This is a genomic window from Shewanella hafniensis, assembly GCF_019655335.1.
GTDB classification, from domain to species: Bacteria; Pseudomonadota; Gammaproteobacteria; order Enterobacterales; family Shewanellaceae; genus Shewanella; species Shewanella hafniensis.
Map to the genome: position 1 here is coordinate 1 of NZ_BPFD01000031.1, position 48,231 is coordinate 48,231.

Genomic DNA, 48,231 nt, shown 5'->3' on the forward strand with positions numbered 1-48,231 from the left:
AAGTACCTCACTTTATCCCTCACTTTGAATCTAGTATATTTATTATACTAGTATAATAAATATATCATTATGATTTTATCAAGCTAAATATCGCCTATTTTAGTGCCTTTTTCTATTATCTAATTATTTAAATTTTTCAACAGTTGGCGAACTAATTCAAGTTCATTAATTAGCTAACGGGAAAGATCAGACAAGCATAACTTTTATGCCTGAACAATTTACCGATCACATCAGAGTCTAAGGAATACACCATCCCCTCGGAGTTGCCGCAGGACGAATAGAACTCTTAATTTAATAAAGAGTACGTGAGTCTCGCCATGGTCGCTCTCGTGCATTCATGCACTTTACGACATTCAGGCATCCAGCCTATCAGATGCCGAACTGAAGTTCTTTACTGGGATGTAAACCCGAAAAGATCGGACATATTTGTTAACGTTTATTCTTCAAGTTTGAATCTTCGGACTTTACGGATTATCAGGTATACGCAGGACTTAAAAAGAATTAAGCACTGCCATGGAAGTGACCGTTGACGGCATGGATGCCGTCGTCGAGCCCTCAGGGATGAGTTCATGGCGAGTCACTGGAATGACAGAGCTTAATCAGTTACTGCGCACTACTCTCTCAAAATCTGAGCATTCAATAGAACATAAAAAAGCCCCGCAGTGTTTAGCACTGCGGGGCTTTTCTCTTCTAGTGCGCTGCTAACATAACAGCAGCGCTATCAAACCAAGTTAGCTATTCAGATCTTGAAAGAACTTTTTCACGCCATCGAAAAAGCCCTCAGCCTTTGGGCTGTGCTTCTTTGACTCACCGGTTAAGGTGGCTTCAAATTCGCGTAACAGTTCTTTTTGGCGATCGTTTAAGTTAACTGGGGTTTCCATAACCACTTTGCAGAGCAAGTCACCTACCGCATGGCTGCGAACCGACTTGACGCCTTTGCCACGTAAACGGAACATACGGCCCGTTTGCGTTTCGGCTGGGATCTTCAGGCTGACTTTACCATCCAGTGTTGGCACTTCAATCTCACCGCCTAGGGCCGCTTTACTGAAGGATATAGGCACTTCGCAGTAAAGGTTATTGCCATCACGGACGAAAATCGCATGCTCACGCACACTGACCTGAACGTATAAATCCCCTGGAGGCGCGCCAAACTCACCCGCTTCGCCTTCACCCGCTAAACGGATACGGTCGCCCGTATCGACGCCAGCCGGGATCTTAACCGATAAGGTCTTGCTCTTTTCAACACGGCCATCGCCATGACACTTAGTGCAAGGATCTTTGATGATCTTGCCGCGGCCATGACAGGTTGGACAAGGCTGTTGCACCGCAAAGAAACCTTGGCGCATTTGCACTTGGCCTTGACCATGACAGGTGCCACAGGTGGTTGCAGAGGTGCCTTTTTTCGCGCCGCTGCCTTCACACAGATCGCAAGTCGCCAGTGTTGGAATCCGCAGTTCTTTGGTTAAGCCTTTAACGGCTTCTTCCAGTGATAACTCTAGGTTGTAACGTAAATCTGAGCCGCGGGCCGCTTGGCGTTGACCGCCACGACGTCCACCGCCGAAAATATCGCCAAAGACATCACCGAAAATATCGCCGAAATCGCCTTGACCACCACCGTAACCACCGCCACCGCGATTAGGATCCACACCCGCATGACCAAATTGGTCGTAGGCCGCTTTTTTGTCGGCGTCGGTTAGGATCTCGTAGGCTTCTTTAATTTCTTTAAAGTTAGCTTCTGCGGTTTTGTCGCCTGGGTTGCGATCTGGGTGAAATTTCATGGCCAGACGTTTGTAGGCCTTTTTAATTTCACGTTCGCTAGTGTCACGACTGACACCTAATACTTCGTAGTAATCTCGCTTTGACATAATCTCATGCTTCTCAGCTGGTGTTGAACAAACGGGCGTTAGGGTTGCCCCGTAACGCCCGCCTAGAAATTAACGCTTTGAAATCAATCTATTTGATTGATGACAAGTCATTATTTCTTGTCGTCTTTCACTTCTTCGAATTCAGCATCGACAACGTCATCGGCAGCAGCGTTAGCCTGTTTGCCCGCGTCGGCATTGTCGCCGCCTTGAGCTTGAGACTTAGCTTGAGCGATTTCCATCAGCTTAGCAGATGCTTCGATTAAGTTTTGAGTTGCCTTTTCAATGGCTTCTTTGTCATTGCCTTTGATGGCAGTGTCAACAGCATCCATTGCAGCTTGGATTTTCTCTTTATCTTCGCTTGGCAGTGCATCGCCCGCTTCTTCTACTTGTTTCTTAGTTGCGTGAACTAAGCCGTCAGCTTGGTTGCGTGATTGCACTAACTCTTCAAACTTTTTGTCTTCATCTGCGTGAGCTTCGGCATCACGTACCATTTGTGCCACTTCTTCTTCGCTTAAGCCAGAAGAAGCTTTGATGGTGATGTTTTGTTTCTTGCCGGTTTTCTTGTCTGTCGCAGACACATGCAGAATACCGTCGGCATCGATGTCGAACATCACTTCAATTTGTGGCTGGCCACGTGGAGCTGGCTCAATACCGTCTAAGTTGAACTGACCTAATGACTTGTTCGCGCTCGCTTGCTTACGCTCACCTTGCAGTACGTGAATGGTCACTGCGTTTTGGTTGTCATCGGCTGTTGAGAACACTTGCTGCGCCTTAGTAGGAATAGTGGTGTTCTTTTCAATCAACTTAGTCATCACGCTGCCCATGGTTTCGATACCCAGAGACAGTGGTGTTACGTCTAACAGTAATACGTCTTTCACGTCGCCTGACAGTACGCCCGCTTGAATTGCAGCACCTACTGCTACCGCTTCGTCTGGGTTTACGTCTTTACGGGGTTCTTTGCCGAAGAAGTTTGTCACTGCTTCTTGAACCTTAGGCATACGTGTTTGACCACCCACTAGAATCACTTCGTTGATGTCTGTTACAGATAAATCTGCATCAGCCAGGGCAACTTTCAGTGGCTCTAATGTACGGATAATCAAGTCTTCAACCAGTGATTCCAATTTAGCACGAGTGATTTTAATCACTAAATGCTTAGGACCTGTTGCGTCTGCCGTAATGTATGGCAGGTTCACTTCAGTGTGGTTGGTGCTTGAAAGTTCAATTTTCGCTTTTTCTGCTGCTTCTTTCAGACGTTGCATTGCTAATGGATCTTTACGCAGATCTAAGCCTTGCTCTTTCTTGAATTCGTCAGCTAAGTAGTTGATCAAACGGTTGTCAAAGTCTTCACCACCTAAGTGGGTGTCACCGTTGGTTGCCAACACTTCAAAAGTTTGGTCGCCATCGTTGCTGTCGATTTCGATGATAGAGATATCGAATGTACCACCACCTAAATCGTATACCGCAACAATGTTGTCGCCTTGTTTCTTATCGATACCATAGGCTAATGCTGCAGCCGTTGGTTCGTTGATAATACGTTTAACATCAAGACCTGCGATACGACCCGCATCTTTAGTCGCTTGACGTTGTGAATCGTTAAAGTAAGCAGGAACAGTAATAACCGCTTCTGTTACTTCTTCACCTAAAAAGTCTTCTGCGGTTTTCTTCATCTTTTTCAAGATTTCTGCAGAAACTTGTGGTGGAGCCATCTTGTTGCCACGCGATTCAACCCATGCATCACCGTTGTCGGCTGCAATGATTTTGAATGGCATGATGTTCACGTCACGTTGGACTTCGTCATCTTTAAAGCGACGACCAATCAAACGCTTAATCGCGAAGAATGTGTTAGTTGGGTTAGTCACAGCTTGACGTTTTGCTGGCGAACCGACAATGGTTTCATCATCTGTATAAGCGATGATTGACGGGGTTGTGCGATCGCCTTCAGCGTTTTCTAACACACGTGCTTTGCCACCATCGAGGACAGCTACACAAGAGTTTGTTGTGCCTAAGTCGATACCAATAATTTTACCCATGAGGTCCTCCGAAAAATTTCATTCAATCTAAATTTGTTTAGTTGGTTTTGATATGGGGCTAGACGGTTGAAATATCAAGTCCATCGTTGGCCACCTTCTCTGCCTTGATACCTATATTGGGACAGGGAAATTAATTACAAGGGCGAAGAAAAAAATTTTCTGATTTATCTTTCTCGCATCTACAGCGGGATAAAATATCCAAGCAGATAAAATAGTCTTGCTTATCAACTAAAGCTGTTATTCAATCTGCCCACATTTGGCGGATGTTTATCCAGGTAAGGTAGCAGAGTGAAGTCTTCAAATTTAGCGTACGTGTATGGCATGGCGGCAGTCTTCCTCTGGTCTACTGTGGCCACGGCCTTTAAGATTGCCTTGAGTTACTACACACCGCTGCAACTGGTGTTTGTTGCCGTACTCACGTCGATTATTGCCCTTGGCGGAATCCTTGCTTGGCAAAAAAAGCTTTCCTTACTCAAGCAACAGTTTTTACGCCGCCCCATGTTTTATCTGGTGACTGGGCTCATCAATCCCTTCCTCTACTATGTCGTACTGTTTAAAGCGTATTCCTTACTGCCAGCGCAGCAAGCGTTGTCACTTAATTACACTTGGGCGGTATTACTGCCGTTACTGGCCGCGCCTTTGTTAAAGCAACATTTGCGTAAGAGCGACATTGCAGCGGCGCTGATTGCCTACACTGGCGTGTTTATCATTGCCACCGGCGGTGATATCAGCGGCTTTAGCTTTGATAGCCCGCTCGGGATCGGCCTTGCACTGACCAGCACAGTTCTCTGGTGCCTATATTGGATCGTCAACACCAAAGATCAAGGCGATCCCGTGGTGAGTTTATTATTGAGTTTTGTTATCGGCTTACCTTTTATTGCCGTCACCTTAGTACTGACAGATACCCTGCCCAGTTTTAGCCTTAAGGCAATATTTGCAGGTATGTATGTGGGCTTGTTCGAGATGGGCATTACTTTTGTGCTCTGGTTAATGGCGCTAAAAACCGCCACTCGTACTGCCAACATTAGCACTATGGTGTTTTTATCCCCAGTGATGTCGATTGGGTTTATTGCGTGGATTTTGCAGGAAACGATAGCGATGGCGACCTATCTCGGTTTGGCGTTTATTTTGTCAGGAATGATGTTGCAGCAACTTTGGCCCCGTTTTACCGAGCGCAAAAGCAAGATAAGCCCAAAGCCAAAGCTCGCTAAATGATGACTGAGTCATGACTGAATCGTCGCCTGAAACAAACTTGGCTCACCGCAATGAGCCAACTAAAAAGCGTAAAAACCGAAGTGGCTAACGTTTTACCTCAAGATTAAGCGTTAATATCGCCCATTTTGTGAAGGAGTATAGAATGACCCCGGCCGTTCGATTGGCGAAAAAAGCCAGCATTGCATTTGATATCTTAGAGTACAGCCACGATCCACACTGCGCCGCCTACGGCGAAGAAGCCGCTAACACCTTAGGGCTCGACCCTGCGCAAGTATTTAAAACCCTTTTAGTTGCCATCGACAAAGCCCATGCGCCGATTGCCGTCGCGCTTGTGCCCGTCGATCATCAGCTTAATCTAAAAGCCGTAGCTAAATGCTTAAAACAAAAGAAACTGCAAATGGCCGATGCTGACCTAGCACAAAAATCCTCAGGCTATCTGGTCGGCGGAATTAGTCCGCTAGCGCAGAAAAAACAGTTGCCGACCATAATTGATGCCAGCGCTCAAGGCTTCGACAGGATTTATGTCAGCGCGGGCAGACGCGGTTTAGAGATAAGCATAGCGGCTACTGACTTAGCCCAGCTTTGCAAAGGTGAATTTGCCGATATAAAGACGCTTTAAGCTATTCAGGCCACATTAAGCACAAGTTATTCGACGTTAAGTAAGTCACTCCACCTTATGCAACATGCGCTCATGTTGAATAAATGGTGAACAAGACTCCAACGACAGCAGCGTATTGAGCATGCAATAGAAAGCGTTTGATAAAGCCGAGATATCCGTCTATAAATTGTACTGAGGTACAAATCGACTAAGGATAGTCAGATGGAAAAATCAACCCAATGGAACCCAGAAAATAGCATCAGCCCAATCAGCTGGTGCGCTATGCTACTCTGCATCGCCTTATTTATTTATGAGCATTTCTGGGGAAACAGTTTTACCACTATGGTAGTCATGCTCTATTGCAGTTTTATGCTGCCATCGGTATTACTCACCCGCAGAGTGCAGGAAAAGTACTTTATTTATACCTTGGAATACATCAAGGCCTTTCGTAGATTCACTACCGTCATGTCGACGCTATTTTTCTGTATCTGGTTACTTGCCACTTATACGCCGCTACTCCATTAATGCGCAAACAGACACTGCCATAAATAGACAGTGCAAATTGGTACTTACAATCAAACATTGCGAACAAAAAAAAGCCGTCAACGTAATGCGTTAACGGCTTTAATTTTATGGTTTTTAACCACTAAACACGGCTTGTGTAATCACCCCAAGCTAACCACTTATACGTGGTTAATGCCTCAAGCCCCATAGGGCCGCGAGCATGGAGTTTTTGCGTGCTCACAGCGACTTCGGCGCCAAGGCCAAACTGACCGCCATCGGTAAAGCGCGTACTGGCATTGACATACACGGCAGCTGAGTTCACTTGGTTCATAAAGTGCGCCGCTGCATGAATGTCATCGGTCAAAATCGCTTCCGAATGGCCGCTAGAATATTGGCGAATATGACTAACGGCAGCATCGATATCACTCACCACTTTAATGCCTAAGGTTAACGACAACCATTCGATGCCAAAATCCTCAGCCTTGGCGAGCGTCACATCAAACCCTAAACCATCTAACAGAGCGAAACTTTGCTCACAGACTGAAAAACGCACGCCTAAACGATGCAGATACTCGGCAATTTGCGGTACAAAGGTGCTCGCCACATGCTCATCCACCAGCAAGGTATCAAGCGCATTACACACAGTTGGACGCTGCACTTTGGCGTTAGCGATCACCTCGAGAGCCCGTTCAAGATTGGCATTTTTATCGACATATAAATGGCAAATACCTATGCCGCCCAAAATCACCGGAATGGTCGCCTGCTCGGCACATAAGCGTTGCAGCGCTTGACCGCCACGCGGCACTATCATGTCGACATATTGATCGAGCTTAAGTAAACCTGTCACTAAAGCTCTGTCTGAAGAATCAATAAATTGCACCGCATCTATCGGTAAACCTTGGGCGACAATCGCGCCGCGGATCACCTCACTAATGAGTTTATTCGATGCTAGGGTTTCTTTACCGCCACGGAGGATCACCGCATTACCGGTTTTAAGGGCAAGTACCGCGATATCGACAGTGACATTAGGCCGAGCCTCATAGATAACACCTATGACCCCAAGTGGTACTCGGCGGCGAGTCAGCCTTAAACCGTTATCTAATAACTTGCTGCCAAATTCTTCACCTACCGGATCGGCAAGACGGATCACATCACTAATATCACCGATAATGCCCGCCAGACGCGCACCATCGAGCAACAGTCTGTCGATCATCGCATCCGTTAATCCATCGGCCTTAGCAGCGGCCACATCTTTAGCATTGGCGGCTAAAATCGCGGCGGCATTTTCCGTCAGCGCATCGGCGATGGCTTCGAGTAAGTCAGCCTTTTGGCTCGCGGTTAAATTGGCTAAGGCGTAACTTGCCTGTTTGGCATTATTACCAAGTTGCTGTAAATACTGTTCTTGATTAATTTGACTCAAAACAGACCTCGCTTATAAGACAACCATGTCGTTGCGGTGCACGATTGCGTCACCATAGTCATAACCGAGTAAAGACTCGATCTCGTCGGAATGCTTGCCCGCGATCAAACTCAGGGCTTGGCCGCAGTATCGTGTCATCCCTTTAGCAATCACTTTACCTTGTTGATCAACTAATTGCAGCGTAGCGCCGCGCTCAAACTGGCCTTTAACGCCGACGATACCTTTGGACAATAAGCTGCGGCCCTTGTCAGTCACAGCTTTGACCGCACCGGCATCGAGTACTAAAGAACCTTGAGTCGCAGGGCCGGCTAGAATCCACTGTTTACGGCTTTCTAACGGGTTTTCAATCGCACTAAAATGCGTGCCAACAGATTCCTTACTCACCACTTTTTTGATCACATCGGGATGATGGCCAGAAGCGATAACCACTTCGATGCCTGCACGGCGAGCAATATCCGCCGCTTCCAATTTAGTCGACATTCCGCCCGTACCTAAACCCGAAACAGACCCGCCCGCTAACATACGTAGGCTGTCGTCAATCTTGACGACTTGGGAGATCAACTTAGCATTCGGGTTAGTGCGTGGATCCGCATCGAATAAGCCCTTTTGATCCGTCAGTAAAATCAATAAGTCAGCATCGCATAAGAGTGCTGCGCGCGCCGATAGATTGTCGTTATCACCGACTTTGATTTCATTGGTGGCAACGGCATCGTTTTCATTGATGATCGGCACAATATTATTGGCCAGCAAGGCATTAAGCGTGTCACGGGCGTTGAGGTAACGCTCCCTATCCTGCAAATCGGCGCGGGTCAGCAGCAATTGGCCGACATGCAGCCCATAAATACTAAAGAGTTGTGACCAAGCGAGGATCAACTGACTTTGCCCGACAGCGGCTAACAATTGCTTATTGGCCATAGTGTCGGGCAGTATCGGGTATTGGAGATGTTCACGCCCAGCGGCAATGGCCCCTGAGGTGCATAATACGACTTCGACCCCTGACTTCATCAGTGCGGCCATTTGACGAGCAAGCTCAACCATGTGGGCTTTATCTAGCTGTTTACTGCCAGAGGTCAGCACACTCGTCCCTAACTTCACTACCACGCGGCGATACGCAATCTCACTTAAGTTCATTATTCATTTGTAACAAAATAACCGAACAATCCTTATACCTAATCCGCTGAGTAATTGGTAGCAAGGAGTTATTAACTCGAGATAAATTTTCGTTTTTGCTTAGAATCGCGCATTAAAAAGGGCCATCGATTAGATGGCCCTCAAAAAATGTAAACAATCTACGTTGCGAGTTTTTACTGTGCAGGTGAATTAATCGACAGCATCAACCATAGACAAACTTAGCTACAAACAATGCGGTTAATACTAAAATGCCCACATTAAGATCGCTAAAGCGACCTGTGAGTAATTTGATTGCTGCATATGAGATGATCCCAAAGGCAATGCCCGTCGCGATAGAAAACGTTAGCGGCATTAATATACACACAACCACCACAGGCGCGGCTTCAGTCAAATCTTCCCATTCGACATGCACCAGTCCCGACATCATCAAAATCGCTACATAAAACAGTGTGCCCGCAGTTGCATAAGCCGGGATCATCCCCGCCAATGGCGATAAAAATAACGCAGCAATGAAGAGTAATCCCACCACAACGGCCGTCAAACCAGTCCGACCACCTGCGCTCACACCCGCGGTGCTTTCGATATAACTTGTCGTGGTGGAAGTGCCAAAAGCCGCCCCTGCAATCGTTGCTAAACTGTCAGCGGTTAAGGCACGATTCAGACGTGGTAAACGGCCTTTATCATCGAGAAAACCACCGCGCTGTGCAACCGCCACTAAGGTGCCAGAGGTATCGAAGAGATCGACAAATAAGAAGGCAAACACCACAGATAACATCGTTACTTCAAAGACTTGGGATAAATCCATCTTCAAAAATGTCGGCATAATCGACGGCGGCATAGATACAATACCCTGATACTGCACATCGCCAAACATTAATCCCAGCGCTGTGATAATCAAGATACTTAGGATGACCGCCGACTTCATTCCACGTTGCACCATAGCAATGATCAGGAAAAAACCTAACACAGCCATAACCGCCGGAAATGCAGTGATATCGCCTAAGGTCACTAAGGTTGCAGGACTTGCCACCACGATACCGGCGCTCTTAAGGCCAATCAGCGCAAGGAACAAACCAATACCTGCAGCAATACCGATACGTAACGACATGGGAATACTATTTACAATCCATTCTCGAATACGCACTAAGGACAAGATTAAAAAGCAAATTCCCGACAGGAATACCGCGCCTAACGCAGTCTCCCAGCTGTAACCCATTTCACCCACGACTGTGTAGGTAAAAAAGGCATTAAGTCCCATACCTGGAGCAAGCGCAATTGGATAATTCGCCATCAGCCCCATAACCAAACAGCCGACAGCCGCCGCCAAACAGGTCGCTACAAATACAGCTCCATGGTCCATGCCCGCATCGGCTAACATCATTGGGTTCACAAAAATGATGTAGGCCATCGTCATAAATGTTGTCAAACCTGCGACCGCTTCCTGCTTGAGGCTCGTTTGATTTTGTTTCAGTTTGAACAGTTTTTCTAACATGGAACAAGGTTCCTTTTTATTTTAAGTATGTAGGGTAGGTAGATGTAAACACTATGTAACGTGATGACATTTGCAGCCGATTATAGGGAGTTTAGGCTGGTCAGGCCAGAAAATTGGCAAGGGATAAACACAAGTAACCATAAATCATTCGGTAAACGGCCGAGTGATTGGTTCTGAACGCAAATGATGGAAACCTCGCCATGGTTGTGCGGTTCAATAAAATGATAAATATGCGGAGTCAGTTAGCGCTTAGCAACTTGGTTAAGCTTGTATTTATTAGCATTGGTAATGCTATCACCTGAGCAAACTACTTCATCGGATAGTATTTACATAGCGCATGAAAGGAGCGCTTGGAATTTGTTAGGATCACCCAGTGCATATCAATAATCCCAGAGTGGCGCAGGCTCAACATACACTTCAACCTCTTCTCCAGTAATCTCAACGCCACATTTATCAAAGAAGCAATCCCTTACCTCTGAGGAGGCGATTAAGCGTGAGGGCTGGTAATAGGTGCTTTACCACTTCTGACACAAACAGTTTATGCTCATTGCTATCAGGCAAAACAGTTAAAGGCTTAAGCGAAAAAAAGGCAAAAAAAAGCCTGCTCAATGAGCAGGCAAAGACATATTTCAAGCGTCCCTTTCGGGGAAGTACATTACCGCGCTAGCGGGAAAAACCTGGCATACCCATGCAAAAACACCGATATGCTACTTGAGTCTAAACACGCCAAAAAAGGCGATACAAAGGTTGATGGATGATGGAAACTAAACTTTAAGGAGGGTTAGGCCTTAAAGCTCATGGCGAATAAACCGCCACGCAAAACATCAGTGTTAAACCAAGTGTTCTGCCAATAAAAATGGTTGTTGCCTGTATAAGACATAGTCAATACTCCTAAATTAGTTGTGATTAAGTACTCTAGTGAAGCTTGGCTCGGTTCCTTGGAACTAGAGATTCTCATATCCGTTGAGACGACTTGTCACTCAGGTCCTTGGAGAAAAATATCCATCCTAGATAGACTAGAGAGGAAAGGCATTAGTGCCTAATACACGAAAGCAATTATATGGTTTTGTAGTTTTATTACAACCTTTATTTGTATTTTTTTTTGATTAAGGCTTTTTAATGTAATTAAATTACACAATTATAGTAGGGTTAATGGCGATCTATTTCACAGAAAAACAGAAATAACCCTGTAAGCATCTAATAAGTAAGATATTACAGAATTATTTCTTTTTGTTACTAACGATTGATCAGATATTGATACAAGCCCACCAGCGGACTCGCTGTAGGTTTGCCGTAGAGCGGATCACCTTCTGTCGCACTGCCTGCGATATCTAAGTGCATATAAGCTAAGGGAATTGGGGCTGTTACACCATGGTCAAATAGCCCAGACGCTTTCAGCAAAAACGCCGCAGGATATTGATGCCCGCGCGCAGTGATCGATGACGGGGCATTATTTGAAGATAACATTTCAGCAGCGCCTGACACATCGCGGATTTTCGCAAAGTCTTCAGGACGCAGTGTAGACACTTCAAAGGGTTCACCCCACTGAGTCGCCTGCTGTTGTAAAGTAACAGCGCATTGCTGCGCACTCGCCACAGAGTTTTCCACCGCCGCAGGATAACTGCCATAACAACGCACAACATGACCTGTGAGTGTTGCTACCGAAAACATTTCAGGCTTCACTGCCGACACGGCTTTGATACGTAAATGGCTCAGTAAATCCGCCAGCACTAAGCGCCCTTCGGCGTCCGTATTACCAATCCGCACTCGTACACCCGCGTGGCTAGTGATGATTTCATCGGTCACGAAGGCTTCGCTGCCTATGCTGTTACGTACTAAACCTAACTCGGCAATCACGCGAATGCCCTTAGGTTTAAGCATTGACAGGGTTTTAAATAAACCTGCCACGGCAGAAGCGCCGCCTTTATCACGGCTCATGCCCGCCATCGCGCCGCCGACTTTTAGATCGGCGCCGCCGGTATCGTAAATCACGCCCTTACCCGCAAACAGGAAAGTGCGAGTCACTTCACCTTCAGGCAGGTACTCTAGTTTAACCACACGAGGTTGATGACGACCGACGGCAAAAGAAGATCGCGCCACAGCGCTGAGCAGCGGATAATCACGCTCTAAAATATCTCTGTCTTCCACTACCGCAGTTTTAATCACGCTGCCCGCTAAGGATTGCAGGCAATAATCGGCAAAAGCTTTAGCCGACATGCGCTCAGGTTCAGTACCACATAAATCCCGTGCTAGTACACGGCCCGCTTCTAAGGCATTGAGCAAATTGCTGTTATGAGTTGATAAGGATAATAACCCTATGGCCTCAAATGCAGGCGTTAAGCCAGTCGCTTCACGCAGCTCTAAGGTTTGCCACAGCTCTTGACCGCAGGCTAATGCTGCGACTTCAGTGGCAAAACTAAAACGTGAGTCCTTCGATGGCACTACATATAACAGCGGACGATTTGCACCCGCCTCTTTTGCAATGGCAATCGCCGCCCTTGCAGCATTAGCATAGACTCGCACGTCCACATACTCATCGTTCACTTGGGTGACAGGCGCAATGATCAAGCGGCCTCCCGCCAGACCCGGGGCAAACAGTAATGTCGGGCTCTTACCTACGCGCTTATCCACGTGGGCACCGTGCTGAGCCAATAAACCTATCTCATCAAAACCGATAGAATCCAGATCGGGCGTCACCACCACAACCGCATCCCAGCCTTCACCATCAAAAATGGCATTTTCTGCTTTTACATCAACGAAGTTAACTTGAAACATGACCCATCCTTTTTCATTATTGTGCCTGCATTATTCCCGCTCTATCGCTTAATTACCAATCTAAAAGTGCTACCGACACTCCCAGAAAAAATCGAATTGGAAACTTTGGCTGCCAGCTCACCAAAAGCCTGTGATGCTGAGATTAATTGGTTGCACAGAATGTGCTAGAATGGCCGCAAATTTGCCATATACCCACAAGACCTTATGAGGGACACTCTAGTGACAGCGTTAAGTCAGTTATACCCACAGCCATTATGGCAATGGTTTGAACAAATCTGCGCGATTCCCCACCCATCTAAGCATGAGCAAGCCTTAAGCCAGCACATTCAAGCGTGGGCAAAAAGCAAACAACTTGCCGTCGTTGAAGATGCCGTTGGCAACTTGATCATCCGCAAACCGGCTACGCCTGGAATGGAAGATCGTAAAATCGTGGTCATTCAAGCCCATATCGATATGGTGCCGCAGAAGAATGCCGACAAAGTACACGACTTCACCCAAGATCCTATCGAAGCCTATGTCGATGGCGATTGGGTTAAAGCCAAAGGCACGACCTTAGGTTCAGATAACGGTATCGGCATGGCATCGGCGCTGGCCATTTTGGGCTCAGATGATATCAAGCACGGTCCATTAGAAGTGTTACTGACGATCGATGAAGAAGCCGGCATGACGGGTGCTTTTGGTTTACAAGCGGGCATGTTAGATGCAGAGATCCTGATCAACACAGACTCTGAGCAAGAGGGTGAAATTTACATGGGCTGCGCCGGTGGCGTCGATGCTCAAATTACCCTGCCTATGGTGTGGCAAGCGTCTGAACAAAGTTACTCGGCCTTTAGCCTGCATTTATCTGGCTTAAAAGGCGGCCACTCTGGAGTGAACATTCACTTAGGTCGTGGCAACGCCAACAAGTTATTAGCGCGTTTCCTTTTTGAAAATGCCGATGAGTTAGCGCTAGAGCTGACCCAATTTAGCGGCGGTTCATTGCGTAATGCGATCCCACGTGAAGCCAACATCAGCTTTATGTTGCCAGAAGAAAACGTCGGCGCATTAAACGAAAAAGTCGCTGAGTTTGAAGCACTAATTCGCACTGAACTTGCTATTGCCGATCCCGATATGCGTTTAGTATTAAACACTATCCCAACGCCAAAACGTGTGATGAGCGAAAACAGCCAAAATACCCTGATCGATTTGCTGCATGTGTGCCCGAACGGCGTGATCCGCATGAGTGATGAAGTCGAAGGTGTCACTGAAACCTCGCTCAACGTTGGCGTTATCAGCACTGACGATGAACAAGTCACTATCCTGTGCCTTATCCGCTCGCTGATCGATTCTGGCCGTACTCAAGTCGAAGGCATGTTAACTGCGCTGACCAACTTAGCCGGAGCCGATATCGATTTAAGCGGTGCTTACCCAGGCTGGAAGCCAGATAACAGCTCACCTGTAATGGCGATAGTGCGCGAAACCTATCAAGACATTTACCACAAAGAGCCAGTGATCATGGTGATCCATGCGGGTCTTGAGTGTGGTCTATTCAAGAAACCTTATCCTGATATGGATATGGTCTCGATTGGCCCAACCATTCGTTATCCGCACGGACCAGACGAGATGGTGAACATCACCACAGTCGGCCAATATTGGACTTTATTATTAGCCGTACTCGAGCGTATTCCAGTTAAGGCGTAACGCCCTAGTCTAAAGTTAGCCTAGCTAACTCAATTGGCACTCAATTCAAGGCCACATCTGCTCAAGTCAGATGTGGCCTTATTTTTTATCGTGCCTTCAATTGGTGTATAGAAATGCCATTGATAAAATTTTTATGAAAGAACTGAATAGCTTGAATTTTCTACTATAGTTGTTCTGTCTAACCCGAACGTATTTTTGCTTGTCGCGCTTTTAGAGATAGCCGCTTTCCCCTTCAATACAGTGACCTTAAGGAATAGAGATCATGAAATTTGGTAAAATCTTGTCAGCCGCCGCACTACTGCTCAGCAGTAACCTCAGTTTCGCCGAAGAAGTCCCCCAAGCCGTTATCGATCTAGCCGATTCACTGATGCCATTAGGTAAAGAAGTGGTGCTGGTGAATGCCGTTAAAGCGCAAAATGCTCAAGGCAAAAGTTTAGATTCGATCAAAACATTAGATGAAAAATGGATCGCCACCGCTGGGATTGATGATTTTATGTCGTCCTTGATGAACAACGAAGCGGCCAAGTTTCTCACCACCTTCGAAGCCAGCCAACCTTACTACCAAGAAATTTTTCTCATGGATAATCAAGGTGCTAACGTCGCCATGACCAGTAAAACCTCAGATTATTGGCAGGGTGATGAGGATAAATGGCAAAAATCCTTCGCCAATGGCAAAGGCGATAAACACATAGGTCCGGTCAAATTTGACGAGAGCTCCCAAGCCTATCTAGTACAAATTTCTATTCCAGTGATGGATGGCGATGCTGCAATTGGTGCTATCACGATTGGGATCAACCTCGATCAATTCGGACTCTAATTGCCAGAGAACGCCAGTGATGGGCCGCATCCGCTTTTATTCAGTGGTTATCGCGGCCCTCACCTTTCAGTGCATCAATCAAGGAGGGCGTGACTATGGAATGGTATAAAGATCTTTCCGTTAACCAGAAACTGACTTACCCGAGTCTGCTACTCGCTGGCGTTGTCATCTTCGCCTCTTCAACTGGCATCTTAGGGCTTAAAGCATTAAATAACAGCGCAAATACGCTCGCACTCGAATACTTACCGAGCCAATCTGAACTGCTGCAAGCTGACAAAGAGCTTTACCAAGCGCAAGTTGCCGAACGTAGCCTGATGTTCGTTAACGTCGGCACGGACTCCTATAATAGCCTTCTAAAACAGCACACAAATAGTATATCTCTGGTCAAAGAACACCTTAATCAGTTTGCCGATGTGACCACAAGTCCCCTCGCAAAAGAAAAACTCAATGAATTAAATCGCAGTTTCGAGGTATGGCGAACCACTACCTCTGAAATCAGCAATCAGCGCACCCAAAATGGCCGTAACGGTCGCACGACCGCTATTGATCTGAGCTTTGGCCAAGCTGCAACGCAATTCGAGCAGCTGCATCAAAATATTAATCAGCTAATCGATGACTTAAACAGCAACACGGCAGCAGCTGTCACCCAAGTGGATGATGACGCCTATCGTGGGCAGCAGATGCAGTTAATTGCTTTAACAATCAGTATCCTGATCTGCATTCTGTTCATCGTTACCTTGCCTAAACTCATCAGTAAGCCGCTCGCAGTTTTGCTGGCGAAAATCCACGACATTACCGATGGTGATGGTGATTTGACCGAGCGGGTCCAGCTAACCTCTAAGGACGAACTGGGCGACCTTGCCAATGCCTTTAATCATTTTCTCGATAACTTACATGGCATTATCTCGCAGTTTAAACAATCTACTTCGGAGCTTAATGTCGCCGCCGAAGGACTAGCCAAAACCAGCGCCACGGCAAAACATACCTTGATGGATCAACAGGCAGCCACCCACAGAATCGCCGATGCCAGTGATCATATTGCCGCCTCAGTACAAGAAGTCTCTGTCAGTGCCAGTCATGCGGCCGATGCAGCCAAACAAGCCGATGTCTTTACCGCCGATGGCCAAGCAAGAGTGAAAAAAACCATCAATGTAATTCGAGAACTCGCAGGAGATGTGGGCACGGCAGAAATGCAGATCAATAAACTCGAGCAAGAAGGCCAACATATCGGCCGTGTGCTTGAGGTGATCCAAGCCATTGCCGAACAAACCAATCTATTAGCCCTTAACGCCGCAATTGAAGCGGCGCGGGCGGGCGAACAAGGACGCGGCTTTGCCGTGGTGGCCGATGAAGTGCGCTCCCTCGCCTCAAAGACTCACCAATCCACCGAAGAAATTAAATTGATGATCGCCAATGTGCAAAATGGCACTCAAAGCGCTGTGGCGGCGATTAATATCGGTAATGAAAAGGCGATTTCAAGCGTCGAAGCTGCCAGTAATGCTGGTGAAGCCTTAGCGCATATTGCAGAAATGGTCAGCCAAATTAGTGAGATGAATAATCAAATCGCCCTCGCAGCCAAAGCGCAAACCACTATGGCCAATGAGAGTCATCAAAATATTCAACACATTGCCGAACAGTCGGAGGACAGTTTACGCACCACAGATGAAATCTATGCCGCGAGCGTACAACTCTCATCAATGGCGGGTAATCTCACTGCGCTGGTCAGCCGTTTTAAACTGTAAGCTTTTGAGAGTGAAAGCTTTTATGTAAGGTACTTTTTGTAAATCAGTGATGTTTGAAAAGTCCCCTCTACCGAATAAGGGAGCATAAACCCGTCGTAGTGATGGTCTGAATTCAGGTGCGCCCTTATATTTAAACAGCAAAGCTAGCATAGATTAGCAGCGCTTAACCACTAAGCCTCTTGCCGCGCGCAGGTTGACTAACATTGGTAACATCAACGCAAGGATCACTATCAGCATCCCTACCAATTGAATTTCCGTTACCGCCTGCCCCATGGCTAACGCCGTTAATGCAGCAAAAACGGGCACGAGATTAAAAAAGATCGATGCCTTAGCGGGGCCAAGCGCTTTAACGCCGTTAATCCAAAACAGATAACCGAGCACAGTGGCGAACAAACCTATGTAGAGCACGCTAGACAAAGCCGTCGTCGACAGTCCCATCAACTCCTGCCAAGGGTGAAACTCACCTCGGCCAAGCCCAACCACGGACATAGACACACTGGCAGCTATCATACTCAGCAAGGTAAAGGGCAACACAGACAACCAATGGCCGACCCGTTGCGAACAAATGGTATAACCACTCCACGCCAACATGCCGGCGGCAATCATCACATCACCTTGGTTAAAACTAAAGTTGAGTAATTGCTGCACACTGCCGTTAGTGATCACTAGCAGTACGCCCGCCAATCCGCCCACTAAGCTAAACACTTGTTGTCTACTGAGCCATTCACGCTGTAATAGCCCATTGACGATTGAAGTCACCAGCGGGCTAAGCGCCATAATCAAGGCACCATTGGCGGCAGAGGTATGCTGCAGACCATTAAATAACGCCAAATTTAAGCCACCTACACCAATCACACCCACTAACGCTATGACAATATATTGCGCCAAACTCAACTTGGGCCAAGCCTGACGAGTAAAAGCGATATATAACGCCAGAGTCACAGCCGCAATGGTAAAACGCCAGAATACGAGGGATTCCCCTGACATCTCCTCCAGCACTCGCTTAGCAATCGGAAACACACTGCCCCAGCTAAAAACGCAAATCAATAGACAAACAATTGTCATGTAAGGTGTATGGGATTTCATATCGGACTCTAGGGAGGTAATTGGGATTGAGCTTAGTTTATAAGTTTCATATATTATTAAAACAAACAAGATTGAGAGCTTAAATTCCAAATATGAAACTTAATTATTCCTTAGACGATATGCGCTTATTTTGGGTGGTGGCACAACAAGGGAGCTTTAAGCTCGCGGCGCAGCACTTAGGCATTCCACCTTCAACCTTAAGCCGTCGAATCAATCTGTTAGAACAATCATTAGGCCTGCGTTTACTGCACAGAGACGCCCATAGAGTCAACCTTACCGCTACAGGCCTGCGGTATCTCGAACGCTGCGGCCCGCTGTTTATCGAGTTAAACCAGGTATCCGGTGAGTTGCATGCGGATAAACATCAAGCGGTTGGCAAATTGCGGATCTCGGCGCCCATCAATACAACCTATCGCTGGCTGGGTGAATCACTCAACGCCTTCCAACGGCATTATCCCAATATTGATATCGATTTAAGTCTGTCGAACATGAATATTGATGTCAGTGAAAACGCCATCGATATCGCCTTTCGAGTGGGTGAACCTAAAGATCCCGATTGGATTGCAAGGCCGCTCACCACGATTAGCTTTGTACTTTGCGCCAGCACATCGGCAACCCAGTGGCATACACTGCAATCCATAGAAGAACTGGAACTGCATCCGGTTATCATCGCTAAGCCCACAAAAACGTGGCGTTTACAGCACAAAAACACTGGGCAAAATGTCGAGTTTGAGCCAAGAGGTAACATCAAATTAGCCGTCGATGATATGGCGATCGCCAGTCAGGCTGTAGTGGCGGGGCTCGGTATTGGACTATTACCCATCAGCATGGCGAGTGAACAGATACAAAGCGGCAAGCTCGTTCAAATACTGCCAGAATGGCAAGGTATTCCGCGCACCGCCTACTTGATGTATCGCGATCGGGACAACCTGCCCTTACGGGTCAGACTGTTAATTGATTTTATGTTGGCAAATCCACCCGAGGCTTATTGAGCCATTCAGGCGTGAGTCTGCGGCGTATCGACTCAGTAAACAGCTAGAGCGCTAAATCAAGCTGAGTCTGGGCATTTGGGATTTCGGGCACTGCGAGGATAGAATCGGCGAGGCCGACCGAAATACCTAATAAGCGAATGCCGCGCCCTTCTTGCCTTGCCATCGCCTGTGCGAGTAGATCATAAAACATCACAATCGAGACTTCATCGCTGCGATGCTCGATTGTAGTCTGCTTGAAATCGTTGAACTTGAGCTTGACCACTTGCTTGTGAATTTTGCGTTCCTTAGCGCTGCGGCTCAAACGTAGGGCTAATTCTTGGATCAATCCCGGCATCACCTGTTGGCACTGCTCTAGGCTATAAATATCCTTCGCCAACGTAGTTTCAACACCCACTGATTTACGCTCCCTGTCGGCAGAAATGCCCCGTTCATCTATGCCTTGGGCACGTTCAATCAAGACACCACCAAACTTGCCGAATCGCGCCAATAACTCAGCTTTAGAATAGGCTTGCACATCGCCACAGGTATTGAGCCCAAGCGAGGAGAGCTTTTCGGCGGTGACTTTGCCGACACCGGGAATTTTACGTAGCGATAAGGTTTTAACAAAATCAGGCAGTGTTTCTGGAGTAATCACATATTGGCCGTTTGGCTTATTCAGATCCGAGGCAACCTTAGCTAAAAACTTCACTGGTGCTATGCCAGCCGAAGCAGTTAACCCAGTTTCGGCTAAGATATCGCGGCGAATGGCCTGCGCAATCAAGGTTGCCGAGCCCTTATATTGTTGGCACTCACTCACGTCTAAATAGGCTTCATCTAAAGAAAGCAGCTCAATCAATGGGGTATAGCGGGAGAAAATTTCACGAATTTGCAGCGACACCTCTTTATAAACCTGCATCCGCCCAGGAACCAAAATGAGATTGGGACACAACTTAAAAGCATAGGCGGTCGCCATCGCTGAACGTACACCAAATTTACGCGCCTCGTAACTGCAAGTGCTGATAACACCACGGCGGTCGCTGCTGCCGCCCACGGCTAAAGGCTTGCCACGGTATTCGGGAAAGTCGCGCATTTCCACTGCCGCAAAATAGCAGTCCATATCGATGTGAATAATTTTTCGCACGTTGAATTCCTCCAACGCCAAAATACTGTATATAAAAACAGTAATCAAGTGCTACTCGTCGATTTGAATGGAATAAGGCGAAAGCAAAAAATAAAAGGAGCCTAAGCTCCTTTTATGTGTTCACTATGAGTGATAACGTGACTGAGCTGATGGTCAGTGAGCAAATAATGCCCCGACCGACTCAGGCTTAAATCTTAAATTGGCCGATATTGCGAGTGAGCGCGCGGGTCATATCCTCAAACCCTTGCAAGCTTTGCGACAAGTCCTGACTCGACAGCAAAGACTGATCCGACAACCCCCGCACATTATCGACATTGAGCGCCACTTCCTCGGCCGCCACAGCTTGCTGATCGATTGCTACGGTTATTTCAACCGTTTGCTGCTGAATTGACATAATCGCCGTGGCAATATCATTCAGTGCCGCTTCGACTTGGGTCGTTAAGTCTTGCCCCGCTTTCGCCTGCTCGACACCCGATTCCATCACTTGCTCAGCCTGCAATGCACTCTGTTGTAAGGTTTGAATAATACCTTGAATATTGGCGGTAGAATCTTGGGTACGGGATGCCAGCGTGCGCACTTCGTCGGCCACGACAGCAAAACCGCGGCCTTGCTCACCCGCCCGCGCCGCTTCAATCGCCGCATTCAATGCCAATAGATTCGTTTGCTCGGCAATATTACGGATCACACTCAAGACTTCACCGATTTGCTCTGAACTATTGCGTAAGTGTTTAATCACTTTCGCCGCGGCAATCACTTGCTCTGACAGCGCCTTCATCCCTTCGGTCGCACGGGAAACAATCTGTGTACCGTCGTGGGCTTGAGTTTGCGCCTTCTGGGCAAAATCATTGGCACGCTGGGCACTGACAGCCATTTCTTGACTGGTTTGCGCCATTTGCGTCGCGGCGGTGGCAACCGAATCTATCTGCTGCTTTTGCGATGAGACCGACGACACGGCTAAATCACAGATTTGCCGCGCATCAATAACGCCCGAGCCCACCTCTTGGGTTAAACTGCGCGTATCCAACAGCATGTGCTGCACTTTCTCAGCAAAGCGGTTAAAGGCATCGCCAAGTTTGCCTAACTCGTCTTCTCGATCCATTAGAATACGTTTTGATAAATCACTGTCACCTTCGGCAATATCTTCCATCGCATCCAATAACTTAGCGAGTTGACGACTAAAGGGTAGCAACATCAACCATACCGTCACGCCCATTAGCAGCATGATACCAATGGCGACCATACTGGCATTCCAGAACGCAGCGGTCACTGGCGCTTCAATCACTTCGTGGGGCAACATAAAGGCTAAGTGCCACTTTTGTTTGGGATAATCACCGCCCACAGTCACAAAGCTCACCCGCTGGGGCACGCCATTGAACGTGACGTTAGCAAACCCTTGCGCTTCCCTTTGCATCTGTTGTCTTAATGCCGAAAACCCTGAGGTCTGCTTAAACTGAGTGTCCACTTGATTCGCCAAAGAACCCGGCGGGAAACGTTCTGAAAAACCAGGGAAATACACCAACTTGCCTTCGTCTGTCATCAAGAAAGCTTGGCCAAAGTCACGGTATTTGATCGGTGCCAGCAGGGATTTACCAATAGTATCAATCAAGATATCCATGCCGCCGATCCCAATCAGCTCACCATTGGCAGCATAAACAGGGGTTTTAACCGTGGCAGAAATTGAACCATCGTTTGCATCGACCGCAGGATCGCCAACAAACAAGCCACGCTGGTCAATCGCCTCCTGCCACCAAGGCCGTTTGTTGGTGTAGTAATCTGGGTCGCCATCGAAGCGGCCATTAAGGTCAAAGTACTCGAAGGTATTGGCCGAGCCAAAAAACACCGACTTAACATCGCTATCGCGATCGGAGAAAGACTTAAAGTAACCAATAATGTCTTGATACTGGCGATCAGCCGCGAGATGACTGCCACGGGCGTGATACTGAGTAAACCATTTGACTAAACCCGGCTCGGCAAATACTGAATGGATCACTTGGCCCTTAGCAATAAAGTAGCCGCTGATCTCATTGGCTTTTAAGGCAACTAACGCCGAAATATCCGCATCGACTTGCTTTCGCGTGTTATCACTTTCTTTCGTTACCAACAAAGCGGCGACTAAGGTAAGCAGTACAGCAAGCGCTCCAACGATAGTCACCACTAACTGCAAACTTAGAGAACGTTTCATATATCCCATCAATCTTCCCGTCTGGCTGGCCAACAAGTTAACAATATGGCTCGCAAAAATAGTTTTACACGGTAACAATTTTTACCTGTTAACAACAGATGAAATCGCCATAAAAAACGTAAATAAGTATTTGTAAAGAAAGGACATTGGCTTTATAACAGGATTCGCTAAATTTAAGATATTTTGCAGAGGATGAGTTTGTAGAGGCCGAGTTTTACAGTCAGATAGACTATATACAGATTGGATTACTAGGAAGCGGTAGAAATAGGATCAGCGAGACACTCCCGCTGATCTAGATTTAGTGATTACATCTTAGTTTGTAGGTAGTTTTGTAGCCCAACACGGTCAATCAGCCCGAGTTGTTTTTCGAGCCAATACATATGGTCCGACTCAGTATCATCGAGTAACACTTCGAGGATCTCGCGGGTTTGGTAATCTTGCTTCTGCTCACACAGGGCAATCACTTGGCGCAAATCATCTGCGACCTTGTACTCGTAGGCGAGATCATTACGCAGCATCTCTTCCACATCTTTACCTATGTTCAACGCCTCACGGGCGGCAACATTAGGCGTTCCTTCGAGGAATAAAATACGCTGTACTAATTTGGCCGCATGGGCTTTTTCATCATCAGACTCATGGGCGATGCGCTCATAGAGTTCATTCAAGCCCCAATCTTCGTACATATGGGCATGGACAAAATATTGATCCATTGCCGAGAGTTCTCCCGTTAGGAGTCGATTTAACGCATCGATGACGTCTTTATCGCCTTTCATATCTTGCTCCTATTGGTCGCTAATTTGCGATTGTAGATAATTTTGAATCCCGGTTAGCGTAATGAGCTCTTGCTGCGACTCAAGCCAATCTAAGTGTTCTTCCTCGTCTTCAAGGATGTCTTCCAGCAGATCGCGGCTCACATAGTCCTGTTCGGCTTCACACAGGTTAATGGCATCACGCAGCAATGTCAGTTGCTCTTGCACCATGGCCAGATCGCAGTCGAGCATTTCTTGGCTATGTTCACCAATGCGAAGTTTCTCGAGTTGTTGCAGATTCGGCAGACCTTCCAAAAACAGCACTCGCTCGATGAGCTTATCGGCGTGCTTCATATCTTGGATGGATTTTTTGTATTCGACGTGGTTTAACTTCTCTAAGCCCCAATGTTTAAACATGCGGGCATGGAGGAAATATTGATTGATGGCGGTCAACTCACAGGTAAGCACCCGATTAAGTTGCCCAACCACTTTAGGATGACCTTTCATAAGTTACTATCCTTGGTAAGCGTGAAAAGATTGATCTAAATCAAGCTTCTAGCCTAGTACAATTTATCGACCAACTCAAATTATCTTTATATTTCACCCACTTAATGATGAAAAGCATTCTCATTCCTGCTTAGATTAACTTGCTATCCCACTCTAATCCCAAGGATAAATCTCAAATGATTAACCCGTGTAAGAAAATACGAGGCAAAAAAATAGCCCCCTAAATTGGGGGCTATGATCGAATCAAGACTATTTAGATAATGCGGTCTTTCGTTAACTTCTCACGACGCGCTTCTTCAGCGGCCATACGACGTTTACGTTTGTCACAAGGGTCATCACAATCACACGCTTTCTCAATCCCTAGAACACCTAAACCGCCACAACTTCCTTCAACGGCTTTGCGCTTGATGAGATAACCAATCGACATGAGCAAAAAGAAGACTAACAAGATCACAAATGCCGCGATAAAAGAGGTCATGGTTTACTCCAAAAACTAAATAAGGAAAGGCTTGAAGGCGTCGCTGTAATAGACCTTAAATCCGTCGCCTTGCTTTTCGATTAGCATTATCGCTAAGTGTTCCTTCTTGGCAAGCTCCAATGATGCTTCAGTGCCCAAAACCATCATGGCCGTCGCAAAACCGTCGGCCGTCATACAATTTTGATGCAATACAGTCACGGATGCTAACTTATGATTTATCGGCAAACCAGTACGCGGATCGATTATATGCGTAAAACGTTGGCCGTCTTCTTCATAATAATTACGATAATCACCAGAGGTCGCCATCGCCATAGTACCAGGTGCAATAACCTGCTGTACGGCTTCAGAGCCATCATTGGTCGGTTGCTCTATAGCAACACGCCAAGAGCTTCCATCACCTTTGGCACCTTTGATACTCAGTTCGCCACCAATTTCAACTAAATACCCAGTCGCGTGGTATTTATCAAGAATAGAAGCGATCTTATCAACCCCAAATCCCTTCGCGATTGATGATAAATCTACATATAAATGGGTGTTGTGCTTACTTAGACGGTTGCCTTCAATGGAAAGTTCACTAATCCCAGTTTTGGCTTTAGCCGCATCAATATCAGCCTGTGTCGGAACTTTCGTTGGACGCTTATCAGGTCCAAAACCCCACAGGTTAACTAAAGGACCTAAGGTAATATCAAGTGCCTTATCCGTCACTTGATATAAGCGTATTCCCTCTTGCACCACTTTGATGGTATCCGCTGAAACTTCAACGCTTTGCTCCAATGGCAATTGGTTGAAACGGGATAATTCTGAATGTGGGCGATACGTCGACATCTGGTCATTGACTAGCTCAAGGGCTAAATCAATTTCCGCTTGAAGTAATTGCGCCGTCGGCATCTGCTCATTCGGCACGACTTTAATGTGATAAGTCGTCCCCATAGTGCTGCCCGCTAATGAAATGACCTCGTTCTGCTTTGAGCAGGCTGAAACAAAAAAGGCCAGCCCTACGAGGACTAGCCAGTTAAATGAATGCTTTAATACTGAGGTATTGATCTTTAAGGTCTGAAACATAGTGACCTACTACTCTTATTTGGGCCCTTAAATGCAAAAGTTGCAGATGAGAGATTATCCTCAACATCTGCAACTTTTCTATCTAGGACTAATGAACATTAGCCGCCGAAGTCATCCAACAAGATGTTTTCGTCTTCGACACCAAGATTTTTCAACATACCAATTACGGCAGCGTTCATCATTGGAGGTCCACACATGTAGAACTCACAATCTTCTGGTGCATCATGGTTTTTCAGATAGTTTTCATACAATACGTTATGAATAAAACCTGTGTAACCATCCCAGTTATCCTCTGGTTGAGGATCTGAAAGGGCCACATGCCATACGAAGTTATCATTCTCAGCCGCAAGGCCGTCGAAATCTTCTACGTAGAACATTTCACGTTTAGAACGTGCACCGTACCAGAAGCTCATCTTACGTTTAGAGTGAAGACGCTTCAGTTGGTCGAAGATGTGCGAACGCATTGGCGCCATACCCGCACCACCGCCGATAAACACCATTTCTGCATCGGTATCTTTCGCGAAGAATTCACCGAATGGGCCAGAAATTGTCACTTTATCGCCAGCTTTTAAGCTCCAAATGTAAGATGACATCTTACCGCAAGGCAGAGTCAGGTTACGTGGTGGAGGCGTAGCAATACGCACGTTCAGCATAATAATACCGAACTCTTCTGGGTAGTTAGCCATTGAGTATGCACGAATCGTTTCTTCATCAACCTTAGATTCAAGATTGAAGAAACCGAAGTGTTCCCAGTCGCCACGGTATTGTGCAGGTACGTCGAAATCTGCATATTTAACATGGTGAGCAGGTGCTTCGATTTGAATATAACCGCCAGCACGGAAGGGTACAGATTCGCCATCAGGAATTTGTAGCTTCAGTTCTTTAATGAAAGTGGCTTTGTTATCGTTAGAGATAACTTCACATTCCCATTTTTTGATACCGAAGATTTCTTCGTCAAGCTCGATTTCCATATCGTTCTTAACGTTAACCTGACAAGAAAGACGACAGCCTTTACGGGCATCACCTTTGCTAATGTGGTCAAGTTCTGTTGGCAGAATATCACCACCGCCAGACTTAATCACTACGCGACATTGGCCACATGAGCCACCGCCACCACACGCACTCGATACGAAGATACCGCTGTTAGCCAAAACGCCTAACAACTTACCGCCAGCACCGGTTGTAATTGCTTTTTCAGGATCGTCATTAATGCCGATCGTGATGTCACCGCTAGCCACTAACTTAGACTTAGCGAATAAAATCACTAATACCAAGATGAGGACGATAGCAGTAAACATACTCACACCGAGGTAAACCTCGAGCGGAGTAGATTTAAAAATACCAAGAATATCCATTAACTTATCCTTAGAAGGTCCAATTCAAGAAGCCGTTATGTGTCTCTTACAGAGACACACCAGAAAACGACATGAAACCTAAGGCCATCAAACCAGCGGTGATAAAGGTAATCCCTAAACCACGTAGGCCGTTAGGCACGTCGGCATACTTCAGCTTCTCACGGATACCGGCCATCAATACGATAGCTAATGCCCAACCCACTCCTGAGCCGAAACCAAACACCACACTCTCGCCTAACTTGTAGTCACGCTCAACCATGAATGATACCGCACCAAAAATCGCGCAGTTCACTGTGATCAAAGGTAAGAAAATACCTAATGCGTTGTACAAAGGTGGAAAGTACTTGTCCAGTGCCATTTCCAGAATTTGAACCAAAGCCGCAATCACACCGATAAAGGTAATGAATTTCAAGAAGCTTAAGTCAGCTTCAGGTGCGCCAGCCCAAGCAAGTGCACCAGGAGCAAGCAGCCCTTGATAGATAACTTGGTTTGCTGGGACAGAGATAGTTAACACTACAACTACCGCAATCCCTAGGCCCATGGCTGTGGTGACTTTCTTAGACACAGCCAAGAAAGTACACATACCTAGGAAGAAGGCCAGTGCCATGTTTTCAATGAAAACAGAGCGAATTAACAGGCTAATATAATGTTCCATCGCACTTACCCTTTTGCTTCAACTTGCTCTGGCTTATAGGTACGAATAATCCAAATCAAAACACCGATCAGGAAGAACGCACTCGGAGGCAGTAGTAGCAGACCGTTTGGTTGGTACCAGCCACCATCAGAGATCTTGTGCAGGATTTCAACACCGAACAGAGAACCGTTACCAAACAGTTCACGTACGAAGCCAACAGCTAACAGAATTGCACCGTAACCTAAACCGTTACCGATACCATCCATAAAGCTCATCATTGGCGGTGTTTTCATCGCGTAGGCTTCAGCGCGCCCCATTACGATACAGTTCGTAATGATAAGGCCGACGAATACCGACAGCTGCTTAGAGATCTGATAAGCATAAGCCTGCAGCAATTGGTCAACCACGATTACCAAAGAGGCAATAATGGTCATCTGTACGATAATACGCACACTGCTTGGAATATGATTACGGATCATTGAGATAAACAGGTTCGAAAACGCGGTTACCGCAGTTAACGCCAACGCCATTACCAGTGCAGTTTCGAGCTTGCTCGTTACCGCTAATGCACTACATACACCAAGTACTTGTAAAGCAATCGGGTTGTTGTTGACTATAGGTCCGGTCAGAACCTGTTTCAGTTCTTTAGCGTCAGACATTAGTTGAGACCTCCATTGCGTGCTTTTTCAATGAAACTCGCAAAACCTTCTTTCCCTAACCAGAATGTCAGTGAATGTTGCACACCGTTACTCGTTAAGGTTGCGCCAGATAATGCGTCTACACCGTATTCAGTGCTAGCAACAGCTGGGTTTTTAGTTACGCTGATAGCAATGTTACCTTGCTCATCAAATAACTTTTTGCCATGCCATTTCGCTTTCCACTGAGCATTTTGCACTTCGCCACCTAAGCCCGGCGTTTCGCCTTGCTCATAGTAGACTAAGCTTTGCACTGTGTTTAGATCAGCATCCATAGCAAGGAAGGCATACATAGTAGACCAAAGGCCATAACCATGGATTGGCAGGATCACACTCGTTAATTTGCCTTGTTCATCACGAACAAGATAAACCACAGCGTTATCCGCTACACGTTTCACTGAAGCAATGTCGTTCTCAGGTACAAATGAGGTTTTCACATCACGAGACGCTTTACGTTGATCAAAAGTGTCAGCATTAACACCATCAACCCAAGCACCCGTTTTTAAATCGACCAATTTAGCTTCGATGTGTTTGCCGTAAGTATCCAGAATTTGCGCTTTGGTGACCTTGCCAGCTTTAGTATCGATAAGACCAGCGGCTTCCAGAATGTACTTTTGCTTATCGAGCAGTTTATTTTCTGCTTGAGTCGGTCTCAGTAACACTGCTGCAGTAGACACAAATATCGCACAAATCAGACATAGGCCAACGACGATAAATAAGGTTCTGCCGAACGAATCTTTATTACTAGCCACGGGCAATCCTCCGCTTGATATTTGCCTGAACCACGAAGTGGTCGAACAATGGCGCGAACAAGTTAGCAAACAGAATTGCCAACATCATGCCTTCAGGGAATGCAGGGTTAATCACGCGGATAAACACAGCCATTGCACCGATCAAGATACCGTATGCCCATTTAGCTTGGTTAGTGAATGACGCTGACACTGGGTCTGTCGCCATAAACATCATGCCAAACGCAAAACCACCTAACACTAAGTGCCAGTACCAAGGCATTGCAAACATTGGGTTAGTGTCGCTACCGACAAAGTTAAGCAGAGTAGAAATGGCAATCATACCGACCATTACACCGCCAACAATGCGCCATGAAGCGATACGGGTGTAGATGATGACCAAACCACCTAACAGAATCGCTAATGTAGACACTTCACCAACAGAACCTGGAATGAATCCGAAGAACGAATCCCACCAGTTTTGGTTGATTGCATAATCTAATGTGCCCGCAGCAGCTTGGCTCAGTGCAGTCGCACCTGAGTAGCCGTCAGCCACAACCCATGAGGTATCACCCGACATGTTCAACGGATAAGCGAAGAACAGGAAGGCACGACCCGCTAGCGCTGGGTTTAAGAAGTTACGCCCTGTACCACCGAACACTTCTTTCGCCACGACCACACCGAAGGTGATACCCAGCGCCACCATCCATAATGGGATAGTTGCTGGCAGCGTTAAAGCGAACAGAATAGAGGTAACGAAGAAACCTTCGTTGACTTCATGACCGCGGATAGAGGCAAACAGCACTTCCCAGATACCACCGACGGCGAAAGTCACCGCATAGATAGGTAGGAAGAAACAGGCGCCATACCACATTAGCGCAGGCCAGCCAGAGTTTGCCGTCAGTTCGGTACCGAACATGCTGAACAAGCTCACTTGCCATACGTCAGGGGTAGCAAAACCAGCCACTAAAGCTAATTGAGCTTGTAAACCTACGTTGTACATACCCACGAACATCGCTGGGAAAGCACAAGCCCAAACCGTAATCATCATACGTTTTAGGTCGAGGTTATCGCGAACGTGGGTTTTGCCCTTGTTCACTTTACCTGGGGTATAAAAAATTGTGTATGCCGCTTCGAATAGGGCATAAAACTTTTCGTATTTACCGCCTTTTTCAAAGTCGGGTTCAATACGTTCGAAAAAATCTTTCAAGCTCATTAGCCTTCCCTCTCGATCGTATCTAGACAGTCACGCAGATATGAACCGTAGTCATACTTGCCTGGACATACGAACGTACACAGTGCGAGATCTTCTTCATCTAACTCTAACGCGCCTAACGTGGCAGCACCGTCAAAGTCACCTGAAATCAAGTCACGCAACAACATAGTAGGAAGAATGTCCAATGGCATTACACGCTCATAGTTACCAATTGGCACCATAGCGCGGTCTGAACCACCTGTACTGGTCGTCATACTGAACAGACGAGAAGGAGCAAGATGTCCTAAGAATGCACGAGTGATAGAATATTTGTCTGAGCCTGGTAATACCCAGCCTAAAAATTCTTTCTCTGTACCTTCTTCTAACAGACTTACTTGAACATGGTAACGACCTAAATACCCTTGTGGGCCAACGGCTGTACGACCATTCAGAACAGAGCCTGAAATCAGACGAACATTACCATCTAAGGCTTCACCTGCGGTTAATTCAGTCATACTCGCGCCCACAACAGTGCGTACGAGTCTTGGCTTAGCCGCTTTAGGGCCTGCGATCGCAATAACACGTTCGGTATTGAGTTCACCCGTCGTAAATAGCTGACCAATTGCTATTACATCTTGGTAACCAATATGCCAAACGGTACGTTTTGCAGAGGCAGACAATAAGAAGTGAATATGAGTACCGACTAATCCTGCAGGGTGCACACCAGCAAATTCTTCAACTTGGGCGTTTGCGGCAGGAATATCAGCGCCAGGCGCTTTACAAAGGTAAACTTTACCGTCAGTAAGTCTTGCTAAGACCTTAAGACCATTAGCAAAATCTTCTTTATGCTCACGGATCACCACAACGGGATCAGCGGCAAGAGGTTGAGTATCTATTGCGGTTACAAAAATACCAGCAGCAGAAGAGTCTACAGCAGGAACTTTGCTAAAAGGACGAGTACGCAATGCAGTCCATAAACCTGATTCGATCAGATTGTCACGGACTAACTGCGAGTCGAGCGTATCGAGTGCAGTGGCATCATATTTAGCAAAGGCAACGCTTTCGTTTCCTTCCACTGCAATGACAACAGACTGCAGAACACGCTGGGCGCCCCGGTTAATGTCTAATATAGTACCACTGGCTAAAGCCGTATATTTAACGCCTAAATTCTTCTTATCTTCAAAAAGAACCTGGCCTTTTTGTACTTTATCGCCCACTTTGATTTTCATCGTTGGACGTAAGCCAATATACTCTTCACCCAAAGTAGCTACATGTTTAATGGCTGGGCCATTATGGATAACTTGCTCTGGTCCGCCTGCTATAGGCAGTTCCAATCCTTTCTTAATTGTAATCATATCCACAAGCACTACGTTTGAAGGAAAGACAATGCGCCGCGTTCCTGCTAAATACTTAGGTTTTAAACAAAACCTACTGCATTGAGCTAGCGCAGATTTATCACAGAAATGCGATCGCAATCACGCTGGTCGCGCGCATTTTACCCCAATTGACTTGGCATCGCCACGAAAATTATAGGTGATTTCAAACCTAAAAAATGGATTGAAAAGAATCATGCGCTACAGCGTTCGCCTTCCGACCTAGTGACGGATCAGAAAGAGAGAATATTACGGCCACTGGGTACTATAGCATTAATAATTAAAGATTTAATTTAGCAAAAAGTCGAAACATCCACTAAACACGGCTTAAATCGATCTTATTTGTTTCAATTGATTTAAATTCAAACGAAATAAAGTTCAACTTAAAAGCGCCATTGATAACCTAAATAGCTAATACGTCCATTTTCCGATCGAATTCCGCTATTTGATGCTGTCGTGACTAATGTCTCATCTAAGAGGTTTTCTATCCGAAAATAAATCTCATGGTGACGGTTAAAATGATAATTCGCCGCTAAATCTACCCGCCATTGTGCAGCGACAGGCTGTAATTCGGCGCCAAATTGGCCCATTTCCCGCTCCGATTGATAAAAGACATTCGCGTTCAGTTCATATTCGTCATACTTCATTCCAGCACTCAATTGCAGCTGCTGTTCGGGTAACCAGGCCACCCTATCGCCAGCCACGACGCAGCCTTGAATTTCGTTGCAGCTATTAGTTTGATACTCAGCATTCGAATACTGATAATTTAACGCCAAAGGCAACTGCACACTGCCCAGTTCCCATTGATAGCCAAGATTCAGCTCAACCCCTTTGGTCTGCACATCCACGACATTACCTTGAACCCACAAACGGCTGTCGGCGCATTGGGTATAAGCATCGCAATTGACATGCAGGTTATCAAAATCTTGAACGTAGGTTTTGATATCAGCATTAAAATGCTCACTAGCATATTGGGCGCTGACTTGATATTGCAGCGACACTTGCGCTTCTTGCTCAAGATTCCCCGCACTCGCGGCGGTCCAGGAGCGTCGAATATCTGCACTAAAGCGCCAATTTCCAGCATGATATAAAACGCCAAGCTGTGGCATCCAATCGCTATCAGAAAAATCCGCCGCTTCGAGTCCGGCGTAGGCTAGATTGACCTCGCGATTGACGTCCACTTTTTCATAGGCAAGCGCGAGTTTGAGCTGCAATCCGTCCCAATTAAACAAGGAATCAATGGCCGAGGTGAATGCGGTCGCATCATCGGTATAAGCCAACAGCGCATCTGGCGCATCACTCATTAGACTCAAGTCCTGCTGCCATAGACTTTGCTGTTCACCAAGGTGCATCTCAGCTTTATCCGTATGGTAACGGGCACTCAAACTAATTTGATGGGCGCCATATTGATTCACGGACTCAGTTTGTACCCCAAAGGAGCTAAAATCATTGTCTTGTTGTAACGAAGCGACCGCGACGCCATCGACTGTCGGCTGCCGTTCAAATGCGGCCAGCGCTGCTAAACTCTGGGTATCGAGCATTTGCCCATCAAATTGATTAAGTTGATTTAATTGCTGCGAATAGGATTGATAATAAAAGTCCGTGATGACCTTATGCCCGCCACTTAACGCAACTTGGTGCGACAATTGATACTTATGGTGTCGCCCTTGGTGCTTATCTGCCGCAGTGGCTGAATACAAACTCATAGGATCTTGTTGCCAATCTGCTGGTGTTAAGCCGAGTTGGGAGCGATAGCTATCATCATCGAGGAACTGGTAGGTAAACTCAGTCACCTGTGGACTTCTGGCACCTAATAAACTCGCAGCATTGATTTTAAATAAGATATCAGTGGTTTGGCGGTCAGTATCTTGGCCGTTAAGCAAGCGATCCGCGCCACTAGCATCACTGTAGTTAACCGCGAGTATCATGCCGTATTCTTTTTGCTTCACGCCCCAATTCACATCGACACTGTAATCGGCATCGGTATTGCCTTCGAGCGTTACTTTACTGTTTTCCGCTTTTTCGGCCACAGGTAAGGTTTGATAACTCACCACCCCAAACGCCCCTTGCCCACCAACAGCCATGTTCGCCATTGGCGTGACGGTGACACTCTGTTGTTGCAGTAGATTGGGCAATAGTTGTAATTGCGGCGCAGAATAAGGCGCAGGTGAGAAATACACTCTATCTTGCAATACGGCCACGCCTTGACTCGCGCTGCGCATACTAATGCTTGCTGGATTTCCGTTAAGATCCGCAGGTAAAACCGTCAAAGCCGTTAACTGGCCTAAGGCTAAACTGTCAGCAGTGGAGTGAAATGTGTCATTGAGCAGGTTCAGTTCAAGCATTTGACTGTGGAAATCATCGGCGAACGTTGTGCTAGAACAGGCAAGAGATACAGACATTGCACAGAGTGATACTGAGAAGTAACGACTAAGCATACCAAGCTCCCAAAAATTTTGTTAGCGTACGGTGTTTTTGTTATTAACTTGTAAAATAGCTGGATTTGTTTGAAAAAAAAAGCGACTCTCGTCGCTTTCTCTCATTAACTTCAGGAAACTGAATTTACTGGCTAAGCACTCTTGTACAAGTAAGAGTGCAAACCGTTACAGATTACCTAGAATTTCGTCGCTTAATTTTAGATCGTCATTACGATTAACACTTACGCCTGCAGCAATAATATTACGGGCGATATCTTGTGCCTGCTCTAACGAATGCATCTCATACGTACCGCATTGGTATTCGTTCAGCTCAGGGATTTCAGACTGCTCAACCACTTTAAGCACATCTTCCATCGCAGCTAACCACGCATCGGCCACTTGGCGCTCAGTCGGCTCTCCAATCAAACTCATATAAAAGCCGGTACGACATCCCATTGGCGAAATATCGATGATCTCAACATTGCTACCATTTAAATGGTCACGCATAAAGCCAGCGAATAAATGCTCCAGAGTGTGAATACCACGCTCACTGAGAATATCTTTATTCGGCGCGCAAAAACGTAGATCGAATACCGTAATCGCATCACCCTTTGGCGTGCTCATATGCTTAGCAACACGAACCGCTGGGGCATTCATTCGAGTATGATCGACGGTAAAGCTATCAAGTAATGGCATAGGGATCTCCAAATTCTCAGGGCGACATGAACGCCACTGTAACTGTCTATTTATGGCTTGCAAGCATAACACCAAATGAATTACGCCGATAACAAGATAATTTAAGATGAAATCATCTCATATAAATCAGCGAGTAATGTGACAGTCAGTGCTAAAAACACCCCGCATTTAGTGTTGACGCTGCTGGCTGTAAGCATCCTCAGATATTTTATGATACTGGCGTACACCTTGCTCGTAGGCGTGATAGGCGGCGTACACTTTGCGCATTAAAGGATCTTGATTGGCTTGTTCTTCAATCACTTGTTTAGAGATTTTCTCAAGTTCCAACAACACTTTCGGTGGAAATGCTTTAAGCACTACCCCTTCATCATTCACTAAGGTTTCAAGGGCCGTCACATTGCGGGTCGTGTATTCATCGAGCATATCTTGGTTAATCGCTCTCGCCGCGACTCTCACTATGGCTTGTAAATCTTGAGGTAAACTCTCGAAGGCAGCTTTATTAATCAAAAACTCCATATTGGAACCCGGCTCATGCCAACCTGGGTAATAGTAGTACTTCGCCACTTTATGTAGACCAAAAGCAAGGTCGTTCAATGGCCCCACCCACTCTGCCGCATCAATCGAGCCCGTTTGCAGGGCACCATAGAGTTCACGCCCCGCCATATTCACAGGAATAGCGCCGACACGCTTTAATACTTCGCCGCCCAAGCCCGGCATGCGGATCTTCAGTCCCTTAAAATCGGCAATGGTATTAATCGGTTTATTGAACCAGCCGCCCATTTGCATGCCCGTATTGCCACCCGCGAGGGGAATGATGCCAAAGGGGCGATACACTTCTTCCCACAACGCCATGCCACCGCCGTAGTGCAACCAGCCGTTCATTTCTTGCGCTGTCATACCAAAGGGAATCGATGAAAAAAACTGCGCAGCGGGCGCCTTACCTTTCCAGTAATAAGAAGCGGCATGGGCCATTTGAATTTTTCCCTGACTCACGCCATCAAAGATGGCAAACGCTGGCATCAATTCCCCCGCGCCATAAACCTGAATTTTTAACCGACCGTTTGACATGTCATCGACTAAATGCGCAAAACGCTCAGGTGCCATACCTAAACCGGGGAAGTTTTTGGGCCAAGAGGTTGCAAGGCGCCATTCAATTGCGGGGATAGCTTGGGGATCATCCGTTGCGGCATGGGAAACGGCTACGTTTTGCGCATCACTGGCTACGGGGTTACAACCGCTCAGCCCCATCAGCAGCATTAAGACGAGCACACTCCCAAACTTACGCATTTTTAATACTCTCCCTGAAATAAAACGAACCCATAGTGCCAATAGACGTGAACATGCACTCAGGACAGAGCTCTGCAATCGCACCACTCAACCCCTTAAAATAAAACATATTGTTAACACAGAAACACAGTGAGGGAAACCAGAAACTCGAGGGGTAAAACCAGAAAATGGCCTTAGTTTGACCTAAAACAAAAAACCACTCTATGGAGAGTGGCTTTGAAATCTAAGCTAAAAGTATTGGAAAGCGATGAATTAACCGCGACAATTTGGCGTATTAGGCACTTGTACATTCGCATCCCATTCACTTTGAGTGAATGTGTGAATCGACAAGGCATGCACGCCATTCGCTAGCTCATGGGCTAAGTGAGTATTAACCAATCGATGCCGTGCCAAGAGACGTAAACCATCAAACTGCTCACTCACGAGCACAACTTTGAAATGGGTTTCCGAATTCGGTGGCACATGGTGACGATTACTTTCGTTGATCACTTCTAAGTGAGTCGGCGAGAAGCCTTCAGTTAACTTCTGCGTGATAGTGTTAGCCACTGTGCCCTGCGCATGAGTATTGGACATATTCGAGTCTCAGAATGGGGAAATCCAGTGGCCGCAGAGTACTGCTTCAGACAGAAAAGATCAAATTCACTTAGTCTGTTTGCTGCTCAATAACCACTTTATAAGTCATCTTATTTAGCAGGCCGTTCACCGCCACCAGTAATAAACAGGAGGCAATGAATAGCTGTCATTTAACAACAGGCATTTAGCCATGGAAATTAACGATGAGTTGCCTAAAGGTGTAATTCCAACGGGGCTCTTTTACTTTCAAACGTTTAGGTAAGCTGTGCAGCCAATCGTTTTGCATAGGCCAGTGCATGATTAGCAGATCACCGCTATGCAAACTGATGCAGTGCTTGGTTTGGCTATGTTTATGCTTAAGCACAAAATCCCGCGTGGCGCCTAAGCTAATAGAAGCAATATGGCTGCCACGGGCAATTTCCGGTTCATCATCGCTATGGGCGCCCATACAATCTTTTCCATCGGCGTAACGATTGACTAATACTCCATTACTCGCCAAACCATAATCCCGCGCTAACTTATCCCTCAACTTCTGGGCATATTTAGGCCAAGGTAAGGCGCGGATAAACAGTCCTGAATATAAATAGTCACAGCCCAAATCGCCAAACCACACTTGCTGGCGAGGAATTGCGTGAAACTGACCAAATACTTGGATTTCGGGGCGACTTAAGGGATAAGTCTGCGCTTCTTTCATCAACGCAAGTTGCTGCTCAGCATTAAGATAACCCCGCACTAAGGTGATGGGCGGTATGGGTTGTCCAGTCTTGTTCAAACCGTGATCGGTAAGATTCAAACTTAGCTGTAAATCAAGACCCGCTTCATCATCAAGCTCAGAAAATAAATCGTAACCTTGGTTGTCACGCCGCTCATTATCTTTAGCCATCAACCTACTTGTCCCCCGCAACTATCGATCCGTTTGCTTGCCGCTTCGTCCATAGCAGGGCTAACATTAGCTCTTGATGCTGAGCCGTCGCACTGCGCCATGAAATCTGCGATAATCTGCGCCTTAATTTATTGGCGCAGTGTGGCACATGACAACACAATTTTCAGTAGCGGGTGTTGAACTCGAACTCTTACGGTATCCAGCTCAGCAGGAATCTAATCTTCAAGCTTGGGATGCCGCCGATGAACACTTACTCAAAAGCCTGATTGAGTCAGAGCAAGCCGCCGTGCCAACCGCCATTATCAACGACAGTTTCGGCGCTTTAAGCTGTGGTGTATCGAAACTGAATCCAAGTTGGCCACTGTGTGTTGAAACCGATGCCAGAACCAGCTTTTTAGGCACAGAGCAAAACCATGGCCGCAATCAGTTGCCGCTGGATAACCTGCAATGGTTTACCAGCCGCGATACCTTGCCAGAAAACTTAGCCTTAGTATTGATGAAGTTGCCTAAAAACTTAAGCTACTTTGCCCACCAGCTAACACGCTTATCGCAAGTGTTACCCGCTGGCACTCGTGTATTAGTGGCAGCCAAAGCCAAATCGATAAATGGCGCCTTGCTCGATGTCTTTGCCAAGCATTTAGGCCCAGCAAGCGCCAGTTTAGCGTGGAAAAACACCCGAGTAATTACCTGTGTCAGCGATGGTAAACCCAGACCATTAGCCAAAGAAGTGACTTGGACCTTACCTGAGTATCAACTTGAGATCAGCAACTTAAGTAATGTGTTTGCCGCCAACAAACTCGATATTGGCGCACGCATCATGCTAGATAATCTGCCCAAAGGGGATTTTAAGTCGATTGTTGATCTCGGCTGTGGCAATGGCGTGCTGGGGTTACGCACCGCCCAGTTATTCCCAGAGGCTGACATTCACTTTATCGACGATTCTGAAATGGCGGTCGCATCAGCCAAGGCAAACTGGGCACGTAATCAATTGCCTGCAGATAAAGGCCACTTCTATTGGGACGACTGCATGACGCATCTGCCAGAAGAAGTGCAACCGGATCTGGTGCTATGTAATCCGCCCTTCCATCAAGGCGAAGCCATTACCGATCATATCGCGTGGCAGATGTTTTTAGATGCTCGCCGCCGCTTAAAAGACGGAGGTATTTTACATATCGTCGGCAACCGCCATCTGGCTTACCATGTGAAATTGCAGCGCTTATTTAAAAACTGCACCACAGTCGCCTCCAACGGTAAATTTGTGATCCTGCAGGCGCAAAAGAAATAACCCTGCCACTATTTAGTACTTTAATCAGAGCCAGTTAGCACTTTAATCAGAGCCAGCAATGTCTGGCTCTTTGTTGAACTAAACCCGCTAAAATATTGTTCTACACCACTATCAGCATTTTTCCACATTCGCTATGGCTAGCCGAAATCCCCTGTCGCAAGTACAATCCAATTGCAAAGGTGCTTAAGTCCTTAAATTCTTAAACGCTGAATGTCTTTAAGCTATTAGGCACTTAACTAGGATTGAGATATGCCGTTAAAGGATGACGTCGCCCAACTAAAAGCTGAGCTGGCACAATTACAGTCGCTGCATTTATCGCAGCAATCTTCGCTCAGCCGTCAATTGGCAGAATTTTCAACTAAGCTCGATACCTTAAGTCAGCAAATTGCGACTGAAGACGCCTTTGATACCACTGTCAGTATGGCGGCAGATGCAGTATCGATTGCGGCTGTGCTCCCTGCCGCAGATAACACGCCCGCATTAGCCTATGCGGCACACACACCAATCCTTGAGTCTACTCCCGTAGCGCCTGCTCAAGCAGAACCCAACCCATGGCAGCAAAACGCTTTGCAAGAAGACCCTTGGCAAAGAAACACAAAAAATACCTCAGCAGAACAAACCGCCAAAACCAAACACCAAGCGCAAGACCAACAACTGAGTGATGAAGTCAAATTACAGGCAAGCGTGCAAGTGGCGAGTCAATTTGACGATCTGTTATCCCAGGGATTAGCGACCATCATGGCGCCCTTTGGCGCCATTACCGAACAAATCAAATCCTTCTACCATCATTATCAAGCCAAGGGATTAGGCCCAGTCTTCTTGATGACAGTCGCAGGGATCATCACCCTGACATTAGGCTTTGGTTATTTACTGCAATATTCCATCAACCATTGGTTCTCAGAACTGGGCAAAGCGCTACTCGGGTTTGCCAGCGCGAACGCTATCATAGCTGGCGGGATTTTTATTCGCCAAAAACGTGCGGGCATGGCGGACTTTGGTTCTGGGATAGTCGGATTAGGCCTTATACTTAACTTTCTCTGCGCTTACTTTATTGGGCCGTATTTTGAAATCATCCCCAATAGCGCGAGTTTTATCTTACTGCTAATAATCACTCTAGCAGGTTATGGTCTATCGATGCGCTTAGATGCCAAAGTCATTGCCGTCATCGCCTTGGTCGGCGGCTCGACCGCGCCTATGATGTTGTTATCCCAAAGCTATGCACCACTGCTGTATCTTCCTTATTTACTGCTTATTGGAATTGGCGCCCTTGCCCAAAGTTATAAGCTTAAGTGGCCGTTATTACTGGAAATCACCGCGCTGCTGCACATTAGCTGCATCGAAGCCTTTAGCTATTTTGTGCCACTGCCACTCACCGACTTTGGCGGTGGCAGTCTGCTGGCGCTTTTCAGTATTAATGCGACCTTTTATCTCTACGGCATCACCGGCCTACTATTTTCCCAGCAGTTTAGCCATCAAGATAAACAACCAAGCAACACGCTAAGCCATCGCATGCTCGCTTTGCCAATAGCATTGCTCGCCTTTGTGCTATTCGAATTAACGCAATTCACTGAGTTCGCAGGGGAAATCTTCGCGATCAACGCGCTGATTTGTGCTGCCCTCTATTGGCAGCTAAAAAGCCGCTTAGAAAAAGCCCGCAGCGGCTTATTGTTAGTCTTTGCAGGAAGTTTTGCCGGATTTGCAGCACTGTATTTACTTAGCCATGATTTCCTCGGCTTAGTCTTACTGCTCGAAGCCTTATTACTGTTATGGATTGGCACCAAAGAAGAGCTGGTTTCAGTGCGCGCCGAAGCTTATGTACTACTGCTAATGGGATTAGGGTTAAATGCGTTTAGCGTGCTTGATAGCATGGCACTGTTAGAATCCAGCATATTAGATGCCTTGGCAATTTCAGCTTTGTCGGCCTTTGGCGTTTCGCTGATCGCACTGGCCTTAAGTTGCGCCGCCTTAGTCTTTGCCATTCGACTATTAACATTCACAAATGCGCCGCTTTCTGCGTTAGAACATCAGCTTTGCAGAATATTAAAAGAACTATTAAGCGGTTTTTATGTGGCGACAATTATCCTCGCGGCTTACCTTTTGAGCAGCGATTACTATCTCGCTATCTTGCCGCTAGTTAGCCTATTACTGCTGTACTTAAGCGCAAAGGACAAACTCGTTGTCAGCGAATTTGCCGCTTGGCTCTTACTATTGCCACTGCTGTTTAAGGTTGTTGAAGGCATAACGCTCGCGGACAGTTTTAGCTTTAGCGCCCAGCCGCTCATGGCAAAACTGGCACGAATTGAGTTATTTACCGCCTTACTCTTGGCCCATTATTGGTATCGCCGCCACTATAAAGATGCCCTATTTGCCAAAGCCGCTTATAGCATGCAAATCTTCTGCTATTTGCTGCTGCCGCTTATTCTGCTGCCTAAAGTTATCCGCAACTATTGGGAATATACCGCGATTGCCCTCTGGCTGAGCACCTTTATGAGCCTAGGTTTAGCCTACTTTATTAAACATAAGAGTTTGAACATTGAGGCCAAAATCCTCACTTGGCTAGCGGTTCTGATGACCGCCTCGCTATGTCTTATTCACGTTTGGCAAGGACTCGCGGCGCTGGTTATTGGTGTCCTCTTTATGGGCTTTACCCTGCTTCGTTACCGCCAATTACCCGAAACATGGCGCCCCTTGCTGCAACTTCAATGGCAACTAAGCCCTTATTACTTTGCACTGGTATTAGCCGTGATCGTTTATGGCTTTAATCATTCAGAGCTCGTCGGAATAGCCATGACAGCATTGGCCTTAAGTGGTTATTTTGCCTTGCTTATCCAAAAAAGTTTAAGTAAAAGCGCTGAAGGCCAAGCCTCACATAGCATGAAGTTAACTCTAGTAGCCCAAATCCAAGCCGCAATAAAGGAAAGCTACCATCTCGCCTACGGCCTAACGTTAGGCTTAGCCCTGTTGCCCATCATGCTGCATTTTGAGATCACACTCGGGCTCAATCGTGATAATGCCTCGTTTGTGTTAATCGAGTTTTTATCACTGGCACTCCTAGCAAGGCTTATCTTGCAGCACGGCGCAGCAATACGCTTACATAGACGTATCTTACCGTTACAAGGACTTAAGTGGGGTTGGCATCTACTGCTCGCCTTGAGTTACTTCATGTGGAGTTATAGCTTCGATAACATGATTGCCGCCCCACTCAGCGCGATTTTATTGGTTATCCATGGCAGTGTGTTGATGTTTATCAGCTTAAAACCACAAAATGCCGATATGATCCGCCTCGCCGCTGGGCTATTTATCCTATCGACGCTCAAGGTGCTATTACTGGATATGGCGTCCTTCGAGCTAGTGCAAAAAGTCATTGCCTTTATGCTGATCGGGGTTATTTTGCTGACCGTTTCTTACTTCTACCAGAAGGCGAGAAATCGACTGCAGCAAGATTAACGTCGTTTTTTAAAGTACTAAAAAAGCCGCTATCGAATTGAATCTATAGCGGCTTTTTACTGTTAACGATTTAATAAAGCGATGAGGTATCGGCTATTTGACATGGGCTACTCAATAAAAACTACTTTCTAACCAGTGCCTTATCGAGCGCCTGCGCCACATCGTTAATGATATCGTCAATATGCTCAATCCCAACCGAGATACGGATAAGATCTTCAGACACGCCCGCCCTTGCCAGTTCATCTGCATCGAGCTGTCTGTGCGTAGTACTCGCAGGGTGACAGGCCAAGGATTTCGCATCGCCGATGTTCACTAAACGCAGGATCATCTGCAGCGCATCGATAAAACGTCCGCCAGCAATTTTACCCTCTTCAGGCGTGGCCGCTTTAATCCCAAAGCTAATGATCCCAGAGGCTTTTCCGCCAGTGATCTTGTGGCAATTATCCTGATAAGGGCTGCTCGGCAAGGCGCCGTAATTCACCCAACTCACCGCCGGATGCAACACCAAATATTCGGCTAATGCTAGCGCGTTCGAGCAATGGCGCTCCATTCTAAGGCTTAAGGTTTCAAGGCCTTGCAACAGTAAAAATGCGCTGTGCGGTGAAAGCGCGGCGCCGGTATTACGTAGCGGTACCACACGGCAACGACCAATAAACGCCGCAGGGCCAAAGGCTTCGGTATAAACCACGCCATGGTAAGAAGGATCGGCTTGGTTGAGTAAGGCAAATCTTTCTTTATTTGCGACCCAATCGAACTTGCCAGAATCGATAATCACCCCGCCAATGGTCGTGCCATGGCCACCAATATATTTAGTTAAAGAGTGGATCACGATATCGGCGCCATGCTCAAAGGGGCGACATAACACTGGGGTTGCGACCGTATTATCGACAATTAAAGGCACGCCATGCTTATGGGCAATCTCGGCTAAACGCTGTAAATCGACAATATTGCCCGCGGGATTACCAATCGATTCGCAGAACAAGGCCTTAGTTTTGTCGTCGATCAGCTCATCGAGGCTTTCAAAGTCATCGAAGGCCGCCATACGCACTTCAACGCCTTGGCGCGGCAGCGTATGGGCAAACAGATTGTAAGTGCCGCCATAGAGCTGACTGGTGCTGACAATATTATCGCCAACTTGAGTCAAGGCTTGTATCGCATAGGTAATCGCCGCCATACCCGATGCCACAGCCAGCGCACCTATGCCGCCTTCAATGGCTGCCAGACGTTGCTCTAGCACGCTAGTAGTCGGATTCATTATCCGCGTATAAATGTTACCCGCGACTTTTAAGTCAAATAAATCAGCACCATGCTGGGTATCATCGAAGGTATAAGAGGTGGTTTGATAGATAGGTACCGCGGCCGCTTTTGTGGTCGCTTCTGACTCATAACCGTAGTGTAATGCCAGTGATTCAAGCTTCATTTTGCCTTCCTTCAACAGAGTGCTGTCCTTGTTCGAACCCAAAGGATTACACAAGATTTGTGCATGTTCAACAAGCTAACAGATAGACATCTGGAAGTCTAAAACTTTTTTATTCCAGCATTTAACTTCTGACACCATACCTCAAACTACAAGGCGGGCTAACATCGCGGACTAACCTAACAAGCTAGCATAACGAGCTAGCATAACGAGCTAACATAACGAGCTAACATAACGAGCTAGCATAACAGGCTCATATAAAAAGCTAACCTAACGAGTTAGCGCGAATAGTTACGGATAAGTTCGGCCAGCACCACGACAGCAGAGACTATCTCTGGCGAGCACTCGTATGAGGCATTCAAGCGCATAAAATGGCGGAACTCGACCTGATTACTAAAGAGATTTCCAGGAGCTACACTGATCCCGCGCGCTATCGCCTGAGAATAAATTTGTGTCGCATCCATGTGTGCTGGCAGCGCTAACCAAAGAAAATAGCCGCCTTGTGCAAAGTTAACCCCCACAGACTCGGGCAGATGCGCGCGCAATAACTGGTACATGGCCAATTTGCGATCGGCTAACTTTTTACGTAACTGCTTCAAATGACGCTCATATTGTGCCGACTGAATAAAGTCGGCGATGGCAAGCTGCATGGGCGCGCTGGTCGATAGCGTCGACATTAACTGTAATCGTTGTAACTGAGGTGCATAGCGCCCCGCCGCCACCCAGCCGACACGATAACCTGCAATCAAAGACTTAGAAAATGAGCCACAGTGCAACACTCGTCCTTCGGTATCGAAGGCTTTTACTGGCCTTGGCACGCTAGCGTCGACATAAAGCTCTTGATAAACATCATCTTCAATCAGACTAACCTTATGCTCATTTAGTAACTGATAAAGCGCCTGTTTTTTAGTATCTGACAAGCTGCAACCTAAGGGGTTTTGATGCTGGCTCATCAGCCAGCAGGCTTTTACTGGGTAAGTTTTTAACACTTCCGCTAGCGCCTCGAGATCAATCCCCAGTTGTGGATCCGTCGCGACCGCAATGGCCTTAAGCTTAAGCCGCTCAATCGCCTGCATCGCGCCATAAAAGGTCGGGGATTCAATGACTACCCAATCCCCCGCTTGAGTCAGGGTCGCTAAACTCAAGTTCAGCGCCTCCATGGCGCCCGAGGTAATGATGATTTCGTCGGGTGAAATGCTCATACCCAATTTGGCATAACGTTGGGAAATCGCCTTACGCAGCCCCGCATTCCCCGGCGGTAAATTATCGGCGGCAAAAGACGGTGACATGTGCCGAGTGACCTTAACTAACGAGCGCGCCAACGCTTGCTGCGGGAATAAACTGGGATCGGGAAAACCTGAACCAAAGGGCACTATGCCCGCCTGTTTTGACGCCTGCAAAACAGAGAAGACGAACTCGTTAATATCGACTTTATCAGAGAGATAAATCTGCCGCTGACGGTCGGGATAGCGAAAGGTTTCTGGCTGCGGCGCCACTAAATAACCCGATTTTGCCTGCGCCGTAATCACGCCTTGGCTTTCCAATAGCTGATAGGCATTAAGCACTGTCATCAGGCTCAAACCCGAATCAGCCACCGTTTGGCGCAGCGACGGCAACTTGTCCCCCGCCTGCCAGACGCCTTGGGCTATTCGTGTCTTTAATTCCTGCGCTAACTGTTCATATTTCGCCATCTGTTATAGCCAAATCAATATATTCTGTGTCTGTTATAGCCAGCTTATCCCATGCTCTAATGGCACACAAGCTTTCACCGCTGGGCCAATATTAGGTTCAGTGGACACTGCATTAATGAATGCCTTTGTAACGAGACTATTATCTCTCGAGGAAATTATGTTTGATTTTGATGCCACTGTACTTGCTAGGATCCAATTCGCTTTTACTATCTCTTTTCACATTATTTTCCCCGCCATCACTATCGGCCTCGCCACTTATTTAGCGGTATTAGAAGGCTTATGGTTGAAAACGGCGAATCAGGTGTACCAACAACTCTATCAATTTTGGTCGAAGATTTTTGCTATTAACTTCGGCATGGGCGTGGTCTCTGGCATTGTTATGGCCTACCAATTTGGTACCCATTGGAGCGCGTTTTCCGCCTTCGCGGGCAGCGTGACTGGGCCGCTACTCACCTATGAAGTGCTTACCGCCTTCTTCCTCGAAGCGGGGTTTCTGGGGGTCATGTTATTTGGTCAGCAGAAGGTCGGCAAAAACCTGCATTTCTTCGCCACTTGTATGGTCGCCACGGGCACTATTATCTCAACCTTCTGGATCTTAGCGTCAAACAGTTGGATGCAGACGCCCCAAGGTTTTGAAATCGTGAACAATCGCGTCATTCCTGTAGATTGGTTTCAGATAGTGTTTAACCCGTCATTCCCCTATCGTTTAGCCCATATGACAGTGGCGGCCTTTATTTCGTCGGCTTTCTTTGTCGGCGCATCGGCGGCTTGGCATTTGCTCAAAGGTAACGACACGCCAGCAATCCGTAAGATGTTGTCTATGGCGATGTGGATGGCGTTAATTGTCGCGCCGCTGCAAGCTGTGATTGGTGATTTCCATGGTTTAAATACCCTTGAATATCAACCTGTAAAATTAGCAGCGATGGAAGGCCATTGGCGTAATGAGGGCGATAAACCCACACCGCTGATCTTGTTTGCCATTCCTGATATGGACGCAGAGAAAAACCACTTCAGCCTCGAAATTCCAGGACTGGCGAGTCTGATTTTAAAGCACGATTTAAGCAAACAAGTGCCCGCCTTGACTGAGTATCCCGCCGAGGACAGACCCAATGTGTTGTTAGTGTTTTGGAGTTTTAGAGTCATGGTCGGCTTAGGCCTATTGATGATTTTTGCCGGACTGTGGAGCGCTTACCTCAGACGCAAAGGCAAGCTCTACAGCAACAAACATTTTCTGCGATTTGTACTGGTGCTCGGCCCTGCAGGACTGCTCGCGACACTAGCGGGCTGGTTTACCACCGAACTTGGCCGCCAACCATGGGTGATCCAAGGGTTGATGCGTACGCAAGATGCCGTGTCTTCCCACAGCGTTACCCACCTGAGTATCAGCCTAGGGATTTTCATTGTCAGTTACTGCGGCATCTTCGGTGTGGGTTATCGCTATATGATGCGACTCATCCGCAAAGGGCCAGATATCGCAGCAACAAGCCATTAATTTTAAAGTCAATAAATCTAGTTTTACTTATTTAATCTTAAACATATTTAAGGGCTCACCATGGAATTCGATTTACCCTTGATTTGGTTCGGGATCATCATTTTTGCCACCTTGATGTATATCGTGATGGATGGCTTTGATCTCGGCATCGGCATACTGTTTCCCTTTATTCACGACGAGGACGACAGGGACATTATGGTCAATACCGTCGCCCCCGTTTGGGATGGTAATGAAACCTGGTTAGTGCTCGGTGGCGCTAGCCTGCTCGGTGCCTTTCCCCTCGCCTACGCCATAGTGCTCGAAGCGCTGACGATACCGCTGCTTATTATGTTGCTGGCACTGATATTTCGCGGCGTGGCGTTTGAGTTTAGATTTAAGTCGGGCGCAGAAGCTAAACCATTCTGGGATAAAGCGTTTATGTTCGGCTCTATCACTGCCACCTTTTCACAGGGCGTAGTACTGGGGGCGTTTATCTCAGGTATTTCGGTCAGCGAGCAGCAATTTAGCGGCGGAAGTTTCGATTGGTTAACGCCTTTCTCACTCTTCTGTGGATTTGGCCTTATGCTGGCCTATGCGCTACTCGGCGCGACTTGGCTGGTGAAAAAATGCCAAGGCGAACTTAAAACGACCATGCAACAACTTGGCAGAGCACTGACCTTATGCCTACTTATGACCATAGGCTTAGTCAGTTTATGGACGCCTTTTGTGCAGCCCAATATTGCCCTGCGCTGGTTTAGTTTACCGAATTTATTCTACTTTGCCCCAGTGCCCATACTGGTATTAGCCTGCGGCTGGGCCTTGATGAAATCTTTGCGCCGCGATGATAACTATCAGCCATTTCTGCTCACCTTATGCCTAGTTTTTTTAGGTTTTAGTGGACTCGGGATCAGTATCTGGCCACACATTATTCCGCCCAATATCAACCTTTGGCAGGCGGCCGCGCCCGATAGCAGCTTAAGCTTTATGCTCGTCGGCGCGCTGATGATCATCCCGCTGATTTTGGTTTACACCTTTTGGAGCTACTACGTGTTCCGCGGCAAAGTCACTAAAGATGCAGGCTATCACTAGCCATGACTCAGTTAAAAGAGGCTTCCCAAAACGCGACCTAAGCTAATTTGGCTTAGGTCGCTAATTCACTTTAGATAACTTTACACATGCTGGAGATAAACATGACGACCCCAACTAAATCCCTCAGCTATCGACTCGGCTGGTTAGTGCTCATTTGGTGCACGAGCGTCAGTTGCCTGTTCCTCGTCTCCATGTGCATTAAAATACTGTTGAAAGGCGCGGGATTAACCACCTAAGTGGATACCCGATATTTACCATTTAAACGCACACATTAAGGCTTAATTCAGTTAGCTTGCATAGCATAGCGTTAAAATATACTTAATCCAGAATTCAGATAATAACTGCGACACTCTAATTGAGGTGTAGAAGAAGCCAACTGCTGAAAAGTGGTACGCTTTATCTCGCCAAAGTAAAAGAGTATCGCCATGAATTATCAACAGTTGACCGAAGCAAGACGATACCAGATTTCCGTGCTGTTAGAACAGGGCTTTTCGATAGTACACATAGCTAAATGCATTGATTGTCATCGCTCTAGTGTCTATAGGGAAGT

40 protein-coding genes are annotated in these 48,231 nt (G+C 46.8%); 14 read left to right on the forward strand and 26 right to left on the reverse strand.

The window, feature by feature from the left end:
* Positions 1 to 513 precede the first annotated feature (513 nt).
* Positions 514 to 705: a hypothetical protein gene (locus K5Q99_RS10530; RefSeq protein ID WP_220776859.1), complete on the forward strand. Its 192-nt coding sequence runs from the start codon at positions 514 to 516 to the stop codon at positions 703 to 705.
* A 26-nt stretch (positions 706 to 731) separates the two neighbouring features.
* Here K5Q99_RS10530 and dnaJ read toward each other — a convergent pair whose 3' ends face one another.
* A complete protein-coding gene (dnaJ, locus tag K5Q99_RS10535) occupies positions 732 to 1,865 on the reverse strand; it encodes a molecular chaperone DnaJ (protein ID WP_220776835.1) in 1,134 nt (377 codons plus the stop codon).
* A 110-nt stretch (positions 1,866 to 1,975) separates the two neighbouring features.
* Positions 1,976 to 3,895 (reverse strand): molecular chaperone DnaK, encoded by a 1,920-nt coding sequence (dnaK, locus tag K5Q99_RS10540; RefSeq protein ID WP_220776836.1) that lies wholly within the window; start codon positions 3,893 to 3,895, stop codon positions 1,976 to 1,978.
* A 288-nt stretch (positions 3,896 to 4,183) separates the two neighbouring features.
* Between dnaK and K5Q99_RS10545 the strand changes: the two genes are divergently transcribed.
* From K5Q99_RS10545 to K5Q99_RS10555, 3 genes are all read left to right on the forward strand, one after another.
* Positions 4,184 to 5,110 (forward strand): DMT family transporter, encoded by a 927-nt coding sequence (locus tag K5Q99_RS10545; RefSeq protein WP_220776837.1) that lies wholly within the window; start codon positions 4,184 to 4,186, stop codon positions 5,108 to 5,110.
* Between the two features lie 142 nt (positions 5,111 to 5,252).
* Positions 5,253 to 5,729 (forward strand): Cys-tRNA(Pro) deacylase, encoded by a 477-nt coding sequence (ybaK, locus tag K5Q99_RS10550; RefSeq protein WP_220776838.1) that lies wholly within the window; start codon positions 5,253 to 5,255, stop codon positions 5,727 to 5,729.
* A 201-nt stretch (positions 5,730 to 5,930) separates the two neighbouring features.
* Complete coding sequence (locus K5Q99_RS10555; RefSeq protein WP_107948823.1) at positions 5,931 to 6,233, forward strand: hypothetical protein; 303 nt, start codon at positions 5,931 to 5,933, stop codon at positions 6,231 to 6,233.
* Between the two features lie 121 nt (positions 6,234 to 6,354).
* Here the strand turns inward: K5Q99_RS10555 and K5Q99_RS10560 are convergent, their stop codons facing one another.
* The 4 genes from K5Q99_RS10560 to K5Q99_RS10575 form a co-directional block, all read right to left on the reverse strand.
* A complete protein-coding gene (locus K5Q99_RS10560; protein ID WP_220776839.1) occupies positions 6,355 to 7,632 on the reverse strand; it encodes a glutamate-5-semialdehyde dehydrogenase in 1,278 nt (425 codons plus the stop codon).
* A gap of 12 nt (positions 7,633 to 7,644) precedes the next feature.
* On the reverse strand, positions 7,645 to 8,763 hold the full coding sequence (proB, locus tag K5Q99_RS10565; RefSeq protein WP_106651421.1) for a glutamate 5-kinase: 1,119 nt from the start codon (positions 8,761 to 8,763) through the stop codon (positions 7,645 to 7,647).
* Positions 8,764 to 8,965: 202 nt separating this feature from the next.
* Positions 8,966 to 10,255: an NCS2 family permease gene (locus K5Q99_RS10570; RefSeq protein WP_220776840.1), complete on the reverse strand. Its 1,290-nt coding sequence runs from the start codon at positions 10,253 to 10,255 to the stop codon at positions 8,966 to 8,968.
* Between the two features lie 1,236 nt (positions 10,256 to 11,491).
* On the reverse strand, positions 11,492 to 13,030 hold the full coding sequence (locus K5Q99_RS10575; protein ID WP_220776841.1) for a M17 family metallopeptidase: 1,539 nt from the start codon (positions 13,028 to 13,030) through the stop codon (positions 11,492 to 11,494).
* Positions 13,031 to 13,249: 219 nt separating this feature from the next.
* Between K5Q99_RS10575 and K5Q99_RS10580 the strand changes: the two genes are divergently transcribed.
* The 3 genes from K5Q99_RS10580 to K5Q99_RS10590 all read left to right on the forward strand — a co-directional run bounded on the left by K5Q99_RS10580 (position 13,250) and on the right by K5Q99_RS10590 (position 17,269).
* Positions 13,250 to 14,710: an aminoacyl-histidine dipeptidase gene (locus K5Q99_RS10580; RefSeq protein WP_220776842.1), complete on the forward strand. Its 1,461-nt coding sequence runs from the start codon at positions 13,250 to 13,252 to the stop codon at positions 14,708 to 14,710.
* A gap of 262 nt (positions 14,711 to 14,972) precedes the next feature.
* Positions 14,973 to 15,527: a cache domain-containing protein gene (locus tag K5Q99_RS10585; RefSeq protein WP_220776843.1), complete on the forward strand. Its 555-nt coding sequence runs from the start codon at positions 14,973 to 14,975 to the stop codon at positions 15,525 to 15,527.
* A 95-nt stretch (positions 15,528 to 15,622) separates the two neighbouring features.
* Positions 15,623 to 17,269: a methyl-accepting chemotaxis protein gene (locus tag K5Q99_RS10590; RefSeq protein WP_220776844.1), complete on the forward strand. Its 1,647-nt coding sequence runs from the start codon at positions 15,623 to 15,625 to the stop codon at positions 17,267 to 17,269.
* A gap of 153 nt (positions 17,270 to 17,422) precedes the next feature.
* On the opposite strand, the gene K5Q99_RS10595 is transcribed toward K5Q99_RS10590, so the two are convergent.
* Positions 17,423 to 18,355: a DMT family transporter gene (locus tag K5Q99_RS10595; protein ID WP_220776845.1), complete on the reverse strand. Its 933-nt coding sequence runs from the start codon at positions 18,353 to 18,355 to the stop codon at positions 17,423 to 17,425.
* Positions 18,356 to 18,447: 92 nt separating this feature from the next.
* Between K5Q99_RS10595 and K5Q99_RS10600 the strand changes: the two genes are divergently transcribed.
* Positions 18,448 to 19,347 carry a LysR family transcriptional regulator gene (locus K5Q99_RS10600; protein WP_220776846.1) on the forward strand — a complete coding sequence of 300 codons (900 nt, stop codon included), beginning with the start codon at positions 18,448 to 18,450 and terminating at the stop codon, positions 19,345 to 19,347.
* A gap of 43 nt (positions 19,348 to 19,390) precedes the next feature.
* On the opposite strand, the gene dinB is transcribed toward K5Q99_RS10600, so the two are convergent.
* The 17 genes from dinB to K5Q99_RS10685 form a co-directional block, all read right to left on the reverse strand.
* A complete protein-coding gene (gene dinB / locus K5Q99_RS10605) occupies positions 19,391 to 20,467 on the reverse strand; it encodes a DNA polymerase IV (RefSeq protein WP_220776847.1) in 1,077 nt (358 codons plus the stop codon).
* A 187-nt stretch (positions 20,468 to 20,654) separates the two neighbouring features.
* The gene (locus tag K5Q99_RS10610; protein WP_220776848.1) at positions 20,655 to 22,658 is read right to left on the reverse strand and encodes a methyl-accepting chemotaxis protein; all 2,004 of its coding nucleotides are present in this window, start codon (positions 22,656 to 22,658) and stop codon (positions 20,655 to 20,657) included.
* A gap of 296 nt (positions 22,659 to 22,954) precedes the next feature.
* Complete coding sequence (bfr, locus tag K5Q99_RS10615) at positions 22,955 to 23,422, reverse strand: bacterioferritin (protein WP_006080476.1); 468 nt, start codon at positions 23,420 to 23,422, stop codon at positions 22,955 to 22,957.
* A 9-nt stretch (positions 23,423 to 23,431) separates the two neighbouring features.
* Positions 23,432 to 23,905: a bacterioferritin gene (bfr, locus tag K5Q99_RS10620; protein ID WP_106651431.1), complete on the reverse strand. Its 474-nt coding sequence runs from the start codon at positions 23,903 to 23,905 to the stop codon at positions 23,432 to 23,434.
* A 253-nt stretch (positions 23,906 to 24,158) separates the two neighbouring features.
* Entirely contained in the window at positions 24,159 to 24,383 is a 225-nt protein-coding gene (gene nqrM, locus K5Q99_RS10625; RefSeq protein WP_105250019.1) for a (Na+)-NQR maturation NqrM, read from the reverse strand.
* 15 nt (positions 24,384 to 24,398) lie between these two features.
* The gene (locus K5Q99_RS10630; RefSeq protein ID WP_220776849.1) at positions 24,399 to 25,445 is read right to left on the reverse strand and encodes an FAD:protein FMN transferase; all 1,047 of its coding nucleotides are present in this window, start codon (positions 25,443 to 25,445) and stop codon (positions 24,399 to 24,401) included.
* 98 nt (positions 25,446 to 25,543) lie between these two features.
* Entirely contained in the window at positions 25,544 to 26,800 is a 1,257-nt protein-coding gene (gene nqrF / locus K5Q99_RS10635) for an NADH:ubiquinone reductase (Na(+)-transporting) subunit F (RefSeq protein ID WP_006083934.1), read from the reverse strand.
* A gap of 46 nt (positions 26,801 to 26,846) precedes the next feature.
* On the reverse strand, positions 26,847 to 27,455 hold the full coding sequence (nqrE, locus tag K5Q99_RS10640; RefSeq protein WP_006080469.1) for an NADH:ubiquinone reductase (Na(+)-transporting) subunit E: 609 nt from the start codon (positions 27,453 to 27,455) through the stop codon (positions 26,847 to 26,849).
* 5 nt (positions 27,456 to 27,460) lie between these two features.
* Positions 27,461 to 28,093: an NADH:ubiquinone reductase (Na(+)-transporting) subunit D gene (locus tag K5Q99_RS10645; protein ID WP_006080467.1), complete on the reverse strand. Its 633-nt coding sequence runs from the start codon at positions 28,091 to 28,093 to the stop codon at positions 27,461 to 27,463.
* Complete coding sequence (locus K5Q99_RS10650; RefSeq protein ID WP_220590973.1) at positions 28,093 to 28,881, reverse strand: Na(+)-translocating NADH-quinone reductase subunit C; 789 nt, start codon at positions 28,879 to 28,881, stop codon at positions 28,093 to 28,095. Before K5Q99_RS10650 ends, K5Q99_RS10645 begins: the two co-directional genes overlap by 1 nt.
* Positions 28,874 to 30,073 carry an NADH:ubiquinone reductase (Na(+)-transporting) subunit B gene (locus K5Q99_RS10655; RefSeq protein ID WP_006083936.1) on the reverse strand — a complete coding sequence of 400 codons (1,200 nt, stop codon included), beginning with the start codon at positions 30,071 to 30,073 and terminating at the stop codon, positions 28,874 to 28,876. Before K5Q99_RS10655 ends, K5Q99_RS10650 begins: the two co-directional genes overlap by 8 nt.
* Positions 30,073 to 31,407: a Na(+)-translocating NADH-quinone reductase subunit A gene (locus tag K5Q99_RS10660; RefSeq protein ID WP_006083937.1), complete on the reverse strand. Its 1,335-nt coding sequence runs from the start codon at positions 31,405 to 31,407 to the stop codon at positions 30,073 to 30,075. The genes K5Q99_RS10655 and K5Q99_RS10660 overlap by 1 nt, the downstream gene beginning before the upstream one ends.
* A gap of 401 nt (positions 31,408 to 31,808) precedes the next feature.
* Positions 31,809 to 33,863 carry a TonB-dependent receptor domain-containing protein gene (locus tag K5Q99_RS10665; protein WP_220776850.1) on the reverse strand — a complete coding sequence of 685 codons (2,055 nt, stop codon included), beginning with the start codon at positions 33,861 to 33,863 and terminating at the stop codon, positions 31,809 to 31,811.
* A 165-nt stretch (positions 33,864 to 34,028) separates the two neighbouring features.
* Complete coding sequence (luxS, locus tag K5Q99_RS10670; RefSeq protein ID WP_006080460.1) at positions 34,029 to 34,538, reverse strand: S-ribosylhomocysteine lyase; 510 nt, start codon at positions 34,536 to 34,538, stop codon at positions 34,029 to 34,031.
* Between the two features lie 168 nt (positions 34,539 to 34,706).
* Entirely contained in the window at positions 34,707 to 35,825 is a 1,119-nt protein-coding gene (locus K5Q99_RS10675) for a TRAP transporter substrate-binding protein (protein ID WP_220590975.1), read from the reverse strand.
* Between the two features lie 252 nt (positions 35,826 to 36,077).
* Positions 36,078 to 36,398 (reverse strand): BolA family protein, encoded by a 321-nt coding sequence (locus K5Q99_RS10680; RefSeq protein ID WP_106651435.1) that lies wholly within the window; start codon positions 36,396 to 36,398, stop codon positions 36,078 to 36,080.
* A 184-nt stretch (positions 36,399 to 36,582) separates the two neighbouring features.
* Positions 36,583 to 37,281 carry an alpha-ketoglutarate-dependent dioxygenase AlkB family protein gene (locus K5Q99_RS10685; protein WP_220776851.1) on the reverse strand — a complete coding sequence of 233 codons (699 nt, stop codon included), beginning with the start codon at positions 37,279 to 37,281 and terminating at the stop codon, positions 36,583 to 36,585.
* 148 nt (positions 37,282 to 37,429) lie between these two features.
* Here K5Q99_RS10685 and K5Q99_RS10690 point away from each other — a divergent pair, with 148 nt between their 5' ends.
* Both K5Q99_RS10690 and K5Q99_RS10695 read left to right on the forward strand, forming a co-directional pair.
* Entirely contained in the window at positions 37,430 to 38,566 is a 1,137-nt protein-coding gene (locus tag K5Q99_RS10690) for a methyltransferase (protein WP_220776852.1), read from the forward strand.
* 249 nt (positions 38,567 to 38,815) lie between these two features.
* Complete coding sequence (locus K5Q99_RS10695) at positions 38,816 to 42,013, forward strand: DUF2339 domain-containing protein (protein ID WP_220776853.1); 3,198 nt, start codon at positions 38,816 to 38,818, stop codon at positions 42,011 to 42,013.
* A gap of 121 nt (positions 42,014 to 42,134) precedes the next feature.
* Here the strand turns inward: K5Q99_RS10695 and K5Q99_RS10700 are convergent, their stop codons facing one another.
* Entirely contained in the window at positions 42,135 to 43,433 is a 1,299-nt protein-coding gene (locus K5Q99_RS10700) for an O-acetylhomoserine aminocarboxypropyltransferase/cysteine synthase family protein (protein WP_220776854.1), read from the reverse strand.
* 275 nt (positions 43,434 to 43,708) lie between these two features.
* Complete coding sequence (locus K5Q99_RS10705) at positions 43,709 to 45,121, reverse strand: aminotransferase-like domain-containing protein (protein ID WP_220776855.1); 1,413 nt, start codon at positions 45,119 to 45,121, stop codon at positions 43,709 to 43,711.
* Positions 45,122 to 45,278: 157 nt separating this feature from the next.
* On the opposite strand from K5Q99_RS10705, the gene K5Q99_RS10710 reads away from it, so the two are divergent.
* The 4 genes from K5Q99_RS10710 to K5Q99_RS10725 form a co-directional block, all read left to right on the forward strand.
* The gene (locus K5Q99_RS10710) at positions 45,279 to 46,613 is read left to right on the forward strand and encodes a cytochrome ubiquinol oxidase subunit I (protein WP_220776856.1); all 1,335 of its coding nucleotides are present in this window, start codon (positions 45,279 to 45,281) and stop codon (positions 46,611 to 46,613) included.
* Between the two features lie 60 nt (positions 46,614 to 46,673).
* Entirely contained in the window at positions 46,674 to 47,681 is a 1,008-nt protein-coding gene (gene cydB, locus K5Q99_RS10715) for a cytochrome d ubiquinol oxidase subunit II (RefSeq protein WP_220776857.1), read from the forward strand.
* Positions 47,682 to 47,782: 101 nt separating this feature from the next.
* Positions 47,783 to 47,917, forward strand: coding sequence for a DUF2474 domain-containing protein (locus K5Q99_RS10720; protein ID WP_006080444.1), 135 nt, complete (start codon positions 47,783 to 47,785; stop codon positions 47,915 to 47,917).
* Between the two features lie 189 nt (positions 47,918 to 48,106).
* A partial coding sequence (locus K5Q99_RS10725; RefSeq protein ID WP_220776858.1) for a helix-turn-helix domain-containing protein occupies positions 48,107 to 48,231 on the forward strand: 125 nt, incomplete at its 3' end.

Excerpts from the sequence above, each read along its gene's own strand:
- K5Q99_RS10530 (WP_220776859.1), top strand. The coding sequence starts at position 514 with ATGGAAGTGACCGTTGACGGCATGGATGCCGTCGTCGAGCCCTCAGGG.
- dnaJ (WP_220776835.1), bottom strand. The coding sequence starts at position 1,865 with ATGTCAAAGCGAGATTACTACGAAGTATTAGGTGTCAGTCGTGACACT.
- dnaK (WP_220776836.1), bottom strand. The coding sequence starts at position 3,895 with ATGGGTAAAATTATTGGTATCGACTTAGGCACAACAAACTCTTGTGTA.
- ybaK (WP_220776838.1), top strand. The coding sequence starts at position 5,253 with ATGACCCCGGCCGTTCGATTGGCGAAAAAAGCCAGCATTGCATTTGAT.
- K5Q99_RS10555 (WP_107948823.1), top strand. The coding sequence starts at position 5,931 with ATGGAAAAATCAACCCAATGGAACCCAGAAAATAGCATCAGCCCAATC.
- proB (WP_106651421.1), bottom strand. The coding sequence starts at position 8,763 with ATGAACTTAAGTGAGATTGCGTATCGCCGCGTGGTAGTGAAGTTAGGG.
- K5Q99_RS10570 (WP_220776840.1), bottom strand. The coding sequence starts at position 10,255 with ATGTTAGAAAAACTGTTCAAACTGAAACAAAATCAAACGAGCCTCAAG.
- K5Q99_RS10575 (WP_220776841.1), bottom strand. The coding sequence starts at position 13,030 with ATGTTTCAAGTTAACTTCGTTGATGTAAAAGCAGAAAATGCCATTTTT.
- K5Q99_RS10585 (WP_220776843.1), top strand. The coding sequence starts at position 14,973 with ATGAAATTTGGTAAAATCTTGTCAGCCGCCGCACTACTGCTCAGCAGT.
- K5Q99_RS10590 (WP_220776844.1), top strand. The coding sequence starts at position 15,623 with ATGGAATGGTATAAAGATCTTTCCGTTAACCAGAAACTGACTTACCCG.
- K5Q99_RS10595 (WP_220776845.1), bottom strand. The coding sequence starts at position 18,355 with ATGAAATCCCATACACCTTACATGACAATTGTTTGTCTATTGATTTGC.
- K5Q99_RS10600 (WP_220776846.1), top strand. The coding sequence starts at position 18,448 with ATGAAACTTAATTATTCCTTAGACGATATGCGCTTATTTTGGGTGGTG.
- K5Q99_RS10610 (WP_220776848.1), bottom strand. The coding sequence starts at position 22,658 with ATGGGATATATGAAACGTTCTCTAAGTTTGCAGTTAGTGGTGACTATC.
- bfr (WP_006080476.1), bottom strand. The coding sequence starts at position 23,422 with ATGAAAGGCGATAAAGACGTCATCGATGCGTTAAATCGACTCCTAACG.
- bfr (WP_106651431.1), bottom strand. The coding sequence starts at position 23,905 with ATGAAAGGTCATCCTAAAGTGGTTGGGCAACTTAATCGGGTGCTTACC.
- nqrM (WP_105250019.1), bottom strand. The coding sequence starts at position 24,383 with ATGACCTCTTTTATCGCGGCATTTGTGATCTTGTTAGTCTTCTTTTTG.
- K5Q99_RS10630 (WP_220776849.1), bottom strand. The coding sequence starts at position 25,445 with ATGTTTCAGACCTTAAAGATCAATACCTCAGTATTAAAGCATTCATTT.
- nqrF (WP_006083934.1), bottom strand. The coding sequence starts at position 26,800 with ATGGATATTCTTGGTATTTTTAAATCTACTCCGCTCGAGGTTTACCTC.
- nqrE (WP_006080469.1), bottom strand. The coding sequence starts at position 27,455 with ATGGAACATTATATTAGCCTGTTAATTCGCTCTGTTTTCATTGAAAAC.
- K5Q99_RS10645 (WP_006080467.1), bottom strand. The coding sequence starts at position 28,093 with ATGTCTGACGCTAAAGAACTGAAACAGGTTCTGACCGGACCTATAGTC.
- K5Q99_RS10655 (WP_006083936.1), bottom strand. The coding sequence starts at position 30,073 with ATGAGCTTGAAAGATTTTTTCGAACGTATTGAACCCGACTTTGAAAAA.
- K5Q99_RS10660 (WP_006083937.1), bottom strand. The coding sequence starts at position 31,407 with ATGATTACAATTAAGAAAGGATTGGAACTGCCTATAGCAGGCGGACCA.
- K5Q99_RS10665 (WP_220776850.1), bottom strand. The coding sequence starts at position 33,863 with ATGCTTAGTCGTTACTTCTCAGTATCACTCTGTGCAATGTCTGTATCT.
- luxS (WP_006080460.1), bottom strand. The coding sequence starts at position 34,538 with ATGCCATTACTTGATAGCTTTACCGTCGATCATACTCGAATGAATGCC.
- K5Q99_RS10675 (WP_220590975.1), bottom strand. The coding sequence starts at position 35,825 with ATGCGTAAGTTTGGGAGTGTGCTCGTCTTAATGCTGCTGATGGGGCTG.
- K5Q99_RS10680 (WP_106651435.1), bottom strand. The coding sequence starts at position 36,398 with ATGTCCAATACTCATGCGCAGGGCACAGTGGCTAACACTATCACGCAG.
- K5Q99_RS10685 (WP_220776851.1), bottom strand. The coding sequence starts at position 37,281 with ATGGCTAAAGATAATGAGCGGCGTGACAACCAAGGTTACGATTTATTT.
- K5Q99_RS10690 (WP_220776852.1), top strand. The coding sequence starts at position 37,430 with ATGACAACACAATTTTCAGTAGCGGGTGTTGAACTCGAACTCTTACGG.
- K5Q99_RS10695 (WP_220776853.1), top strand. The coding sequence starts at position 38,816 with ATGCCGTTAAAGGATGACGTCGCCCAACTAAAAGCTGAGCTGGCACAA.
- K5Q99_RS10700 (WP_220776854.1), bottom strand. The coding sequence starts at position 43,433 with ATGAAGCTTGAATCACTGGCATTACACTACGGTTATGAGTCAGAAGCG.
- K5Q99_RS10705 (WP_220776855.1), bottom strand. The coding sequence starts at position 45,121 with ATGGCGAAATATGAACAGTTAGCGCAGGAATTAAAGACACGAATAGCC.
- K5Q99_RS10710 (WP_220776856.1), top strand. The coding sequence starts at position 45,279 with ATGTTTGATTTTGATGCCACTGTACTTGCTAGGATCCAATTCGCTTTT.
- cydB (WP_220776857.1), top strand. The coding sequence starts at position 46,674 with ATGGAATTCGATTTACCCTTGATTTGGTTCGGGATCATCATTTTTGCC.
- K5Q99_RS10720 (WP_006080444.1), top strand. The coding sequence starts at position 47,783 with ATGACGACCCCAACTAAATCCCTCAGCTATCGACTCGGCTGGTTAGTG.